Source organism: Hyphomonas atlantica corrig., from assembly GCF_000682715.1.
Classification (GTDB): domain Bacteria; phylum Pseudomonadota; class Alphaproteobacteria; order Caulobacterales; family Hyphomonadaceae; genus Hyphomonas; species Hyphomonas atlantica.
The window spans coordinates 56,904-109,976 of sequence record NZ_AWFH01000003.1; the positions used below are offsets into that span (position 1 = coordinate 56,904).

General features: G+C 59.2%; 65 protein-coding genes (1 of these 65 cut by a window edge). 24 read left to right on the forward strand and 41 right to left on the reverse strand.

The window, feature by feature from the left end; translation table 11 throughout:
• The 3 genes in view from ccmC to HY36_RS04065 are tightly spaced (at most 3 nt apart) and all read left to right on the forward strand, a layout consistent with a single transcriptional unit that may run on beyond the window.
• Positions 1-653, forward strand: partial view of a heme ABC transporter permease CcmC gene (gene ccmC, locus HY36_RS04060; protein WP_035548889.1) — the 3' portion only. Its footprint begins 79 nt before the window's first position; only the last 653 of its 732 coding nucleotides appear in the window; its start codon lies beyond the left edge, outside the window; its stop codon occupies positions 651-653.
• A 3-nt stretch (positions 654-656) separates the two neighbouring features.
• Positions 657-821 (forward strand): heme exporter protein CcmD, encoded by a 165-nt coding sequence (locus HY36_RS18075; RefSeq protein WP_081806031.1) that lies wholly within the window; start codon positions 657-659, stop codon positions 819-821.
• Positions 818-1,342: a redoxin family protein gene (locus tag HY36_RS04065; RefSeq protein ID WP_035548891.1), complete on the forward strand. Its 525-nt coding sequence runs from the start codon at positions 818-820 to the stop codon at positions 1,340-1,342. Before HY36_RS18075 ends, HY36_RS04065 begins: the two co-directional genes overlap by 4 nt.
• A 17-nt stretch (positions 1,343-1,359) precedes the next feature.
• Here HY36_RS04065 and HY36_RS17635 read toward each other — a convergent pair whose 3' ends face one another.
• Positions 1,360-2,070: a MarR family winged helix-turn-helix transcriptional regulator gene (locus tag HY36_RS17635; RefSeq protein ID WP_051602495.1), complete on the reverse strand. Its 711-nt coding sequence runs from the start codon at positions 2,068-2,070 to the stop codon at positions 1,360-1,362.
• Between the two features lie 128 nt (positions 2,071-2,198).
• Between HY36_RS17635 and HY36_RS04080 the strand changes: the two genes are divergently transcribed.
• Entirely contained in the window at positions 2,199-2,750 is a 552-nt protein-coding gene (locus tag HY36_RS04080) for an NUDIX hydrolase (protein WP_035548893.1), read from the forward strand.
• On the opposite strand, the gene HY36_RS04085 is transcribed toward HY36_RS04080, so the two are convergent.
• Together HY36_RS04085 and HY36_RS04090 are read right to left on the reverse strand one after the other, a co-directional pair.
• Complete coding sequence (locus HY36_RS04085) at positions 2,747-3,388, reverse strand: inner membrane-spanning protein YciB (RefSeq protein WP_035548896.1); 642 nt, start codon at positions 3,386-3,388, stop codon at positions 2,747-2,749. The two genes, HY36_RS04080 and HY36_RS04085, sit on opposite strands and share 4 nt — an antisense overlap.
• 107 nt (positions 3,389-3,495) lie before the next feature.
• Complete coding sequence (locus HY36_RS04090) at positions 3,496-4,356, reverse strand: DMT family transporter (protein WP_035548899.1); 861 nt, start codon at positions 4,354-4,356, stop codon at positions 3,496-3,498.
• A gap of 106 nt (positions 4,357-4,462) precedes the next feature.
• On the opposite strand from HY36_RS04090, the gene HY36_RS04095 reads away from it, so the two are divergent.
• Positions 4,463-6,199: an N-acyl-D-amino-acid deacylase family protein gene (locus HY36_RS04095; protein ID WP_035548902.1), complete on the forward strand. Its 1,737-nt coding sequence runs from the start codon at positions 4,463-4,465 to the stop codon at positions 6,197-6,199.
• On the opposite strand, the gene ftsY is transcribed toward HY36_RS04095, so the two are convergent.
• From ftsY to HY36_RS04130, 7 genes are read right to left on the reverse strand one after another with little or no spacing between them, the layout of a single operon-like run.
• Positions 6,200-7,588 (reverse strand): signal recognition particle-docking protein FtsY, encoded by a 1,389-nt coding sequence (gene ftsY / locus HY36_RS04100; protein WP_035548905.1) that lies wholly within the window; start codon positions 7,586-7,588, stop codon positions 6,200-6,202.
• Positions 7,585-8,883 (reverse strand): tRNA (N(6)-L-threonylcarbamoyladenosine(37)-C(2))-methylthiotransferase MtaB, encoded by a 1,299-nt coding sequence (gene mtaB, locus HY36_RS04105; RefSeq protein ID WP_155841695.1) that lies wholly within the window; start codon positions 8,881-8,883, stop codon positions 7,585-7,587. The genes ftsY and mtaB overlap by 4 nt, the downstream gene beginning before the upstream one ends.
• A gap of 39 nt (positions 8,884-8,922) precedes the next feature.
• Positions 8,923-9,372, reverse strand: coding sequence for a DUF3617 family protein (locus HY36_RS04110; RefSeq protein ID WP_035548908.1), 450 nt, complete (start codon positions 9,370-9,372; stop codon positions 8,923-8,925).
• A 21-nt stretch (positions 9,373-9,393) separates the two neighbouring features.
• Positions 9,394-10,203 carry a diaminopimelate epimerase gene (gene dapF, locus HY36_RS04115; protein ID WP_035548910.1) on the reverse strand — a complete coding sequence of 270 codons (810 nt, stop codon included), beginning with the start codon at positions 10,201-10,203 and terminating at the stop codon, positions 9,394-9,396.
• Positions 10,204-10,263: 60 nt separating this feature from the next.
• A complete protein-coding gene (locus HY36_RS04120; RefSeq protein ID WP_035548912.1) occupies positions 10,264-10,680 on the reverse strand; it encodes a hypothetical protein in 417 nt (138 codons plus the stop codon).
• 44 nt (positions 10,681-10,724) lie between these two features.
• Entirely contained in the window at positions 10,725-11,507 is a 783-nt protein-coding gene (locus tag HY36_RS04125) for an SDR family oxidoreductase (protein ID WP_035548914.1), read from the reverse strand.
• On the reverse strand, positions 11,504-11,833 hold the full coding sequence (locus HY36_RS04130; protein ID WP_035548918.1) for a nuclear transport factor 2 family protein: 330 nt from the start codon (positions 11,831-11,833) through the stop codon (positions 11,504-11,506). The genes HY36_RS04125 and HY36_RS04130 overlap by 4 nt, the downstream gene beginning before the upstream one ends.
• Positions 11,834-11,904: 71 nt before the next feature.
• On the opposite strand from HY36_RS04130, the gene HY36_RS04135 reads away from it, so the two are divergent.
• The gene (locus tag HY36_RS04135; RefSeq protein WP_035548921.1) at positions 11,905-12,282 is read left to right on the forward strand and encodes a winged helix-turn-helix transcriptional regulator; all 378 of its coding nucleotides are present in this window, start codon (positions 11,905-11,907) and stop codon (positions 12,280-12,282) included.
• Position 12,283: 1 nt separating this feature from the next.
• On the opposite strand, the gene HY36_RS04140 is transcribed toward HY36_RS04135, so the two are convergent.
• The 4 genes from HY36_RS04140 to HY36_RS04155 form a co-directional block, all read right to left on the reverse strand.
• Positions 12,284-13,336, reverse strand: coding sequence for a MaoC family dehydratase (locus HY36_RS04140; RefSeq protein ID WP_035548922.1), 1,053 nt, complete (start codon positions 13,334-13,336; stop codon positions 12,284-12,286).
• Between the two features lie 38 nt (positions 13,337-13,374).
• Entirely contained in the window at positions 13,375-13,626 is a 252-nt protein-coding gene (locus HY36_RS04145; protein ID WP_162175946.1) for a hypothetical protein, read from the reverse strand.
• A 76-nt stretch (positions 13,627-13,702) separates the two neighbouring features.
• On the reverse strand, positions 13,703-14,050 hold the full coding sequence (locus tag HY36_RS04150) for an ArsC/Spx/MgsR family protein (protein ID WP_035548927.1): 348 nt from the start codon (positions 14,048-14,050) through the stop codon (positions 13,703-13,705).
• A 55-nt stretch (positions 14,051-14,105) separates the two neighbouring features.
• Positions 14,106-14,990: an HpcH/HpaI aldolase/citrate lyase family protein gene (locus tag HY36_RS04155; protein WP_035548930.1), complete on the reverse strand. Its 885-nt coding sequence runs from the start codon at positions 14,988-14,990 to the stop codon at positions 14,106-14,108.
• Between the two features lie 91 nt (positions 14,991-15,081).
• Between HY36_RS04155 and HY36_RS04160 the strand changes: the two genes are divergently transcribed.
• Together HY36_RS04160 and HY36_RS04165 are read left to right on the forward strand one after the other, a co-directional pair.
• On the forward strand, positions 15,082-16,185 hold the full coding sequence (locus tag HY36_RS04160) for a serine hydrolase domain-containing protein (protein WP_035548933.1): 1,104 nt from the start codon (positions 15,082-15,084) through the stop codon (positions 16,183-16,185).
• Positions 16,186-16,188: 3 nt separating this feature from the next.
• Positions 16,189-16,812 carry a LysE family translocator gene (locus HY36_RS04165; RefSeq protein ID WP_035548935.1) on the forward strand — a complete coding sequence of 208 codons (624 nt, stop codon included), beginning with the start codon at positions 16,189-16,191 and terminating at the stop codon, positions 16,810-16,812.
• Positions 16,813-16,904: 92 nt separating this feature from the next.
• On the opposite strand, the gene rarD is transcribed toward HY36_RS04165, so the two are convergent.
• Both rarD and HY36_RS04175 read right to left on the reverse strand, forming a co-directional pair.
• Complete coding sequence (rarD, locus tag HY36_RS04170; protein WP_035548938.1) at positions 16,905-17,813, reverse strand: EamA family transporter RarD; 909 nt, start codon at positions 17,811-17,813, stop codon at positions 16,905-16,907.
• A gap of 60 nt (positions 17,814-17,873) precedes the next feature.
• Complete coding sequence (locus HY36_RS04175; protein ID WP_035548941.1) at positions 17,874-18,917, reverse strand: aspartate-semialdehyde dehydrogenase; 1,044 nt, start codon at positions 18,915-18,917, stop codon at positions 17,874-17,876.
• Between the two features lie 123 nt (positions 18,918-19,040).
• Between HY36_RS04175 and HY36_RS04180 the strand changes: the two genes are divergently transcribed.
• Together HY36_RS04180 and HY36_RS04185 are read left to right on the forward strand one after the other, a co-directional pair.
• A complete protein-coding gene (locus tag HY36_RS04180; RefSeq protein WP_035548944.1) occupies positions 19,041-19,412 on the forward strand; it encodes a nuclear transport factor 2 family protein in 372 nt (123 codons plus the stop codon).
• Positions 19,413-19,418: 6 nt separating this feature from the next.
• The gene (locus HY36_RS04185; RefSeq protein WP_035548947.1) at positions 19,419-20,219 is read left to right on the forward strand and encodes a TIGR03084 family metal-binding protein; all 801 of its coding nucleotides are present in this window, start codon (positions 19,419-19,421) and stop codon (positions 20,217-20,219) included.
• On the opposite strand, the gene leuB is transcribed toward HY36_RS04185, so the two are convergent.
• The 10 genes from leuB to HY36_RS04230 form a co-directional block, all read right to left on the reverse strand.
• On the reverse strand, positions 20,216-21,268 hold the full coding sequence (gene leuB / locus HY36_RS04190; protein WP_035548950.1) for a 3-isopropylmalate dehydrogenase: 1,053 nt from the start codon (positions 21,266-21,268) through the stop codon (positions 20,216-20,218). The genes HY36_RS04185 and leuB overlap by 4 nt on opposite strands.
• Positions 21,269-21,355: 87 nt before the next feature.
• Positions 21,356-21,511 (reverse strand): hypothetical protein, encoded by a 156-nt coding sequence (locus HY36_RS18335; protein ID WP_155841697.1) that lies wholly within the window; start codon positions 21,509-21,511, stop codon positions 21,356-21,358.
• Between the two features lie 21 nt (positions 21,512-21,532).
• Entirely contained in the window at positions 21,533-22,162 is a 630-nt protein-coding gene (gene leuD, locus HY36_RS04195; protein WP_035548952.1) for a 3-isopropylmalate dehydratase small subunit, read from the reverse strand.
• Between the two features lie 10 nt (positions 22,163-22,172).
• Positions 22,173-23,015, reverse strand: a complete 843-nt coding sequence (locus HY36_RS04200) for a VOC family protein (RefSeq protein WP_035548955.1) — start codon at positions 23,013-23,015, stop codon at positions 22,173-22,175.
• A 6-nt stretch (positions 23,016-23,021) separates the two neighbouring features.
• Positions 23,022-24,005, reverse strand: a complete 984-nt coding sequence (gene cysK / locus HY36_RS04205; protein WP_035548957.1) for a cysteine synthase A — start codon at positions 24,003-24,005, stop codon at positions 23,022-23,024.
• Between the two features lie 77 nt (positions 24,006-24,082).
• Entirely contained in the window at positions 24,083-25,477 is a 1,395-nt protein-coding gene (gene leuC, locus HY36_RS04210) for a 3-isopropylmalate dehydratase large subunit (protein ID WP_035548961.1), read from the reverse strand.
• Between the two features lie 60 nt (positions 25,478-25,537).
• Positions 25,538-25,975 carry a SecDF P1 head subdomain-containing protein gene (locus HY36_RS04215; protein WP_035548963.1) on the reverse strand — a complete coding sequence of 146 codons (438 nt, stop codon included), beginning with the start codon at positions 25,973-25,975 and terminating at the stop codon, positions 25,538-25,540.
• Positions 25,976-26,071: 96 nt separating this feature from the next.
• On the reverse strand, positions 26,072-26,638 hold the full coding sequence (gene rplS / locus HY36_RS18865) for a 50S ribosomal protein L19 (protein WP_035548966.1): 567 nt from the start codon (positions 26,636-26,638) through the stop codon (positions 26,072-26,074).
• Complete coding sequence (trmD, locus tag HY36_RS04225; protein WP_051602496.1) at positions 26,625-27,350, reverse strand: tRNA (guanosine(37)-N1)-methyltransferase TrmD; 726 nt, start codon at positions 27,348-27,350, stop codon at positions 26,625-26,627. The genes rplS and trmD overlap by 14 nt, the downstream gene beginning before the upstream one ends.
• Before the next feature lie 28 nt (positions 27,351-27,378).
• Positions 27,379-27,708 carry a DUF6614 family protein gene (locus HY36_RS04230; RefSeq protein WP_035548968.1) on the reverse strand — a complete coding sequence of 110 codons (330 nt, stop codon included), beginning with the start codon at positions 27,706-27,708 and terminating at the stop codon, positions 27,379-27,381.
• Positions 27,709-27,863: 155 nt separating this feature from the next.
• Between HY36_RS04230 and HY36_RS04235 the strand changes: the two genes are divergently transcribed.
• The gene (locus tag HY36_RS04235) at positions 27,864-28,613 is read left to right on the forward strand and encodes a glycosyltransferase family 2 protein (RefSeq protein WP_035548971.1); all 750 of its coding nucleotides are present in this window, start codon (positions 27,864-27,866) and stop codon (positions 28,611-28,613) included.
• 19 nt (positions 28,614-28,632) lie between these two features.
• On the opposite strand, the gene HY36_RS04240 is transcribed toward HY36_RS04235, so the two are convergent.
• The 9 genes from HY36_RS04240 to HY36_RS04285 all read right to left on the reverse strand — a co-directional run bounded on the left by HY36_RS04240 (position 28,633) and on the right by HY36_RS04285 (position 37,782).
• On the reverse strand, positions 28,633-30,264 hold the full coding sequence (locus HY36_RS04240) for a beta/gamma crystallin-related protein (protein ID WP_035548973.1): 1,632 nt from the start codon (positions 30,262-30,264) through the stop codon (positions 28,633-28,635).
• Positions 30,265-30,330: 66 nt separating this feature from the next.
• Positions 30,331-30,882, reverse strand: coding sequence for a ribosome maturation factor RimM (gene rimM / locus HY36_RS04245; RefSeq protein WP_035548976.1), 552 nt, complete (start codon positions 30,880-30,882; stop codon positions 30,331-30,333).
• Between the two features lie 50 nt (positions 30,883-30,932).
• A complete protein-coding gene (locus HY36_RS17640) occupies positions 30,933-31,598 on the reverse strand; it encodes a beta/gamma crystallin-related protein (RefSeq protein WP_051602497.1) in 666 nt (221 codons plus the stop codon).
• Between the two features lie 155 nt (positions 31,599-31,753).
• Positions 31,754-32,185 carry a 30S ribosomal protein S16 gene (gene rpsP / locus HY36_RS18870; protein WP_035548979.1) on the reverse strand — a complete coding sequence of 144 codons (432 nt, stop codon included), beginning with the start codon at positions 32,183-32,185 and terminating at the stop codon, positions 31,754-31,756.
• Positions 32,186-32,226: 41 nt separating this feature from the next.
• Positions 32,227-32,544: a chorismate mutase gene (locus HY36_RS04265; protein ID WP_035548982.1), complete on the reverse strand. Its 318-nt coding sequence runs from the start codon at positions 32,542-32,544 to the stop codon at positions 32,227-32,229.
• Positions 32,541-34,013: a signal recognition particle protein gene (ffh, locus tag HY36_RS04270; RefSeq protein WP_035549069.1), complete on the reverse strand. Its 1,473-nt coding sequence runs from the start codon at positions 34,011-34,013 to the stop codon at positions 32,541-32,543. Before ffh ends, HY36_RS04265 begins: the two co-directional genes overlap by 4 nt.
• Positions 34,014-34,205: 192 nt before the next feature.
• Positions 34,206-34,808 carry a GNAT family N-acetyltransferase gene (locus HY36_RS04275; protein WP_035548986.1) on the reverse strand — a complete coding sequence of 201 codons (603 nt, stop codon included), beginning with the start codon at positions 34,806-34,808 and terminating at the stop codon, positions 34,206-34,208.
• An 88-nt stretch (positions 34,809-34,896) separates the two neighbouring features.
• Positions 34,897-37,077 carry a prolyl oligopeptidase family serine peptidase gene (locus HY36_RS04280; RefSeq protein WP_035549071.1) on the reverse strand — a complete coding sequence of 727 codons (2,181 nt, stop codon included), beginning with the start codon at positions 37,075-37,077 and terminating at the stop codon, positions 34,897-34,899.
• A gap of 123 nt (positions 37,078-37,200) precedes the next feature.
• Positions 37,201-37,782, reverse strand: coding sequence for a hypothetical protein (locus HY36_RS04285; RefSeq protein ID WP_035548989.1), 582 nt, complete (start codon positions 37,780-37,782; stop codon positions 37,201-37,203).
• A 132-nt stretch (positions 37,783-37,914) separates the two neighbouring features.
• Here HY36_RS04285 and HY36_RS17645 point away from each other — a divergent pair, with 132 nt between their 5' ends.
• The 3 genes from HY36_RS17645 to HY36_RS04300 are packed head-to-tail and all read left to right on the forward strand — an operon-like array spanning position 37,915 to position 40,277.
• Entirely contained in the window at positions 37,915-39,057 is a 1,143-nt protein-coding gene (locus HY36_RS17645) for an AGE family epimerase/isomerase (RefSeq protein WP_051602498.1), read from the forward strand.
• 54 nt (positions 39,058-39,111) lie between these two features.
• Positions 39,112-39,825 carry a 2,3-diphosphoglycerate-dependent phosphoglycerate mutase gene (gene gpmA / locus HY36_RS04295; protein WP_035548992.1) on the forward strand — a complete coding sequence of 238 codons (714 nt, stop codon included), beginning with the start codon at positions 39,112-39,114 and terminating at the stop codon, positions 39,823-39,825.
• Complete coding sequence (locus tag HY36_RS04300) at positions 39,822-40,277, forward strand: bifunctional diaminohydroxyphosphoribosylaminopyrimidine deaminase/5-amino-6-(5-phosphoribosylamino)uracil reductase RibD (RefSeq protein ID WP_035548994.1); 456 nt, start codon at positions 39,822-39,824, stop codon at positions 40,275-40,277. Before gpmA ends, HY36_RS04300 begins: the two co-directional genes overlap by 4 nt.
• Here HY36_RS04300 and HY36_RS04305 read toward each other — a convergent pair whose 3' ends face one another.
• The gene (locus tag HY36_RS04305; protein ID WP_035548996.1) at positions 40,278-41,327 is read right to left on the reverse strand and encodes a glycosyltransferase; all 1,050 of its coding nucleotides are present in this window, start codon (positions 41,325-41,327) and stop codon (positions 40,278-40,280) included. It lies immediately after the preceding gene.
• A 92-nt stretch (positions 41,328-41,419) separates the two neighbouring features.
• Between HY36_RS04305 and HY36_RS04310 the strand changes: the two genes are divergently transcribed.
• Positions 41,420-42,454, forward strand: a complete 1,035-nt coding sequence (locus HY36_RS04310; RefSeq protein ID WP_241764142.1) for a glutathione S-transferase family protein — start codon at positions 41,420-41,422, stop codon at positions 42,452-42,454.
• Positions 42,455-42,527: 73 nt separating this feature from the next.
• Here HY36_RS04310 and HY36_RS04315 read toward each other — a convergent pair whose 3' ends face one another.
• On the reverse strand, positions 42,528-43,007 hold the full coding sequence (locus HY36_RS04315) for an Hsp20 family protein (RefSeq protein WP_035548999.1): 480 nt from the start codon (positions 43,005-43,007) through the stop codon (positions 42,528-42,530).
• A 197-nt stretch (positions 43,008-43,204) separates the two neighbouring features.
• On the opposite strand from HY36_RS04315, the gene HY36_RS04320 reads away from it, so the two are divergent.
• On the forward strand, positions 43,205-44,104 hold the full coding sequence (locus HY36_RS04320; protein WP_035549001.1) for a class I SAM-dependent methyltransferase: 900 nt from the start codon (positions 43,205-43,207) through the stop codon (positions 44,102-44,104).
• An 89-nt stretch (positions 44,105-44,193) separates the two neighbouring features.
• Entirely contained in the window at positions 44,194-44,808 is a 615-nt protein-coding gene (locus HY36_RS04325; protein WP_035549004.1) for a TIGR02466 family protein, read from the forward strand.
• A 7-nt stretch (positions 44,809-44,815) separates the two neighbouring features.
• Here HY36_RS04325 and HY36_RS04330 read toward each other — a convergent pair whose 3' ends face one another.
• Positions 44,816-45,226: an MAPEG family protein gene (locus tag HY36_RS04330; RefSeq protein WP_035549007.1), complete on the reverse strand. Its 411-nt coding sequence runs from the start codon at positions 45,224-45,226 to the stop codon at positions 44,816-44,818.
• 171 nt (positions 45,227-45,397) lie between these two features.
• Between HY36_RS04330 and ppa the strand changes: the two genes are divergently transcribed.
• From ppa to HY36_RS04345, 3 genes are read left to right on the forward strand one after another with little or no spacing between them, the layout of a single operon-like run.
• On the forward strand, positions 45,398-45,934 hold the full coding sequence (gene ppa, locus HY36_RS04335; RefSeq protein ID WP_027839373.1) for an inorganic diphosphatase: 537 nt from the start codon (positions 45,398-45,400) through the stop codon (positions 45,932-45,934).
• Positions 45,935-45,953: 19 nt separating this feature from the next.
• Positions 45,954-47,120, forward strand: a complete 1,167-nt coding sequence (locus HY36_RS04340) for a sialidase family protein (protein ID WP_051602501.1) — start codon at positions 45,954-45,956, stop codon at positions 47,118-47,120.
• A complete protein-coding gene (locus HY36_RS04345; RefSeq protein ID WP_035549009.1) occupies positions 47,121-47,744 on the forward strand; it encodes a LysE family translocator in 624 nt (207 codons plus the stop codon).
• Positions 47,745-47,756: 12 nt separating this feature from the next.
• Here the strand turns inward: HY36_RS04345 and HY36_RS04350 are convergent, their stop codons facing one another.
• On the reverse strand, positions 47,757-48,380 hold the full coding sequence (locus HY36_RS04350) for a carbonic anhydrase (protein ID WP_035549012.1): 624 nt from the start codon (positions 48,378-48,380) through the stop codon (positions 47,757-47,759).
• A gap of 146 nt (positions 48,381-48,526) precedes the next feature.
• Between HY36_RS04350 and HY36_RS04355 the strand changes: the two genes are divergently transcribed.
• A complete protein-coding gene (locus tag HY36_RS04355) occupies positions 48,527-49,126 on the forward strand; it encodes a TetR/AcrR family transcriptional regulator (RefSeq protein WP_035549015.1) in 600 nt (199 codons plus the stop codon).
• Between the two features lie 56 nt (positions 49,127-49,182).
• Complete coding sequence (locus HY36_RS04360; RefSeq protein ID WP_035549017.1) at positions 49,183-50,238, forward strand: acyltransferase family protein; 1,056 nt, start codon at positions 49,183-49,185, stop codon at positions 50,236-50,238.
• A gap of 60 nt (positions 50,239-50,298) precedes the next feature.
• Here HY36_RS04360 and HY36_RS04365 read toward each other — a convergent pair whose 3' ends face one another.
• Both HY36_RS04365 and HY36_RS04370 read right to left on the reverse strand, forming a co-directional pair.
• Positions 50,299-50,847, reverse strand: coding sequence for a DUF1465 family protein (locus tag HY36_RS04365; RefSeq protein WP_035549018.1), 549 nt, complete (start codon positions 50,845-50,847; stop codon positions 50,299-50,301).
• A gap of 62 nt (positions 50,848-50,909) precedes the next feature.
• Entirely contained in the window at positions 50,910-51,095 is a 186-nt protein-coding gene (locus HY36_RS04370) for a DUF1192 domain-containing protein (RefSeq protein WP_035549021.1), read from the reverse strand.
• 91 nt (positions 51,096-51,186) lie between these two features.
• On the opposite strand from HY36_RS04370, the gene HY36_RS04375 reads away from it, so the two are divergent.
• Together HY36_RS04375 and HY36_RS04380 are read left to right on the forward strand one after the other, a co-directional pair.
• The gene (locus HY36_RS04375; RefSeq protein ID WP_035549025.1) at positions 51,187-52,164 is read left to right on the forward strand and encodes an NAD(P)H-quinone oxidoreductase; all 978 of its coding nucleotides are present in this window, start codon (positions 51,187-51,189) and stop codon (positions 52,162-52,164) included.
• A 134-nt stretch (positions 52,165-52,298) separates the two neighbouring features.
• The gene (locus HY36_RS04380) at positions 52,299-52,973 is read left to right on the forward strand and encodes a DUF1013 domain-containing protein (protein ID WP_035549028.1); all 675 of its coding nucleotides are present in this window, start codon (positions 52,299-52,301) and stop codon (positions 52,971-52,973) included.
• Positions 52,974-53,073: the final 100 nt, after the last annotated feature.

Here is a 53,073-nt window from a genome sequence, read left to right on the forward strand (position 1 = left end):
CTGTCGGCATTCTATGGGGGCTTTGGCAGGGTCTCTGGATCGTTCCGAAAGACGATTATCAGGGCGGGGACATCATGCGGGTGATGTTTATCCATGTGCCAGCAGCCTGGCTTGCGATGGCCAGCTATCTCGGCATGGCCGTGATGAGTTTCGTCTGGTTTATCTGGCGCCATGAAGTCGCAGACATAGCCGCCAAAGCGATCGCTCCACTGGGCGCAACCTGGACAGCGCTCTGCCTGGCGACGGGGGCGATCTGGGGCAAGCCGACCTGGGGCACCTGGTGGCAATGGGATGATGCACGGATGATGTCCGTCCTGTTCATGTTCTTCCTGTTCCTAGGTTACATGGCCCTTCGCGCGGCTATGGACACACGGCAAAAGGCTGCACGGGCTGGCGCGATCCTCGCCATGGTTGGCGCGCTGAATGTCCCACTGATCAAGTTCTCGGTCGACCTGTTCACGTCCCTGCATCAGGACGCAAGCGTGATCACAGCAGAGGGCCCCAAGATGGCGGCAGTTTATCTCTGGCCGCTATTGATCAGTTCATTTGGTCACACGCTACTGTTTGCCGCCCTTGTCATGACGTTCATGCGTGCTGAAATATGGACAAGACGCGCCGCCCAATTGCGGGCCCGCCTGATGACAGGAGACTGAGCCATGCTTTCCGTATTTGAATCCAATTCAACTTTTATCTGGGCGAGCTACGCAGTCGGTCTTGTTCTAATTGGCGGTGCAATCGCAACGGCGTGGTTTAAATCACGCAATGCAAAAGCCGAGCTTATTCGGATCGAAGCCCGGATCCAGGATCAGAAACGCCGATGAAGCGCTGGCTGGCGATTGTTCCGGTTGGCGCATTAGCCATTTTTGGCGTTGTGGCCGCGGGGCAATTGATCAATCCGGAAAAAGGTGACTTCGAGCGACGTCTTCGCGACGCGCCTGGTATCGCGTTTCAGACCCCAGACGGCGACCCGCTAACATTCCCCCCCTCTCCGACGGGCGGCAATATTGCCGTCAACCTGTTTGCGAGCTGGTGCGCGCCGTGTGAGGCAGAGCACAAGTATATTGCAGAATTGTCGGAAGCCTATCCAGATCAGGTCTACGGAATCTTGTACAAGGATACTCTGGAGAACGGGCAGGAATTCCTTGCCCGGCTTGGCAACCCGTATACGCAAATTGCGCTGGACCCAGATGGGCAGGGCGGACTTGAGTTCGGACTTACTGGAGTTCCGGAAACTTTTGTGATTTCTCCAGAAGGCAAGATTCTGGATCATATCCAGGGACAACTGGACCAAACTTCGGTCAAAAAAATAGGCGAGGCACTGAAAAGCGCCCCGCCCACGTAAACTCCGTTACCGGAAGCTTACTTTTTCTTCGCTTTGCGAACTGGAGCCTTTTTCGCTGGCTTGGTCGCAGTAGCTGGCTTCGCCTTCGTTGCAGCCTTAGCCTTGGCTTTTGGTGCAGCTTTCTTGGCTGGAGCCTTTTTCGCTGCTGGCTTGGCCGCAGGAGCTTTCTTCGCTGCCGGAGCTTTCTTGGCCGGAGCCTTCTTCGCTGCTGGCTTGCGGGCCGGGGTTTTCTTGGCAGCTGGCTTTGGTGCTGCTTTAGCAGCAGGTGCTGGCGCAGCTGGCTTCGGAGCCGGCGCTTCTGCCTTGTCTGCTTCTGCAACCATATCGGTCAGACCAGCAACGAGTGCGGACTGTTTTGTTTTCGGAAGAGCTTCAAAGATGGCTTCGTCTGCTTTCTCTACAGCTGGCAGAGCTTTCTCGTAAGCTTTTTTGCCTTTCGCCATCAGAGAGACGACTTTCGCGCGCTTGTCAGTTTTTGAAGCGACACGCTTGATGAGGCCAGAGCGCTCCATACGAGCAACCATGTCGGCAAGTGTCGAACGGTCGATACCGGTCGCGTTGACAAGATCAGACTGGCTGACGCCGTCATTGCCGGACAGAGCAGCAAGGACGGAAAACTGGCGAAGCGTGATGCCAGCGGCGCTCAGTGCAGCGGCGGATTCATTTGCAGCAATCTGCTGAGCACGGTGCAGCAGGTGGCTAGGCGATTTTTTGAGATCGTAGGTCATGATAGTGTTTCTTTCTGTATTCAATTAGGCGTTGGGCGCGATAGAAAATCCGGTTACTGGTCTATTAAATTTCCAACCTGTGTGCGGATCAACATGTACCCTAATATACTCGAGAGGCTTAAGCTTCGATGACGGATCAATTATCAAATGGTTTCTTTTCGCAAGAATTCAAACTGAAAATACCCGATGGAGACGACCGAATACGCCGTGTTTGCTCACATTGCCAGTTCGTAGACTACATAAATCCGAAAATAATTGCAGCTTCGGTTGTTACAAAAGGTAGCAAAATCCTGCTTTGCAGGCGTGCGATTGATCCGCGTAAGGGATTCTGGACGCTGCCGGCAGGCTTCATGGAGCAAGGGGAAACCGTGGAGGAAGCCGCTCGGCGTGAGGCCCGGGAAGAAGCCAATGCCGAGATTCGCATTGATCGCATCCTGGCGGTTTACTCAGTGCCGCGCATCTCTCAGGTGCAGATCATGTTTCGCGCCGAACTTGTTTCAGACATATCACCCGGTCCGGAGAGTCTGGAGGTCGAGCTGTTCGACTGGAGAGATATACCGTGGTCGAATCTGGCCTTCCCAACCGTACTTTGGGGCCTGACGCACTATGCTGAAACTCGAAGCAAGACGGTATTCGCGCCGTTCTCCAATCCACCCGGAACGGAAGCACTCACACGTTAGGCATCAGGTGTTTCAGATTGGCGCATGTGTTTCAGCGTGTACGGGACATTGGCCACAGCAAACAGGACACCGATAACAATGTTTCCAAGCTTCCAGTTTGCCCAAGTCGCCTCGGAGAAGTTTCGCCACAAGAACTCATTCCAGATTGCCATAGCCACGAAATAGAGACCCCAACGGATCGCCAGCGTTTTCCAGGCGTGGTCAGGCAGATCAAATACGGAATGAAAAAGCATCTTCCAGATGTTCCGGCCAACGGCCAGACCACCAAAGATCACGCCCGCATAAAGCAGGTTGATGATCGTCGGCTTGATGAACAGGAAGAGTTTTGACTGAAGCAATATTCCTGCTGTTCCAAACGAACCAATCAGGAATGACGAGACGAGCAAGAAAGGAGGAATACGTTCCTTCTTGAGCAACTTCTGGCCGATCACCACAAAGGTCGCAATGATCAGAATACCCGTCGCCCAGTACAGCGCAGTATCTTTGGTAAACAAACCATCGCCTTCCGGAAACCTTAGCATCACATTGTAGATGATGATGAAGGCCAACGTCGGACCAATCTCTGTCCAAATGTTTCCCGCTTTGGCGGCGGCATCGCCGACATCGGCAGATTGCGTGGCTTTATTTGGCTCTGTCATGCAATTCCTACGTATTACGCTCGGGTCCGGATCAATTTGGATTTCCGCGCCTGTCTGACAATAGGTGAGCTAATAAATCACCAACGAAGCGAAATTGTCCGCACAGATTAGGCACCAGCTTGCATCAAAAGAAGGCCGCCCGACAGAATGGCCGCCGCGATGATCCGTCTGTATCCGAATCCTTCCTTCAAGAATATGGCGCCCAATGCAGCAGCAAAGACGACTGACGTTTCTCGCAACGCCGTTACGACAGCGGCATCAGTCAGTGTGTATGCATAAATCGCCAGACCGTATGAGATAGTGCCCAGCATGCCGCCCGCTAAGCCACCCTTCCATTGCCTGGCCATCGCCTCTCCGATTTGCCCCCGTCGTTGAATAACCGCAACGACAGTCACCCCGACCCAGTCGAGCAGAAACAACCAGACCACAAAAGTCATTGGATCTGGCATGGCACGCGCGGCGCGCGTATCCGCAACGGCGTACATGCCTACGCCCAATGCCGTCAGCAGGGCCCATACGAGTGCGCTTCGGTCCAGCTTCCGGGCTGTGGCTGTCTGCCCTGTTGGCAGGGCAAAGACAATGATCGCCAAACTGGCCAACAACAGACCTGCTGACTGAAGCACGGTCAGATATTCATTCAGAACAAAGATCGCAGCACACGCCGTTACCAAAGGCGCGAGGCCCCGCATCACAGGAAAAACAAGCGACAGATCCCCTCGGTGCAATGCCCGAACGAGGCAAAACTGATAGAACCAGTGAACCACGACCGATATCAGGATCAAAGACCATGTCTCCGGAGGTGGCGTCGGCACGAATGGCGCAAACGGCAGGACGCTTAGCCCCATCACGATGGCAACCGCCATGCGGGCGGTCAGTACGTCACCGCCCCGCTTTACGAACATGTTCGTGGCCGCGACCGTGACTGCTGACAGTAAGCACAGGATGACTGGGAGGAGGCTTTCCGACATACGGTGCGACCTATGCACGGTTTGCTGACGCGTGGGAAGGATTTGACTCTGCCTCAATTGAGGGCCTCACTCGCCTCAAAGAAGAAAAAGACGGAGGAAACCCAGCATGACGCACGATCTCGTTTTGCGCGGCGGCACGATCATTGACGGAACAGGCGGCGAAAGTTTCGAAGGCGATGTGGCCATCACGAACGGCGTCATCACTGAAGTTGGATCTGTCGGCGGCAAGGGCGTAGAGGAAATAGACGCGCGCGGACAAGTTGTAACGCCGGGCTTTGTCGACATTCACACCCATTATGATGGCCAGGCAACGTGGACAGGCGCCATCAGCCCCTCCTCCCTGCACGGCGTGACGACAGTGGTGATGGGCAATTGCGGCGTAGGCTTTGCGCCATGCCGACCCGACGACCATGACCGGCTGATCCGCTTGATGGAGGGCGTCGAGGATATTCCGTTTCCGGTACTCGCCGAAGGACTCCCCTGGAACTGGGAAAGCTTTCCGGATTATCTCGACAGCCTATCAAGCACTCATTTTGACGCCGATATCTGCGCGCAACTGCCCCATGCGGCGCTGCGGGTTTTTGTTATGGGAGACCGTGGCGCAAATCGCGAGCCTGCGACGCCGGAGGATATTCAGCAAATGCGCGCATTGACCACCGAAGCCATCCGCGCCGGCGCAATTGGTTTTTCCACGTCCCGCACCCTGAATCACCGCACCAGTGACGGTCAGCCGACCCCGACCCTGACAGCCAGCGAAGACGAATTGGCCGGCATCGCGCAAGGCGTGGCAGATGCCGGACGCGGCGTGTTGCAGTTCGTCTCTGATTTCGACGATCCAGAGAAAGAAGCTGCAATGCTGCGTCGGATTGTGGAGACCAGCGGCCGACCGCTTTCCGTATCACTTGCACAGGCAGATGTTGCTCCCAATGGCTGGCGTCGCCTACTCAGCGCTATTGAACAAGCGGTCGAAGATGGCTTACCCATGCGCGCCCAGGTCGCGCCACGTCCGGTAGGCGTCCTGCTTGGGTTTGAACTGACGCTCAATCCCTTCAGCGCGCACCCCACCTATCGAGAGATATCAAATCTGCCGTTCGAAGATCGGATTGCGCTATTGCGCGATCCCGACTTCCGAGAGCGCCTTCTATCTGATGAGCCGGACACGGATAATCCGTTTCTGAAAGCAATGCTGCGAAGCTTCGGAAAGATTTTTCAACTGGACGCGCCGGTGAACTATGAACCAACAGCCGATCGAACGCTGGAAGCCATCGCCGCGCGCCGGGGCGTTTCCCCAGAACAAGCGGCGCTGGATCTTATGCTGGAACGCGAAGGCCGCGGTATGCTCTACCTTCCCTTCCTCAATTATGCGGGCGGGTCTCTTGACCCTTCCCACGACATGATGCTGAGCCCGGCAACGCTCCCCGGCCTTTCAGATGGTGGCGCGCATGTCGGCATGATCTGCGATGGGTCCTTCACCACAACGATGTTGACCCATTGGGTTCGCGACCGGACGCGCGGCCCTCGCATTCCGATCGAGCACATCGTGCAGCGTCAGGCACGCGCCACTGCCGAGTGGATTGGACTGAACGACCGCGGTCTGATTGCACCGGGCTATCGCGCAGACCTCAATGTCATCGACACCGCAAACCTGACATTACATCTGCCGGAAGTTACTTATGACTTGCCTGCTGGCGGACGTCGACTGATGCAGAGAGCCACGGGCTACACGGCCACAATCCTCAAAGGCCAGATCACTCACCGGAATGGAGACCCAACCGGCGCCCGGCCTGGAAGACTCGTTCGGGGTCCACAACAAGCGAACATTTCTGCGATGGCAGCGGAATAGCTAGCTCTGAAGGCCAACCAAGGCTTTAGAGAAAGCCTCTGCACTGAATGGGCGAAGATCTTCCGCTTTTTCTCCAATCCCGATGAAATGGATCGGCAGATCGTATGCTTCCGCGATAGCAACGAGCACACCGCCCTTGGCGGTTCCGTCCAGCTTGGTCATCACCAGCCCGGTCACGCCCGCAGTGTTCTTGAAAGCCTCTACCTGCGACAAGGCATTCTGACCGACCGTGGCATCCAGAACGAGGATGACATCATGAGGCGCCGTCGGATCAAGCTTTCTGATGACGCGGACGACTTTCTCTAGCTCCGACATCAGTTCTGTCTTGTTTTGCAGGCGCCCAGCCGTATCAACCAATACCAGATCGAGATCGTCTGCCTTCGCCTTTTCAATTGCCTCGTAGACAAGCCCTGCCGCGTCGGCTCCTGTCGGTTTAGACATCACGGGTATACCGGCGCGTTCACCCCATACGGTCAGTTGCTCAATGGCCGCAGCACGGAATGTATCACCCGCCACAAGAAGCGCCTTGGCACCCTGTTCTGTCAGTTTTGATGCGATCTTGCCGATGGTCGTCGTTTTGCCAGACCCGTTGACCCCAACAAACAGAACAATGCGAGGGCTCGGCCCTTCCGAGAAATCGACGATTTTCTCACGAGGCTTCAAAACGTCAGTAATTTCGCTGGCCAAAGCGCCCCGGATTTCATCCTCGGAGATTTCCTTGTCAAACCTCTCCTTAGACAGATTACTGGTCACGCGCATAGCGACCTTGGCGCCGAGGTCGGATGAGATCAAAAGATCTTCCAACTCCTCCAGCGTTTCATCATTAAGCTTTCGGCGTCCAAATACGGACAGTCCAGATGTCAGGCGCGATGATGACCTCGAGAGCCCTGAGCCCAACTTGGCCATGAAGCCAGGATCATTGGCCTCCGCCTCCATCACGGCGCGCGCGGCCGCTTCGCGCTCAGCCCGGAGCCGCGCCGCCTCTCGGCGTTCTTCCAGCAGTTTTAGTTCTGCTGCCGCCTTGGCTTGCGCTGCCTCTCGCTCTTCCTTCGCTTTACGGGCTCGTTCAGCCTCTTCCGCCAATCTTTCAGCTTCAGCTTCGTCGGCCCGCGCCTGCGCGGCTGCACGCGCCTCTTCTGCCTTGCGTGCCTCCTCCTCCAGGCGCGCAGCCTCTTCTGCCGCAGCCGCAGCCTCCCGAGCCTGCCTTTCCTCCCACGCCCTGTTCGCCTCGGCGACCTTGCGCTCGATTTCTTCCTGTTCGGCAGCCTTTCGCGCTATTTCGGCTTCCTGCGCCGCCAGTTCCTCGGCAGACAGCTCTGGCGCCTCCATCGCGGCACCAGCGTCTTTCAGTTCCTGTTGCTTTTTCTTCTTACCGAACCAAAGGATCATGCGGTGAGAGCTCCGATCAGCTGTTTTCCATCATGCCGCACTATACGGGCGCGCACCGGGCGTCCAGCTTCGCCAGGTTCTTCCTCAAACCGCACGGGCGTAAAGTCTGGAAGGCGCGCTGACAGTCCCCGCTCGACCAACGCGTCTACGGTCTGGCCTTCATAGGTACTCAGGTGACGAGCAAGTGCGGCCTCCCCCACTTCTCGCAAACGCGCGGCCCGCGCCTTGATAACCGACTTCTGAAGTTGAGGCATCCGAGCAGCCGGCGTGCCCGGACGTGGCGAATACGGAAAGGCATGCACGAAGGACAAACCGCATTCTTCCACGAGCCTTATTGAGTTCTCGAAATGCGCTTCGGTTTCGGTTGGAAAGCCCGCAATGATGTCGGCGCCAAATGCCATATCCGGACGAATACTGCGCAATTGCTCCGTCAGTCTAACTGCATCGCTCCGGGAATGACGCCGCTTCATCCTTTTCAGGATCAGGTCATCGCCATGCTGCAAAGACAGATGCATAAAGGGCGCAAGGCGTTTGTCTGCCATTGTTTCCATCAGCGCGTCATCGATTTCTATGGCGTCGATCGAGGATATACGCAGCTGCTTCAGCTCCGGCACCAGCTTCAAAATGCGCTGCACCAGATTGCCGAGTTGCGGCGCGCCTGGCAGGTCTGCACCCCAACTGGTCAAATCGACACCGGTCAGAACAACTTCATAATGCCCTGTCTCGACCAGACGGCGGACCTGGCTGACCACCTCGCCGGCCGGCACCGAGCGTGAATTTCCACGGCCATAGGGAATGATGCAGAAGGTGCAGCGATGGTCACAACCATTCTGGACCTGCACATAGGCGCGCGCCCGCCCTTCCATCCCGTCAATCAGGTGCACGGCGGTTTCCTGTACGGACATGATGTCATTCACGCGGACCTTTTCGTGTCCGCCCAGCAATTCGGCTGGCCGCCAGGTTTCCGACTGCATCTTTTCATGATTGCCGATCACACGCGTGACTTCCGGCATCTTAGCGAACATATCCGGGTCGATCTGCGCGGCGCATCCGGTCACCAAGATGGGCGCGCCTGGATTGTCCTTTGCAGCGCGCCGGATTGTTTGGCGCGCGCTTCGAACCGCTTCAGATGTTACCGCACATGTGTTGATGATCACGGCGTCATTCAGGCCAGCTTCCGACGCATGGCCGCGCATCACCTCCGATTCGTAGGCGTTCAGGCGGCATCCGAGCGTAATCAGCTGCGGGCTGGAAGGAGCTTTGGCATCTGTCATGACTTTGATGTCAGCGGACATCGCGCCGAATTGCCCACAGTTCAAGGTCTTTGGTGCGGGTCAGCCTGTGCAAGCGCCGGTCTTGTGTCCGCTGAACAACCCTATCATGCGAATCGAAACGCTTTCAGCTTCCCCCTCTATGATCATTGAGCCCTGAAGCGAATTGCGATCCGGCGCGACAACGATCAGTGCATCGCCCACCAGCTCAATATCATCCATCTTACAGGAAAGATCGAAACTCAGATGGTTGTCACTGCCCCGAGAATCCAGCACATCGCAATTGTCGATCCCGATTGTATCGACATCCAGCCGCGTGTCTTCTTCACTCGCCCAGCATTCCGTGGTGAATTCAAATTCGGGATCTATGTCCTGGCGCACGCCGAACATTGTGAGTTCGGGCACCATCGACAATGTCGTTTCCCAAGAGCCTTTGTTTACCGTGATGGCTTCTTGGCCAGAAGCGTGGCCGGTCAGAACAATACATAACGCGCCGATGACGAGTCGTCTCATGGCAGGATCCCGTCTTTTGTCTCAGATTTCCGTTTCGAATTCGAGTTCGACCGGTCCGGTCATATAAACACGGTCATCGGTTTCCCGCCATTCGATAGTCAATTCACCACCATCAAGGATCAGTTTTGCCGTGCGATCTGTCAGTTTCGCACGCGCCGCGCACACCAAGGCTGCACACGCTCCAGTACCGCACGCTTTGGTCAATCCGGCGCCGCGTTCCCAGACACGCAGGCGGATGGTCTGCCGGTCAATGACCTGCGCAAAGCCAACATTTACACCCTCAGGAAAGGTCGGATGCCACTCAACAAGAGGGCCGAGCGCCCGGATATCATAATCGTCAACATTCTTGACGAAAAAGACCGCATGGGGATTCCCCATCGAGACAACAGCAGGCCGGGCCAGCCAGGGATTGTCGATCGGACCGATCTTCACATCCACGCCGCGCACATCCATTTTTTCAGAAAGCGGAATGTCTTCCCACCCCATCAGGGGCGAGCCCATATCGACCGTGATCAGGCCGTTATCCGCAGAGAACGCCTTTAGCACGTCCGCCTCGGTCTGGATCGTCACCCGGTCCTTGCCAGTCTCGGCCAGAAGCAATTTTCCGACACAGCGCGTGGCGTTGCCACAGGCAGACACTTCAGTGCCATCTGCATTCCAGATACGCATGAACACGTCGCGCGCAACGTCCCGCTCCAGTGCAACGATCTGGTCAGCCTTCATATCTTTGGCAATCTGGCGCACCTGATCTGTGCTCGGCACGAACGAAGTCGACCGCGCATCGAAAATGGCAAACGCGTTGCCCGCACCATTCATCTTCCAGACTTTCATCCGTCAGCCCTTAAAGTGTTTATGTCGACCAGAAAAGTGGAACTTCGCGCGTGATAATCATCACTTGGGAAGACCGAAGGAGACAATCCAGCCCGAAACCTGGATTACGAGCGCGGTGATCAGCGCGCCGCCCACAAGCGGATGGGACACAAATATCGCAAGCGCGACCACAGACAGGCACGCATAGTCAACTAGATCGCTCGACATCAGCCAGCCCTGCGGCTGTCGCGCGCGCCGCACATCAAACAGGGTCACACTACGCCAGACACGGCCCATATCAGGTGGACCAAACGCCTCCTGCAGTCTCTTTGGATCACGTATACCGGTCATCTCCGCAAGGTCTGCAACCGTCGCCTCACCCAGTGCGACGTTGCGCTTTCGGGCAGACGTACCGATCAGGCTGACAATTGCCGAAAGCACCACCGCGAGCGCGATGGCGAATAGGGTAAAATCATCAAAAGGCCCGTATCCGCTCATGCGACCTCATATAGGGAAGCGTTGGCGAAACGGAAGCGCCTGCTTCAGACGGTTGGAACGGTTCCGCCATCGATGATGAATTCCGAACCCGTGATGGTGCCGGCTCGCGAAGAAGACAGGAACACGATCAGGTCCGCAACTTCCTCCGGGGTCGACGGACGCCCGATGGGTATACCCCCAAGAGACTGCATCAGCTTGTTTTCGGCGTCCGCATAATTGCTGCCATCTTCGCGCGCGATGCGGTTGACCAAATCAATGGAGGCTTGCGTCTTGATCCAACCGGGGGCCACCCTCAGAACCCGAATGCCCTTCGGTCCGACTTCCTTCGACAGGCTTTTGCTGTAAGCAGACAAAGCCGCCTTCGCGGCAGCATAGGCGGTTGTCGCTTCGGGCAAGGGCATCAGGCGCTGGATGGAACTGATGTGGACAATCGTACCGCTCCCCTGCTCGATCATTGTCGGCAGGAGGGCCCGGTCCAGTCGCACCGCCGGCATCAGGTTCCGGTCCAGTTCCTTCCGCCATTGCGCATCATCCAACACCGAGAAGCCGCCAGATGGCGCATCGGAACCACCCGCCACATGCACAAGTATGTCCACGCCACCCAACCGCTCCAGGGCTTGGCGGGCGAGATGCGCGCATCCTTCAGCGGTGCTCAGATCGCTTGCCACGAACTTCACACCCGGAGGCAGGGCCTGCGGTTGGCTGCGCGCGGTTGTCAGGACATTGGCGTCCAGCGCCGCAAAGCACTCAACCACTGCGTGGCCAACGCCCCTGGTCCCGCCTGTGACCAGAACGCGACGCTGGTGGAAATCCAGGCTCCAGCTCATGGCTTGATCTCCAGCGCTGCGATCTGATCATCCCGGAGCGTGAAAAAGTAGCGCAGCTGCACGGGACTGCCTGGAAAATTGCCTTCGACACGTCCGGTCACCACATATTGTTCGCCAGCCTTCTCCGCTTCCAACGGGGTGACCTGATAGGACGTGGTCGCCTTGGCTTCCAGCTTCCAGACCTTTATCGCGTCCCGGCCCTGATAGGTCTTCTGCTCGTCGATTACGACGGCCTCAACCGAAAACAAGTCTGACAGGCTGTCGGTATCATTCGTCGTCTCTGTCTCGAAATACCGATGAATCGTAGAGGGAAGTTCAATGGACATATGCACCTCCTGTCCGGCAGTCCGGAATGGACTGTCTTGCGGAAAAGCCGATATCGATCTAGCCAGAATAAATGACAAGTACGGACAAAAAAGTGGGGTACTTACCCGAAAGTGTGCGCCCGGAGTATACGCCGCTGTCTGCCGCAGAGGGTGTGGAGGCTGCGCTGCGTGTGCTGGAAGGCCGATGGAAGATTCTTATTCTCTTCCATCTTTTCGGCGAGCGATTGATGCGTTTCTCCGATCTCGAACGGGCAATTCCGACCGTGTCCCAGAAGATGCTGATTCAACAGCTACGCAAACTGGAGGCCGACGGCCTTGTGAGGCGCATCGTTCATCCCGAAGTGCCGCCTAGAGTGGAATACTGCCTCACAGACTGGGGCGAAAAGCTCCGCCCGGCGCTCGATGCACTTCTTCTCTGGGGTGAACGAAAACCGGAAGGCGAAGCCTGACCTAGCGCTCGCGCGGAATGGCGGCCCAGTAGTCAAAGTCTAGCAACACGCCATCGGCGTATTTGCCATCTTCTGTCTTGTAGGCGAACGCGCCCGGATCCTGATCTTTCACCGCGACGAGTCGAAGACGCAGTGCGCCGACATTGTCAGATAGCTCAGCCTTCTCGAGCACTTCGCTCCAGGCATAGATCGTGTCTCCTGCGAACAGTGGGCTCGCATGGGTGCCGGCGTTGATCGCGAGCATGTGTCCGGCATTGGCCAAGCCATTGAATGCCAGTGACCGCGCAATTGAAATGACAACACCGCCATAGATCAGACGCTTGCCGAACCGGCTCGACTTCTGACCATGGGCGTCAAAATGAACTTTTGCTGTGTTCTGATAGAGGCGCGTCGCGATCTGATGCTCCGCCTCTTCAACAGTCATGCCGTCGACATGATTGATCTTCTCACCGACCTCATAGTCTTCAAACATGTGCTCGCTTCCGGAGAGGGATGTGTCCCAACTGTCCATTGCCGCGAAGCCAGATAGTTCAACGCCCGGCACGCTTTTGGGCAGGTCCGGGATCACGGCTTCAGGCGCTGGAGAACTCGCATCACGCTTGTTGACCATCACCCAGCGCACAAAGGACATGACCTCTTCACCGCGCTGGTTTGTGCCGCGAGTGCGAACCCAGACGACACCGGTCTTGCCGTTGGAATTCTCCTTTAGGCCAATGACTTCAGACACCGTATTCAAGGTATCGCCCGGCATAACCGGCTGCGAGAAGCGACCATCAGCGTATCCGAGATTCGCGACAGCATTCAGAGACACGTCTGGAACAGACTTGCCGAAAACAACATGGAACGCGTGCAGCGGGTCTATCGAGAGGCCTGGATATCCGGCCGCCTTCGCGAACTCGGAAGAGGAATACTGCACGAAACGTCCGCCGGTGAGCGCGCGATAGAGCGCGATGTCACCTTCCGTCAGCGTCTGTGGCGTTGCGTGCACAAGTGGCATGCCAACAGAAAAATCTTCGAAGAAATGGCCGGGATTGGATTTCGATGTGCTGGTCATACGCCCCTCAGGTCAGTTGGGGGCAATATTTCCCGGCGTCAGGCCGCGACATGCCCCAGATACAGATCGGCGATCACCTGACCGTCACTGGCACTGGAAATCAAGGCCGGTGAGACGAAGGGCAGCAGGAGGATACCTATGGTAGCGGTCGCAAGCAGGCCGCACATCATCTGCTGCTCTCGATTCTCAGAAAATTCGTCCAGCATGCGCGGTCCGGCGAGCATGTATGGCACGCCCAGCGTGCAAAAAGCGGAGAAGGCGACCAGAAGGCCAGCAAGAATCATGAACACGATCATGATCCTGCTGTGCCAGACAGTGGTTGAGGCTTCGCGTGGAAGATCTGTGAAATTTCACAGACCTTCCCGGCTATTTCAGTTCGAGCATGGTCTCGATCGGGCGACCAAGCGCAGCTTTCTTGCCCTTTATCAGGATCGGTCTCTGGATGATCTTCGGGTTCGCAGCCATTGCCGCGTAAATTTCGTCGTCCGTTGATGTCGCATCAATGCCAACATCCGTCGCGTTCTTGTCGCGCAAAAAAGCGCGGGGCGAGTCAGCCCCGAGTTTCTTGGCGATATCTCGCAACTCGCTTTCGCCAAGCTGCTCTGATGCGTTCATGTATTTTCGGATCTTTGGATCAATGCCGTTCTCCTGCAGAAGGGCGAGCCCCTTTCGAGATGTGCTGCAGCCGGAATGGTGAAGATATGTGTAGGTCATGTCGATGCCTGAATGCGTAAGTGTTTACCCTGAAACTACCCGATATCGTGGCGCATCACGCCTCGAAAGCGCGAATAGCCTTGTCCATCTCCACAGCGCGGCGGGCTTCCTCAAGATGCAGCAGTTCCGTCATTTTGCCGTTCACCTTCAAAACGCCTTTGCCTGCGTTCTCGGGATCGGCAAACGCTTCGATTACAGCTTGGGCATGCTCCACATCATGAGGGCTCGGGGCGAACACACGGTTTGCTGTATCGAGCTGCGAAGGGTGGATCAGCGTTTTGCCGTCGAAGCCCAGATCGCGACCTTGCTCGCACTCATCGATCAGGCCCTGCTCATTCTTGATGTCATTGTAGACCCCATCAATCGCGATGATGTTGTAGGCACGCGCGGCGGCCACGGACAGTTGAAGGGCCGTTTGAAACGCTAGGCGGTCCGGCGTCATCCGCGCGCGGTACTCTTTTGCAAGATCATTGGTGCCCATGACAAAAGTCGTCAGGCGTGTGCGGCCCACGGCTTCTGCGATGTCCTTGATGTTCAGGATGGCCTTCGGCATCTCAATCATAACCCAAAGCCCCATATCGGCAGGAGCCCCGGCCCGGCTCATCGCATCATCAAGACGGTCGATATCGCTGCCATCTATGACTTTCGGTGCCAGCAAGGCATGTGCGCCCGAATCCACCGCCATTTTAAGGTCTGCCTGCCCCCATTCGGTGTCCAGACCGTTCATGCGGACGACGATTTCACGATGTCCGTAGCCGCCCCCCTGTATGGCAGCGCGGATCGTTTCCCTCGCCGCCTCTTTCGCGTCGGGAGCAACAGCATCCTCGAGGTCCATGATAACCGTATCGGCGGCGAGAGATTTGGCTTTTTCCAAGGCACGCTCATTCGCACCGGGCATGTAAAGGCAGGAACGGCGGGGACGGTGAAGCGCTTCAGGCATGGATGGGCATTTCCTCGATTGTTTGACTTGTTCGGCGAAAACAGGTGAACCGTCACTGTCCAAAGATCAATAGCTCCAAAGGTCGCCCTTCATGACTGCATCCCCGATTGCTGGCATCGTCGAACCTAGTTTTGAAGCCGTCCGAGATGCGTTCGACAAGAACTTTGCGGATGGCGAAGAACTCGGCGCCGGCTTCGCGGTGATCAAGGATGGAGACGTTGTCGTAAATCTCATCGGCGGCTGGGCTGACCGCAAGAAGGAAGCACCCTGGACGAACGAGACGCTCGTGCCGGTGTACTCCACAACAAAGGGTATTGCTGCTCTTGTTCTGGCCCATCTGGTCGAGCGCTTGCCAGCGGGCTTCGAAACGGCTGTCGCAGATGTCTGGCCAGAATTTTCAGCCAATGGAAAAGGCGATGTCACCATCGGACAGGTTGCCAGCCATCAGGCAGGCTTGCCGGGCTTCCCCGATGAGATCGATCCAGAACTCTGGCTGGATCCTCCCTCCTGCGCGGCCGCCCTCGCTGAACTCACTCCGATGTGGCCTCCCGGAAGCGCGCATGGCTACCATCCGTTGAGCTGGGGCTATCTGGTTGGAGAGATCGCCCGCCGCATAAGCGGAGAGACGCTGGGCACCACCTTGCGCAGCCTGTTCCCGAATATTGATTTCATGATTGGAACGCCCGCCAGCGAACACGATCGCTGCGCCGATATTCAGCGCCCGCGCGCCCTCGCCGACCTTGGCGAAATCACCCCGGCCCGGCGGGCCGCCTTTATCAGTAAATGGTCTGCGCCCAATCGCGGCGGCGCAATCTGGCGGGAGATCGAAATTCCGTCAGCCAACGGCCACGGCACTGCCCTCTCTGTTGCCCATTTGTACGAAACCTACACAAAGGGCGGCGGCGCATTGATGAATGCGACGACATTCGATGCCCTCTCCTCGGCGCGGACTCATGGGCCAGATCTCGTCCTCCCCATGATCACGAGCTTCGGCGCGGGCATCATGCACAACACGCATGGCCTGTTTGGGCCAGAACCCACCACGCTCGGTCATTGCGGCTGGGGGGGCTCAATGGCCATCGCGGACCAGCGCAACGGATTAACCTGCGCCTATGTGATGAACCGTCAGTCCAACATCCTTGTCGGTGACCCGCGCGCCGTGCGCCTTGTCGAAGCCGCCTATGAGTGTCTCTGATCGATGTTGAGCCATGTAGACTGGGCAGCTTTCCTGGTCGCCATGGCGGCCATTGAACTCACGCCCGGTCCGAACATGGGATGGTTGGCGGCATTATCCGCACAACGAGGGCGACGTGCCGGCATGTTGGCGGTCTGTGGGATCGCCCTTGGACTGACCGCCCAGTTAATGGCCGCAGCCACGGGCCTTTCTGCCCTGCTCGGGCAGATGCCTGTGCTGTACGAAATGCTCCGTTGGTCCGGGGTCGCCTTCATGGTTTTCCTCGCCTACGAAGCGTGGCAGGACACAGGCGAAACGTCGCCCCTCAATCGAAATAATGCGGATGGTTTCTGGCGCGGGTTGGTGGCAAACCTGCTGAACCCCAAGGCTTTGGTGTTCTACGTCGTTGTCGTCGGACAATTCGCCAATGCCCAAGTCGGGCCGGTCTGGCTTCAGATCACCGCATTGGGGGTGATTCATGTCGCGATTGCCACCTTCATACACACCCTGATTGTTCTGCTGGGCGCACGCTTGGGCACTACACTTGAAACCTATCGAACCGCACCGGTCACCCGTGGCGTGTTCGCCATCATGATGCTGGCCATAGCCGCGTGGATTGCCGTCTCTACAGGGAACACGTGCAACTAGTTGGCACGAAGATTGCGAGAATGTGATCGGAGGCAACTCCAATCATGCTAAATCCCCTTTGGCCTCGGCAAATATTGCGCCGAGGCCCTTTTTTAGCTGACACGCGCCGCCCGAGCCAGCCGCCGCGCCTTTGCTTCTCCCATCACACTGTCAGTGGTGAACACGACGAGTGCGGTCCAGATAAAGCCAAATGCGGCAGCGTGAGTCCAACCGAACGGTTCCCTGAACAAAAGCACGGCGATCAGGAACTGAAGTGTGGGCCCGACATATTGCATCATACCGATGGTCGAGAGTTTCAATCGCCGTGCAGACAGCGCAAACAAGATCAGCGGTACCGATGTTATCGGTCCGGCCGCCACCAGCAACGCAACATCCCACCCCCCATCTCCGAACACGCGCGCGTCAGGCTGCCCCGCAACCCAGGCCAGCCAGCTGACGGCAAAAGGCACCAGCAACAAGACTTCCATCAGGAAGCCCGCACGGCTGTCGATTGCGACTTGTTTTCGGATGAGGGAGTAACAGGCAAATGTCATGCACAGGAACAAAGCAACCCAGGGCACGCGTCCGAATGCGACAGTCAGTATACCAACGCCGACTGTTGCAATGGCCACCGCAATCCATTGCGCGATCCGCAAGCGCTCGGAGAAGAAAATCATGCCGAATACGACATTCACCAGCGGATTGATGTAGTAGCCGAGCGACGCCTCCATCGTCCTGCCAGCATTCACGGCCCAGATATAGCATCCCCAATTCGCCCCGATCAGCAGACCGGAGATGAGAAGCCATTTCAGCTTGTCCCATTTCACGGCGGCGCGGACGTCGCGCCAGTTCGCGGCAATGGCTATGAAAATCAGAGCGGTGGGGACGGACCAGACCACGCGATGTGCAAGCAGGTCTGCCGCACCGATGTGCTGCATCAGCCGGATGTAGAGCGGCAAGCTCCCCCAGATGAAATAGGCCCCCAGGCCGGCAACAAATCCAAGGCGTGTTTCAGCGTTCATGGCCCAGCGCCTAGCACTGAGCCATGAGAAAAAGCCACCCAATTATTGCTTCGAAGCGTGTCAGTTCGTGACGACAGGCTGTTTTTCCGGTTTCAGTATGCCGCGGTTCAGGAGTTCCTCGGCAATTTGAACCGCATTCAATGCGGCGCCTTTGCGCAGATTGTCAGAGACACACCAGAAAGCGAGGCCATTTTCAACGGTCGGGTCGACACGAACACGGGAGATGTAAGTCGCCCATTCGCCCACGCACTCTTTCGGCGTGATGTAGAGTTCTTCCTTCGGATCGTCGACCAGCATGATGCCTGGGCTTTCGCGCAGGATTTCCTTGGCCTGTTTTGCACTCATCGGCCCGGCAAGCTCAACATTCACGGCTTCCGAATGGCCAACAAAAACTGGCACGCGCACACAGGTCGCGGTCAGTTCAATGGCTGGGTCGAGAATTTTCTTCGTCTCGACGCGCATTTTCCACTCTTCCTTGGTGAACCCATCGTCCATGAAGACATCGATCTGAGGGATCACGTTGAAGGCGATTTCCTTTTGGAAGACTTCCGGGGTCGGCTCGTCATTCACGAACACACCGCGTGTCTGATTCCAGAGCTCGTCCATCGCATCCTTGCCTGCGCCAGACACGGATTGATAAGTCGAGCAGACAACGCGCGTGATGCCCACGGCATCGTGTAGCGGCTTCAGCGCCACAACCAGCTGCGCCGTGGAACAGTTCGGGTTCGCGATGATCATCTTCTTCTTGTAGTCCAGCACCGCTTCGCCATTGCACTCGGGAACAACCAGCGGCACATCCGGGTCCATCCGCCATGCGGACGAATTGTCGATGGTAATCGCACCGGCCTTCGCAATTTTCGGCGCCCACTCCTTGGCGGTCGACCCGCCGGCAGACATGAGGACGAGATCGACCTGCGAAAAGTCGAATTGCTCAATATCGTGACACTTCAGGGTGCGGTCCCCATAGGAAACTTCCTTGCCAAGAGACCGGCGGGAGGCAACCGCGAACACTTCATCGGCGGGGAACATACGTTCCTCCAGAATGTTCAACAGTTCGCGTCCGACATTACCTGTTGCGCCGACGACTGCGATCCGGGTGGCCATGATATTACTGCTCCTACAAAATGAACCGGGCTTATGGCGCATCTTGGACGTTTGTTAAAGCCTGTTGCTAATGACTTGCTGCTAAGGCAGACCTGACAAGGCGCGACCATTGGAGCTGAAGCCATGCTGAATGACGTGATCAACCGCTATCTCGCCTGTTACAATGCACGCGATATTGACGGCATGCTCGATTGCGTGACGCAAGATGTCGTTTTCGAGAATATCTCGAATACGGGTCAATCCATGCGTCTTGATGGGAAGGACATGATGCGACAGGTTGCAGAACTGTCCGGCAACGCATTTTCCTACCGTCGTCAAAGACTCGTCAATCTCGTAAGCGGCGACGGAAAAGCCGCCGCGGAGATCGAGTTTGAAGGCAAGGCCGCGGTCGATTTGCCCAATGGGGTCAAGACCGGCGAGACCGTAAAAGTCCGAGGCGCTAGTTTCTTTGAATTTCGGGGCGATCTGCTGTGTCGTATCGCTGATTACAGCTAAGCAGTCATGCAACAGACTACGGATTTTCTCGATGAAACGAAGACGCTGTCGGACCTGATCGCGCCACTTGATGACTCCGACTATCTTCAGGAAACGGCGTTCAAGGCCTGGACCATAGATATGGTATTGCGTCACTTGCACTTCTGGAACAAGGGCGCCCTGCTTTCAGTTACAGATGAAACCGCTTTTGAAGCGCTTGTCGTTGACCTGACAAACGCGCTTCGCGATGGGGCCCTCCCTGCCCATGAGGAGGCCCATTTCAATGGACTTTCCGGCCGCTCCCTTCGGAGCGAATGGCTCCAACTGGCGCACAAGACAGCAGACCTTTTCGCGTCGACAGACCCGGGGCTGCGCCTCAAATGGGTCGGCCCAAGTATGAGCGCGCGCTCGTCAATTACCGCCCGCTTGATGGAAACATGGGCACATGGACAGGAAGTATACGACCTGCTCGGAGTAACCCGCCAGAATGCCGACCGTATCCGGAACATCGTCGTGCTGGGTGTGAACACGTATGGCTGGACATTTGCGAACCGGAAGCAGCCGGTTCCTGAGCCAATGCCCTATCTGCTCTTGACCGCACCTTCCGGAGAGGAATGGACATTTGGCAATGAGCAAGCCGATGAGCGCATCACCGGACTCGCCGAAGAATTCTGTCAGGTCGTTACGCAGGTCCGGAACATCGCGGATACCAACTTATCCGTCACTGGCTCAAACGCTGCGGCCTGGATGGAACAGGCCCAGTGTTTTGCCGGACCACCCAATCCCCCGCCTGCGCCCGGCACGAGATTCATGCGTCCTCGGAACTAGAGAGCGGCGATAATCGCATCCGCCATCTGGCGCGTAGTCAGCTCACCACCGAGGTCACGCGTTCGCGCGCCTTTCTCAAGCGCTGAACCGACCGCTGCGAACAGGGCATCCGCAGCCTTCTCGCGGCCCAGAGACCAGCGAAGGGCCATTTCCAGAGACAGGATAGCCGCACACGGATTGGCAATCCCCTGTCCTGCTATGTCCGGGGCGGACCCATGTACAGGCTCATAAAGCCCCGGCGTGCCTTCATCGCCCAGAGACGCGGATGGCAGCATGCCGATTGAACCGGTCAACATGGCGGCTTCATCCGACAGGATATCTCCGAACAGGTTGCCCGCAAGAATCACATCGAACTGTTTTGGGGCCCGGACCAGTTCCATCGCGCAGGCGTCAGCGTACATATGACTTAGTTCAACACCCGCGCCGTGCTCGGCGTGCGCCAAGGTTACTTCCTGGCGCCAGAAGAGACCAGTCTCCATAACGTTTGACTTCTCTACTGAGCAGACACGGCCATCGCGACCGCGCGCAACCTCAAATGCCACACGCGTCACGCGCTCGACTTCCGGATGGGTATAGATAGATGTGTCGTACCCGCGGCGCAGGCCGCCCTTTTCATCGATGCCCCGCGGGGTTCCGAAATAAACGCCGCCCGTCAGCTCCCGCACGATCATGATATCGAGGCCTTGAACGATTTCCGGTTTCAGGCTCGACGCGCTCACGAGGGCCGGGAAACAGAAAGCAGGGCGAAGATTTGCGAAAACATCCAGCCCTTTGCGCAAGGCCAGCAACCCGGCCTCCGGGCGCTTGTCGCGAGAAACGCCATTCCATTTCGGTCCGCCAACCGCCCCCAGGAGCACCGCATCCGATTTGCGTGCCAGGTCCAGTGTATCATCCGTCAAGGGTGTGCCGTGCGCGTCATAGGATGCACCGCCAACCAGACCTTCCTGAAGCTCCAGGTCCGGGGCCACCACACCTGCCAGACGGCGTACTTCGGCAACCACTTCCGGGCCAATTCCATCACCGGGCAAAAGAAGAAGGGTCTGTTTCACTGTGAGGCTCCAATTACGAAATTAGTTAGGAAAGAGGCAGCGTCTGCGTCAGCTGCATGGCGCGGTGTGACATCGATCAAATCTGGATCAGTCGCCCTTGTCGGACGCCTCATCGTTTTTGTCCTGAACCTTTTCAGGAAGCTTCACATTCACTTCCGGCTTCACGCCGAAAGGGTCAGTATGACACGCAGAAACCGAGAGTACAGCAAAACAACCCACAATAGCCAAAGCGAGTTTCATCATCTCAGTCACCTCCAGAACGGATTAGTTCGCTTTTTCCAACCAAGGCATAGACACGCGCCGTTTCGCTTCGAACGTATCGATCTCAGAAGCCGCCATCATGGAGCTACCGATCTCATCGAGGCCAGCCATCAAATTCGCCTTGCGCCCTTCGTCCACCTCGAATGCGAAAGTTTCGCCGTCCGGCGCGGTGACGATCTCGGCTTCCAGGTCCACCGTAAAGACGTGGTTCGCACCACCTGCCTGATCCGCCAATTTCTGGCAGACATCAACTGGCAACCGGACAGGCAAGATCCCGTTCTTGTAGCAATTGTTGTGGAAGATATCGGCAAAACTCGGCGCGATAACGCAAGTAATCCCCTGGTCCAGCAAAGCCCAGGGCGCGTGCTCACGAGAGGATCCGCAACCGAAATTTTCACCCGCGATCAGGATGCTCGCTTTCGCATATTCAGGACGGTTCAAAACGAAATCAGCTTTTGGCGATCCATCGGACAGCGTTTTCAACTCGTGGAACAGGCCTTTCGACAAGCCCGTGCGTTCCGTCGTCTTCAGAAATTGCTTTGGAATAATCATGTCAGTGTCGACATTGGACATTGGCTTGCCCTTTTCGAGCAAAGGCGCAGCCGTTCCGGTAAGTTGGGTAAATGCTTTCATGAGCGGCTTCCTAGCGTGAAGAATGAGCGATGAACAGAGTGGGTACGCCGAGCGTGCCGTCGCGGACAGTAAAGACAGTCGAGCCAGGCTTCCGGCCAGTTCGCTGTTCAGAGACATTGAACCCGGCTTCGGTCAATCGCGCATGAGCCGCGGAAAGATCGTCCACTTCCCAGGTCAGGCCCCAGATACTGTCAGACGCAGACGGGTCATGCGTCTCTCCCAGACGATGGATCACCTCAAACGTCAGACCGCCGGTGCGGAAAAACAGGAACCGCGTCTTCCATTCCTCCCGGGTCCGATCGAGCGCCAGATCCAGTCCCAAGCGCGCGCCGTACAGACCCAACGCCCTGTCAGGATTGGGTGTGTTGATGACAACATGATCGAGAGATTTGGCACTGCTCGCCAGCGCATCTGCCAAGGGCAATGATGACTCCGGGCTGACAACAAACGTCTTCACACCGGCCGTTTGGGAGTCCGAACACCGAAAACGTGACCATTTGCGCGTTTTGCCGTCGATTTCGTTCGTACTGGCACCTCCAGCAACTTCATCCGGCATCAGGCCGCGGCGCGTCAGCTTGTGATGTGCCAGAGCGATATCGTCAGTGCCGAAGGCCAGGCTTTTCAGCCCGGGCCCCTCTTCCGAGATGATTTCACGCAACCGGTCAGCGACAGTCCCCTCCCCATCCGGCGCCATCAGTTCGAGGCTTGTATTGCCCAGTCTGAAGAGCGCCGTCGCAGCTCCGCCGGATGACGCCCGCCAGTCTACTGACCGCCCAAGCAGGCGCTCATAAATGGCAGTCCCCATCGCGATATCGGGGCAGACGAGAACGAAATGATCGAGACCGGAGATCATGTGTCGTTAGAGGCCCTCAAAAAGCGCCGTCGAGACATAACGCTCAGCAAAACTCGGCAGGATCACGACCAACGTCTTCCCCGCCATGTCGTCGCGCGTTCCGACCTTCACCGCCGCTGCGGCCGCCGCGCCTGAAGAGATGCCGCCCGGTATGCCTTCAAGCCGGGCCAGTTTGCGAGCCGTTTCAAACGACCCCTCATTTGAAACTTTGACCACTTCATCTATCAGGCTGGTATCGGCATTCCCCGGAATAAAGCCGGCGCCAATACCCTGGATCATATGTGGTCCGGGCTCTCCACCAGACAGGACCGGGCTACCTTCCGGCTCGATTGCCATCATCTTCAGGCCCGGCTTGCGCGCCTTCAGCAACCGGCCACAGCCTGTAAATGTGCCGCCCGTGCCGATGCCGGACAGCACGGCGTCGACTGCGCCATCCGTATCTGTCCAGATCTCTTCAGCCGTCGTCTTCTCGTGGATTTCCGGATTGGCCGGATTGTCGAACTGGCTCGGCATAACGGCGCCGGGTGTTTCAGACAGAATTTCCTGCGCCTTGGCGATGGCGCCGCCCATCCCCTTCTCTTTCGGGGTCAGAACCAGCTCGGCGCCGAGATAGGCCAGCATCTTGCGCCGCTCGATGGACATGGATTCCGGCATGGTCAGGATCAGGCGATAGCCCCGGCTGGCCGCCGCAAAGGCGAGGCCGATGCCGGTGTTTCCAGACGTCGGCTCAACCAGCACGCCGCCCGGTGACAGCTTGCCGCTGGCTTCCAACTGCACGATCATGTTGAGCGCGATCCGGTCTTTTACGCTGGCGAGTGGATTGAAGAACTCGCACTTGAAGAGAAGATTGGCCTTGATGCCTTCGGACTCCGCAAACTTCGGCGCAGCCACCAGTGGCGTCGAGCCAACGGTTTCCAGGATCGAGGCATAGGTCCGCCCGCGCGGGCCATCCAGCTTGATGTTTCCGGGCAGTGTGACGGTAGTGCTCATGGGTTTGCTCCCTCGGCTTTGATCTGATGTGGCGGACTATCTGCCCAAGCCGCGCCAGACGCAACTGAAGGATCGGTTTAGCCAATCACACCATGCACAGCGGCGCGCGCTGCCAAGGCTGGACTCATCAGATGGGTCCGGCCGTCGCGGCCCTGACGGCCCTCGAAATTCCGGTTGGATGTCGACGCGCAGCGCTCGCCCGGAGCCAGCGTGTCCGGGTTCATGCCAAGGCACATGGAACAGCCCGGCTCGCGCCATTCAAACCCGGCCTCGATGAAAATCTCGTCGAGCCCTTCGGATTCTGCCTGTGCGCGCACGAGGCCTGATCCCGGCACAACCATCGCCCGCACGCCCTCGGCCACCTTGTTGCCCTTGGCCACTTCGGCGGCGGCGCGCAGATCCTCGATCCGGCTATTCGTGCAAGAGCCGATGAAAACGCGTTGCACGGGCGTGCCCTTGATCGGCGTGCCGCCTTCCAGCCCCATATAGGCCAGCGCGCGTTCGCAGGCTGCGGCCTTGACCGGGTCAGCAAAATCTTCCGGTTTCGGAATTATGCCAGATAGCGGAATGGCCTGTTCCGGGCTGGTGCCCCAGGTCAGCGTCGGCTCTACATCCTCACCCTTGATGCGAACGACTTCATCAAACACTGCGTCATCGTCGGAGAACAACGTTTCCCAATAGGATTTCGCAACATCCCAAGCGCCACCTTTCGGTGAGGCGGGGCGGCCTTTCATATAGTTAAAAGTTGTTTCGTCGGGCGCGACCAGACCCGCCCGCGCGCCGCCTTCAATGGACAGATTGCACAGAGTCATGCGCCCCTCCATGCTCAGCTTGCGGATGGCTTCGCCGCGATACTCCATCACATAACCGGTGCCTCCGGCGGTGCCGATGACGGAAATAATATGCAGCGCAAGGTCCTTGGCGGTCACGCCTTCGCGCAAATCGCCCGTGACTTCGATGGCCATGTTCTTGGACTTTCGTGCCCGCAGGGTCTGCGTCGCCAGAACATGCTCAACTTCAGACGTTCCGATCCCGTGCGCCAGAGCGCCGAATGCCCCATGTGTGGAGGTGTGGCTATCGCCGCAAACAATGGTCATGCCCGGCTGGGTGCGCCCCTGCTCCGGCCCGACCACATGCACAATCCCGTTTCGAATATCGCCCATCGGGAAATACTCGATGTCGTATTCGGCCACATTACGGGTCAGTGTTTCCAGTTGGTTGCGAGCCTCCGGATCTTGCACGCCTGCGAGACCTGCAGCCTGATTTTCAGTTGGCGTATTGTGATCTGCCACGGCAAGCGTCAGGTCGCGGCGGCGGACACCGCGGCCTGCGGCCTTCAAACCGGCGAAGGCCTGGGGCGTGGTGACCTCATGGATCAGGTGCAAATCGATGTAGAGCAGGCTTTCGCCGCTCTCATCAGTGTGCACCACATGCGCGTCCCAGATCTTGTCGTAAAGTGTCTTGCCAGCCATTGGGCCCATTCCTGTTATGTCGCGGCGCACAATAGCGACGCGCGCCCGGCTGGAAAGGGGTTAATTGGCGCGGGGCGACTCTTGATCACAGGGCGGTGCCAGCCTCACGGCCAGCACATCCAGCTGATCGATCTCGAAATCACCTGACACGAGAATATTCCCGCCGGAAATTCGTTCCATCACTCTGGGAGACATGAGAACTTCATCGTCAATACGCAAGGGCACCGCCTCCCCGATATGCGCTTCCGTGATAGCCGCGAGCTTTGCTGCACTTTCGTCATCGAACTTGATCGACAGCGCTGGCCGGCCCGTCGCATCTTCCGTCGCGGTGGCTTGGATGCGATAGGGTTTGAACTCCGTATCCGCGATCGACAGGATACCTTGCGGAACATCCGGCGGGCGGCAGGCCGGTACCGAGATGCGCAACGCATCTTCTTCCACGGGCTGGCATGCGGGCAAGGCAACGAGAATGGTGAGCAAGGCGGTCAGGCGTTTCATGGCCCCAAGGCTGACACAGATTCGAAGCGCCCAAAAGCAAAAACGCCCCAACCTTTCGGCGGGGCGTTCTTGAATGACCGGCCTGTAGCCAGATCTCTATTCTTCGGCAGCGCCTTCTTCGGAGGCTGCAGCAGCTGCTTCAGCTTCAGCAGCTGCGGCCGCGGCGGCCTCTTCAGCAGCTTTCGCTTTTGCAGCTTCTTCGCGAGCCTTCGCAGCAGCTTCCTTGCGGGCTGCTTTTTCAGCGTCTTTCTGGCGACGGCGCTCGGTCTTGGAAACGGCGATCTCGACCGTCTCAATACCGTGGCCTGTGGTACGCTCTGCGATACGGGCAGACTTACCGCGACGGTCGCGCAGATAGTAGAGTTTTGCACGGCGCACGCGGCCTTTGCGCTTCACTTCAATGCTCTCGATCATCGGAGAGGCCAGCGGGAACACACGCTCGACGCCTTCACCGAAAGAGATCTTGCGAACCGTGAAGCTCTCATTGATGCCACCGCCTGCGCGGGCAATGCAGACGCCTTCAAAGCGCTGGACGCGCTCACGGTCGCCTTCCTTGATGCGGACGTTCACGGACAGCGTGTCACCCGGGGAAAATTCCGGAATGTTCTTTTCGCCGACAACGCGGGAAAACTCTTCCGCTTCGAGCTGTTCAATCATGTTCATCGCCTGTCTCCGGCGGTTGTAATTCGTTGGTCTTGGAGTAAGCGGCGTATAAATCGGGGCGGCGCTCAAATGTCAACGACTTTGCGCTGTTAAACCGCCATTCTTGTATGCGTTTGTGGTCTCCAGACAGCAGAACCTCCGGAGTCGGGTGCCCTTCCCACTCTCGCGGCAGCGTATACTGGTCATGTTCGAGCAATCCGGTCTCAAAGGATTCCTCATCCAGAGAGGCTTCGTTTCCCGCGACACCAGGCAACAGGCGCACGACGGCTTCCGTCATCGCCATGGCCGCCACCTCTCCACCGGCCAGCACGAAATCCCCAATCGACACTTCTTTCAGGCCGCGCGCACGGATCACCCGCTCGTCCAGTCCCTCAAACCGGCCGCACATCATCACCATGCCCGGCCCGATCGACAATTCCCGCGCCAGCTTCTGCGAGAATGGCTCTCCGCGCGGAGACAGATAGATCAGGGGCTTCCCGGCCGTGTCGATGCTGTCCAGCGCTGCGGCTGTCACATCCGGACGCAGCACCATGCCAGCCCCGCCCCCGGCCGGGGGCGCATCGACATTCTTGTGCTTTCCGAGGCCGAAATCGCGCAGCTGGACCGTTTCATAGTCCCAGATGCCCTCCCTGCGCGCACGTTCCAGGATGGACACGCCGAGCGGCCCGGGAAAGGCTTCGGGACACAAGGTAATGAAACTCGCTTTGAACATGAGCCGAGCCTTTACAGCAGGCACGCGCTCAGGTCGACCAATCCGGCCAGTCGCGGAACAGGCCAAATTTGATGTTTGTCACCATGGCATTTGCGCTGAAGTGCAGCTCGTCGGTCTCGCCTGTCCGCGCCGCAGCAGAACGGAAAGCCGTATCAAGTTGGGCAAGATCGCGTGTTTCGATCATGATATGGAATTCGCGCACATCGTCCGGTCTGAGGCCCAGCTTGCATCGCATCATGCGCCAGGTTTCGATCCGGCCATCGTCTTTCATATGGTCGAGAAACGCTGGCAACGCCTTGGCGAAGGCCCGTTCATCGGTTCCCGGCTTCAGATCGAACCAGATGTGATAGATGTCCACGTGCGCGCTCCGCTGTTCACTCGTTTGATGCCCTGATCAGATCGGGCTGGCAATTGCCCTGCCCGTCTAAAGACGGACGGGCCAGGCAATCTGTGACACAGGCCGTGCAGCACTCGAGACTGGACCGGTTACGCGCCACGCTCTACTGCAATACTATGCCAGACACGCCTGCCCTCTCTGTCCTGATCCCGTTCTTCAATGAAGAAGGCAATGTGCACCCGGTCATCGACGAGGTGCACGAGCAACTCGCGGGCATCAGTTTCGAGATTGTCTGCGTGAATGATTGCTCGTCCGACGCCACCGAACGGGAGTTGGCCGAAGCCAAGGCGAAACACCCGGATACCGTGGTCGTGTTCAATCACGTCGAACGCAGGGGCAAGTCAGCGGCCCTGTTCACTGGTTTGAAGTCCGTGCGGGGCCAGTGGGTACAGCTGCTCGACGGGGATGGCCAGAATGACCCGGCGGACACAGCACGGCTCTGGAAGACCATCATTGTACCCGGCGCGTCGCCCCGGCTCGGCATCATTGCGGGCAAACGCAACAGCCGGAATGATTCCGGCTTCAAATGGCTGCAATCGCGTGTCGCAAATGGTGTGCGCCGTTTCGTGCTGCAGGATGATGCGACCGACACTGGCTGCGGCTGGAAGCTGATCCGTACTGAAGCCTTCCGGGACCTGCCCTTCTTCGCCTCCATGCACCGTTTCCTGCCTGCCCTGATCAAGCGGGCCGGATGGGATGTGCGCGAAGAAATGGTGAATGACCGAAAGCGTCTGGCTGGCCAGTCCAAGTATGGCTTTCTGGGCCGTCTGGGCGCTGGCATTTTCGATCTGGTCGGCATGTTCTGGCTGATCCGCCGCGGCGGATACGGCATCGCCCGCGAGTGGCACGACCCGCGGGCGAATTAACAGCCTGACCGCCTAAACTCTAGTTCTTGTGAACTTCACCGCCGCCGCGATTGCGGAGGGCTTTGGGCATATTGTTCGAGCGCTGCTGTTGCTGCGGGCGCGGCTGGGGCTTGGGCTGCGGCCGAGGCTGTGAACGCTGTTGCGGTGCGGCACGTTGCGGCTGGCGCTGGACCTGAGGTCTGGCCTGGCGCTGAGGTCGGGCCTGTTGCACTGCTGGCTGGCGAACCTGTTGCCGTTGTTGGGGACGCGGGCGGCTTTGCTGCTGCACGCGCGGGCGCTCCTGACGGCGTGGCTGGGCATTCTGAAGCGCTTTCGGACGCTGGCCCATGTCTACGCGTTGTGGCTGCCGCGGCGTTGTCGTCGGGCGTCGCTCTGTCTCGACCCGTGTGCGCGGTGTCGTAATCTGTCGCCGAGGCGTCGCGTTTTGTCGCGCACGGTTCGTATCCTGTCGCTGGATGTCGCGGCGGTCTGGCTGGACGGCGCGCACATTTGGTCGGGGGCGCTGCGGCGAGCCAATATTTGCCTTCTGAGGCGCACGCACCGGCGCAGCATTGTGCGGACGGCGAACAGGCGTTTTCCCGGCACCATTCGGCCCGCCTGCCAGAGCATTGGGCCCTGACGGAGTGACAGCCTGAACATTTCCACCGCGACGGCCACCGCGATCCCCGCGGTCACCATCTCCACGACCGTTCCGGCCATCATGGCGGCCATCACCAGGCCGGTCGCCCCGCCCTCCCCGATCGCCGCGCGGAACGTCGCCCACCGGCCGGATGGAGGAGATATTGTCGTTCAGGCGCAGGCCATTCAGGCGAGAAGTCGATGCGTCGACGATCTGGCACCGGCCCCGGAAATTGGCGTGTTCGCACACTTCCCATTTGCCGGAATTGATACGCAGCGACGACACATTGTCGTTGAAGCGATAGCGGCTGAGATCGGAAATGCCCTTGTTCAGACCAAGCGACGCGCCGCGTTCATAGGAATCCGTGTACAGCGTGACAGCGCCATTGCGCGCGCCATAATGACCTTTCAGCGGCTTGTGCCGGGTCTTGTAATGACGGTGACGACCATAATTCGGATTGGCACCATACCGCGTCCAGCCAAAGCCATAGGGACCGTGACCAAGCCCCGGATTATAGTAGCCATAGCTGCGGTAATGCGGGGAATAGCCATAGTGATACACGCTGACCCGCGTGCTGCTGCCGTAGCCATAGCTGTAATCATCATAGCCATAGCGCGCATTATCGGCATAGCGGATGTATCCGGACCGGTCGCGATTGAACATCAGGCCATGCTCGGCCTCAGTGTATTCATAGATCGGACGGACCGACGTCAGCTCGCCATCAAGGCCATACCAGCCCAAATCCTGCACATCGCCGCGAATGAACACACAGCGCCCCGTGAAGTCGCTATGCTCGCAGAGCTCCCACGCGCCGGACAGCACGGCCACAGATTGCGCCCGGTCATTGAAGTAATAGTCGTGAAGGGTCGATACCGGCTCGAACACTTCGCGGACCTCTCCGCGGAAATCCTCGCCCGTGAACAGCATCAGCCCGGCTGGCTGGGGGTCCGTCTCGTATTGCGCAGCAGCCGTTCCCGCGACAGCGAGCGGGATGGCTAGTGTCGCGCCAAGGCGTATCAGACTGGCAAGCATGGGCATGTCCCTCATTCGTCTCGCAGTCTTTATGACAGAGCCAGCCTGAACAAGCGGCAACATGGATCAGTCGGCGCGGTCGCCCTCTTCTGCCGGGGCTGCCCAATCTTCAAGGGTGGGGATAACAACACGGCCCGCCGCCAGGTCGACCGTCGGCACATCTGCCAGCGTGAACGGCACGAGCACAGTGTCGCCTCCGACGGAGAGGCGAACTTCAAGCAGATCGTCTGCGCCGAAATTCTGCACGGCCTTCACGCGGCCTGCAGGCTCGCTGCCCCCGGAATAGACCTTCAGGCCAACCAGGTCTTCGATGTAGAATTCGTCGTCTTCGGTGTCCGGCAATTGCGCGCGCGGCACGTGCAGCAGCGTACCGCGCAGGCCGTCCCAGTCTTCCTTCTGTTTCTGCTCTTTCGGGCGGACGATGAAATGGTCCTTGCCCGGCCGCGCCGAAACCGGCGTCAGCACGGGTTTTCCGCCCTCATCCACCAACGCGCCATAGGTGAACACATCATCCGGGTCTGCGGTGAAACTCTTCACGCGCACATCGCCGCGCACGCCATGCGCGCCCTTGATGACGCCCACAACGATCAGTCGGTCAGGATTGGAAGTCTCGCTCATCCCGCCTCTCTAGCGGGCGGGATGAGGAGTGCAAGCGGTCAAGCGCCGTTCTAGCGCCGGCCGCGATAGGCCCGGATGGACGAGATGTTGTCATTCATCCGGATCGGTTTCAGGTCGCCTGCCCCGGCCTGGAGGACTTCGCAACGACCCCGGAAGTTCGCATGTTCGCAGACCTGCCACGTGCCACCCGTGATCAGGAATGAACTCGCGCGGTCATTGAAGCGATACTGGCTGAGGTCTGCCACATCATGGCTTATCTCGATGGCCTGGCCACGCTGGGCCGAATCCTGGAACAGGACGAGTTCGCCACCCCGTCTGCCCCGATGGCCCTTGCCGCGATCCCCGCGATAGGAAACGGGACGCAGGGAAGAGACATTATCATTCAGCCGATAGGCATTCAGGCGCGCGGTGGATGAATCCACGATTTCGCACCGGCCCCGAAAATTGGCATCGGTACACAGCTCCCACGCGCCGGAGCGGAGCGTGATGGAAGAGGCCCGGTCATTGAAGCGCAGGCGCGACAGGTCTGGCTCTGCGCCATTGATACGCACGCCCGCGCCGGAAAAGCGCGCATCGGCATGCAGGATCACCCCGCCTCCGCCGCCACGATAAGAGGCATCTTGATACCTGCCCCAGTCTGCGCTGGCCGGAAGGGCAAACGCCGCCACGCCAAGCATGGCCAGGGGAAGGCTTTTGGAAAATGGTGTCTTCAGCATGTCGGGTCTCCTTTCGAGTCAGGCTCGTTTTAGAAGACACGATCTGAACGCCGATCTGGTTCCCTGTTGTCTTTCGTTCAGTCTTTGCTGCGCACACGAAAAAGGCCGGCACCCGCAAGGGGCACCGGCCATATCCCGAGACTGGAAAGCCAGTCTTATTCCGAAGCCGCTTCCTCTGCCGGCGCTTCTTCAGCAGCCGGGGCTTCTTCTGCGGCAGCAGCAGCTTCAGCAGCGTCAGCCGCTTTCTGAGCTTTCTCTTCTGCGCGCTCTTTCGCTTTTTTGCCTGGCTCACCCTTGTTCGGGTTGTTGCCATGCTTCCACTCTACGAGTGGCTTGCCGTCAACTTCGATCTGGGACAGGAAGCGTGCAACACGCTCCGTCGGCTGAGCGCCTTTGCGCAGCCATTCGGAAGCTTTCTCGGCGTCGATCTGAACGCGGGCTTCGGAATCTTTCGGAAGGCGCGGATCATAGGAACCGATTTTCTCAACGAAGCGACCGTCGCGGGGGGCGCGGGCATCTGCGATGACAACGGAATAGAAAGGGCGTTTCTTGGACCCGCCACGGGCGAGTCGGATCTTGAGGGCCATGAGTGTATCTCCTGTAAGTCTGGCGTCTCGGGGTTCGTAGTCTAATCGTCGGTCTCGAGACCGCGAATTTGCTCATGATGGCGGATCACTTCCGCCACGATGAAATTCAAGAGCTTTTCGGCGAATGCCGGATCAAGCCCGCTCTCCTGTGCCAGTCGGCGCAGGCGATCAATCTGTTTTGCCTCGCGGTCTTTGTCCGCAGGCGGCATATTGTGGACGGCTTTCAGCTTGCCGACCTCCTGGGTCGCCTTGAAGCGCTCTGCCAGGGTATGGATGATAATCGCATCCAGATTGTCGATGCTGGAGCGCAACTTGGTCAGCTGCAGCAGGGCAAGTGCGTCGGTCGTGTCAGTGTTCATTTCTTCTTCCCTCCGCCGAGTCCCGGCAGTCCGCCCATGCCGGGCGGCAATCCGCCGCCGCCAAGGCCCGGCAGGCTGCCACCAGCGCCGCCCATCTTGGCAAGGTCAGCTGGCGACACGCCTGCGGCCTGCGCCATGTTCATCATGTTCTTCATGCCACCCTTGGTGCGCATCTTCTTCATCATGCCGGCCATCTGCTGGTGCATCTTCAGCACCTTGTTGACCTCTTGCACGGTGACGCCTGCACCCGCAGCAATCCGTTTACGGCGCGATGCATTTAGGATGGCAGGCTTGCGACGCTCTGCGCGCGTCATGGACAGGATGATCGCTTCCTGACGCTTCAGTACATTGTCGTCCAGATTGGCGGATTCCATTGCGGCCTTCGCCTTGCGGGCGCCAGGCAACATGCCCATCAGGCCGCCAAGGCCGCCCATGCGCTGCATCTGGCGGAACTGCTCCGCCATGTCTTCAAGGTCGAACTCGCCCTTGCGGAGTTTCTCCGCCATGCGCTCGGCCTTTTCGGCGTCCATCTGCTCGGCGGCTTTTTCGACCAGGGAGACGATGTCCCCCTGCCCCAGAATGCGGCCAGCAACACGCTTGGCATCGAAGGCGTCCAGCCCGTCCAGCTTTTCGCCAACGCCCATGAACTTGATCGGCAGGCCGGTGACGGCGCGCATGGAAAGCGCCGCACCGCCGCGGCCATCACCATCCATCCGCGTCAGGACAAGTCCTGTCAGCGGCAGGCGGGCATGGAAACGGCTGGCAGTTTCCACAGCATCCTGACCGGTCAGCGCATCGGCCACCAGAAGTGTTTCAGACGGGGTCGCGATATCCGCGATCTCCGCCACTTCATTCATCATCTGCTCGTCGATCGTCGTCCGACCGGCGGTGTCGAGGATGAGGACGTCATAGCCGGAGATCTTCGCGGCGTTCAGCGCGCGGCGGGCAATGTCTGCAGGCAGCTGGCCTTCGATGATCGGCAGCGCGCTGACATTCTCGTTACACTGGTCAGCCAGGATGGCCAGCTGTTCCATCGCTGCCGGGCGGCGCGTGTCGAGCGAGGCGAGCAGGACGCGCTTGCGGTCTTTCTCCGACAGGCGCTTGGCCAGCTTGCCGGTCGTCGTCGTCTTACCGGAACCCTGAAGACCCGCCATCATGATGATGGCTGGCGGGCTGTCGATGCGCAGGCTGGTGTCGGCTTCTTCGCCGCCGAGCATGTCGACCAGCGCGTCATAGACGATCTTGATGACCTGCTGGCCGGGCTTCACAGAGCGGATGACTTCCTCACCGACCGCGCGATTGCGCACGCCATCGATGAAGTCCTTCACGACAGGAAGCGCGACATCAGCCTCCAGAAGGGCAACACGGATTTCGCGCAGCGCCGCGTTCACGTCCTTTTCAGACAGTGCACCGCGGCCGGTCAGGCCGTCGAAAATTCCACCAAGGCGTTCGCTCAGCGTGTCGAACATCTTTGTCGCTCCTTTGCCGTTTGCCAGAGAGCCTGACATAGGCGATCAATTCCATTGCACAAAGCAGAAGTGCCCCGCTGAGCGACACTTCGCCGGGCGGGGGGCCTCGCTGACCTCACGGGATCAGTCAAAGCGCGCTTTTCAGAATTTGCGCAGATGTTCGCGCGCCTAAAGCATGCGGGGGGCGCCGCGTCAAGCGAGTTGCAGCGCCCGGACCCTGTCCCGCAAAACGCTGATCGCCGCCTTGATCTCTTCCCCCACCAGGCTGAGAACGACCATATTGGCCCAGCTGCCGCCAGCGGTGCGCATATAATTGCGGATCAGTCCTTCGCGTTGGGCGCCGATCTTGGTGAAGGAGCGAATGGCGCGCTCATTCCGTTCCGGCACGAAATAGGAGATCCGGCGAAACCGCGCCTCCTGTGCGCGCTCCAGCAATGCCAGTTGAGTTGCGGGCACAACGGCCGTGCCGCGATAGTTTTCAGGATGCCAGACAAAGCCGATTTCCAGCCGGCGATGCGTCCGCGAGACCCGCTCGAACGCGGCGAGGCCGGCAAACTCCCCGGTCGCCTTGTCCACCACGTAGAAGGGATAGAACGAGTCCGTGCCCTTAAGGTCCAGGCTGTGATCCAAATAGGCTTCAAGACTGGTACCAGTGGGCATGACGGGCATCCATTCCCACATGGATTCAGCCACTTCGGTCGCCAGCACAGTCGGCTTGTGCTCCGCCGTGAGAATCTCCAGGCGAACCACATCATTCTCCGGGGCCGGGTTGGAGAGGTTCATAATCTGGATCATTAGGGCGAAGGCCCGGCATGGCAAGAAAAACCATACCGGGCCTATAAAGTTCTATTTCGGCACTCAAAACCCAGTTCCAATTTGGAATTTATTGGGATTCTTCGCTGTCGAACAGTTGACGCGCCAGATAGGTGAACTCCAACGCAGACCGTTTTGCCCGTGCCTTCTGGTTCGCCGCAGCCGAATGCCCCCCATCGATATTCTCATAGTAGAAAAAGGGCAGCCCGGCCGCTTCGAATTTCGCCGCCATCTTGCGTGCATGCCCCGGATGCACACGATCGTCCTTGGTGGAGGTCACAAAGAACGGCACCGGGTAATCCTTGGACGCGTCAAAATTCTGGTAGGGTGAAATCGTCTCAAGGAAGGCACGCTCTTCCGGAATGTCCGGCGACCCATACTCATCTACCCAGGAGGCGCCCGCCAGCAGCAGGTGATACCTCATCATGTCCAGCAGTGGCACCTGAACGACAACGGCATTCCAGAGATCCGGGCGCTGGTTCAGCATAACGCCCATAAGCAAGCCGCCATTCGAGCCACCCATGATGCCGAGATGCTCAGGAGACGTAACGCCGCGCGCCACCAGGTCTTCCCCGACAGAAATGAAGTCATCATAGATGCGCTGGCGGTTCTGCTTCAGGCCCGCCTGGTGCCAGGCCGGACCGAACTCGCCGCCGCCACGAATATTGGCCAGTACATATGCCCCACCTTTCTCCAGCCAGAGCCGTCCGGCCACCGGGCTATAGGATGGGTTCATCGACACCTGAAAACCGCCATAGGCATAGAGCAGCGTCGGTGTGCTGCCGTCCAGCGGCATGTCTTTCTTGCTGACAAGGAAGTACGGGACCTTTGTGCCATCCTTCGACGTCGCAAAATGCTGCGTCACCTTCAGGTCGCTGGCATCGAATTTCGGCGGCAGGCTTTTCAGCGTGACGACATCTCCCGTCGTCGCATTATAGGACAGCAGTGAGTCTGGCGTCAGGAAGTCTTCGTAATTGATGAAGACTGTTTCTTCCTCGTCGCTGGCGAACGCGATGCTTGCCTGCCCCGCGCCCGGCAGTTCGACTGCAGACAATGTCCAGCCATCGGCGCCCGCCTCGGCGCGCATCACCTTGCCAACCGCCGTATCGCTGACCCCCAGCAGAAGCGCGCCCTTGGCGACAGATACGCCTTCAAGGGCCTGTGTTTCGCTCGGATGGAAGACAAGTGACACAGGCGGCAAAGCCCGCGACTCGAGAAATGCATCAAGATCGAACGCGACCAGATCGCCAGATTTGAACGTCGCCTCCTGCCCCTCAGGCGCCCAGTCTTCCTGCAACGTCACAAGCAACTGACCCTGATATACACCGTACAGGGACGCCTTGGCCGGAACAGGGATTTGAACCGGGTCGCTCTCGTTTTCCGGGAACCACCAATAGCGCGTCGTGAAGAAGGTGTCGGCCTGTGAGGCGCCTTGCAGGACACGGCCATCTTCAAGCTGCAGCGTCATGGGCCACACGCCCACATCATCCGTCTCGCCACGGATCAGTTCTTCTGCTGTGTCCAGATCTGTCCCGCGCTGCCAACGCTTGACGATGAAGGGATACCCGGAATCAGTCAGCGTGCCCTCGCCCCAATCGGTCGCGATCAACAGCGTATCAGGACCCGCCCAGGCTCCGCCCTGCTTGGCTTCGGGTGTGACAAAGCCATCTTCAATGAAGGTCTTCGTGGTCAGGTCAAACTCGCGGCGGATGATGGCATCCTTGCCGCCATTCGACAGCGACACCATGCATTTGTAGCCTTCATCGCTGCCTTTCGGACGGAAACAGTCTGCGCCCTTGAAGACCCAGTTCTTGTCTTCCTCTTCGGCCAGCTTGTCGAAATCGAGAACGGTTTCCCAGTCCGGTGCATCGCTGGCGTAACTGTCCAGCGTCGTGCGCCGCCACAGGCCGCGCACATTTGTGTCATCCTGCCAGAAATTGTAGACCATCCCGTCACGGATAGATCCGTAGGGAATGCGTTCTGCCGAGGTCAGCGCCTCGATCGCGGCCGCCTCGTTTTCGGCATAGGCCGGATCGGCTTCCAGCGTGGCAAGCGACCGATCATTCTGTTGAGTGACCCAGGCCAGCGCCTCCTCCCCTTCAACCTCTTCCATCCAGAGATAAGGGTCTTGGGCCGCCGCCTCGGAGGCCTGCGAAGATGGTGTGGAATCTGCCAAGGAAGTCTCCGATGGGGTTTGGGTTTCACAGGCCGCAAAGGCCAGGATGCTGATTGCAGCCAGATAGGTACGCATGATGTCTCCGAACAAGGGATGAGGTCTGCTGCAATAAATGTAACAGATGAACGAATTTTCCAGCGATCACCCTATCGAGACAGAAATTTCCTTCACCGCGACCAAACGGCGCGCAGATACGCCCTAATCAAGACGCTCGAAGACAATGCTTTCCACCAGCAAGGCGCGGGTTTTCTCCGGCACAACCGGACGGATGGCGAAGTAATCAAACGCCTGGTCGCCGATGTGATCCGGCACAATGTACTCAAAGCTGAAATCCTGAAATTCCGGCTCCAGATCGAATGTCTGCCAGCCGGAATCGCCATCCCGCCCGACGGAATAGATCAGCTTGGCCTGCATCGCGCCGCGCTGGTCTGCCGGACGCATACGCACCGTGCTGCGAATGCGGCGCCCGGAAAACTGCACTTCAAGATCACTGGCCAGCTGAAAATGCGGGCCCTCTTCCGGTTCTGGCCCGAGCATGCCAGCCTGAGCCTCTATAAAGAGCAGATAATCGCCATCTCCGTCTCGGACGAGTTCCGTCGTGGCGTCGCCACCAGCCACAACCTTGTTCAGGAAGGCGCCTTCGATCGTAATCTGGTCGTAATTGACCCCGTCTCCTGTCACCGATCCATCCGGCAGGCGACCAAAGGCAGGCCAGATGGCGAGCAGCACCATTCCGACCAGAAGCAACAAGGCCAGTGGGAAAAAGATCCGATCTTTCATCAGGCAGGGCACTCTTTCACAGTTGGGCCGCGTACACCGCTAGCCACGGACAAGCACTCCTGTTAGCAGGAAGCCGGGCGGTTTGGCGAGCCGTTGACGCTGCTTTGCATGAAATAAACGGGGGCGAGTTCCATGTCGAAATCGGCATTGCGACGCCGGGCGAAAGAAGCCCGCCACTGGCTGTTCGACGCATGTTTCCCGCTCTGGAGCGAACGCGGCCTGAACGAGAGCGGCCTGTTTGTTGACGCCCTCTCGCTGGATCACACACCTCTGGCTGGCGACACAGTTCTCGTCAGCACGCAGGCGCGCCAGACTTCCGTATTCGCACAAGCCGGGCGTCTCGGCTGGAAACCCGACACGGCGAGAGATCTGGTCGAAGACGGTGTGCGGACGCTCAGCGGTCTGGCGCGACGCGACGATGGCCTGATCGGGCGCGCCCTGCTTGCAGACGCCAGCGCACTTTCCGACCAGACGCCGTACCTTGGAGACCTCGCCGCCAGTTTGCATGCGCTTGCCCTGTCGAGTGAGATGCTCGAAGATGGCAGCGGCGTGATTGCGTCCGTCCGCGCGCTGCTGGATTCGCTCGACCGACGGATGAAAGATCGCACCAATGGCGGCTATGCCGAAATGCTGCCCATGATGGCCACACGCCAACAGGCGCCACACATGCGGCTGCTGGAGGCGTGCCTGGCCCTGCAGCGCGCCGACCCGGAAGGCGATCATCTGGCCCGCGCATCCGATCTGGTCACCCTGTTCCACGAGAAATTCACCGCAGGGCCTGGCGGCCTGCTCGGCGAGGAATTCGGCCCGGACTGGAGTGCGCCAGAAGGCGACCCGGCCCGGTTGGTTGCGCCGTCTCACCAATTCCAATGGGTCTGGTTGCTGGGCGCATTTGCGAGCGCGCAATCTGAATCGATGGCCCCCATTGCCGGACGCCTCTACAGTTTCGCCACCGGCACGCTGGACGAGGAAGGGCGCACCCTGCAACAGGTCAGCCGTGACGGCGGGGCACAGGATTCCGGCCGGCAGACCAGCGCGCAGACCGAGGCCCTGAGAGCCCACCTCACCATGCTGGAAATGACGGATGACGACGCCGTTGCCGCAGCCGCCTGCACCAGCTTCGACATCCTGATGGACGAACACCTGACGCCTGAAGGCGGCTGGATCGATGCCTATGATGGTGATGGCCATATCATCTCCAACTCGATGCCCGCCGCGACAGGGCATGACGTGGTCCGCGCATTTTCAGAGCTGATACGCGTGATGAACGCTTGAAACTGACCGGTTTTGCCGTGAAAAGGGGCGGAAACCGATCAGAAGGAAGTTTTCATGCCCAAACTCGCGCTCGTCCGTCATGGCCAGTCCGAATGGAATTTGCAGAACCGTTTCACGGGTTGGTGGGATGCCGACCTGACCGAGAAGGGCGAAGCGGAAGCAAAGAAATCCGGAGAATTGCTGAAAGCGTGCGACGCCGATTTCCGCGCCGCCTTCACCAGCGTCCAGACCCGCGCCATTCGCACATTGTGGCTGGCGCTGACGGAAATGGGCCGTGTGTGGCTGCCAGTGACCAAGCATTGGCGCCTGAATGAGCGCCACTATGGCGGCCTGACAGGGCTCGACAAGGCTGAGACCGCCGCCAAGCATGGCGATGACCAAGTCCATATCTGGCGCCGGTCCTACGACATCCCGCCCCCACCCCTGGAAGCCGGCAGCGAGTTCGATCTGGCCAGCGACCCGCGCTACAAGGGCATCGATATTCCGAACACCGAAAGCCTGAAGCTGACACTGGAACGCGTCCTGCCCTATTGGGAAGAGGCGATCACGCCGGTCCTGAAGTCCGGCACGGATGTTGTCATCGCCGCGCATGGCAACTCGCTCCGCGCTCTGGTGAAGCATTTGTTCGATGTCGCCGATGAGTCCATCACCGGGATTGAGATACCGACCGGTAACCCGCTCTACATTGAGCTGGATGACAATCTGAAGCCAATCTCCGTTCGCTATCTGGATGCAGATCGCGGCAAACCGCTGCCTGAACTTCCATGAGCCTGCGCTCGTCCCGTCGTCGCGACCGTCGCATGATGGGACGGGCCCACACCCTCGCCCGGCTCAATCAGGGCCTGACCGGGGTAAACCCGTCGGTCGGCTGTATCATCCTTGACCGCGACGGCCACATTGTCGGCGCCGGCGTCACCGGTCTTGGCGGACGGCCCCATGCCGAAGAAGTCGCGCTGGATGAAGCCGGGGCGCGCGCGCATGGCGGCACCGCCTATGTTACGCTGGAGCCGTGCCGGTCGCGCTCACAGGGCAACAAATCCTGCTCTGTAAAACTGATGGAAGCCGGCATTGCGCGCGTTGTGTGCGCCATTGAGGATCCGCACCCGGTCGCCAATGGCGGGATTCGGGCCCTGCGCGACGCGGGCATTCAGGTGCAAATCGGGCTGGGCCAGCGCGAGAGCCAGCGACTCTACCGGAAATTCTTCGAAAGCATCCTCTGATCAGCCGCCGAAGGGTCCGGCGTGCGCGATGATCTTTTCATAGAACGCAACCGAATCCCGCTGGAACGCGGCCTTGTTGAATTGCTGCTCGTAAGACGCACGGCCCCCTTCGACCAGTTTTGCCGCAAGCGCCTTGTCAGAGATCACACGGCTGAGCGCATTGGCCAGCGCATCGACATCATTCTTCGGAATCAGCAGCCCGTTCACTTCATCCTTCACATAGGCCGCCGGACCAACGGCGTCCGCCGCCACCAGGGGACGAGACGCGGCCCAGGCATCTACCGTCACCGTACCGAACGGTTCATAGCGTGAGGGGAAGGCCACCACATCACAGGCAGCGAGCAGCGCGCCGCGATCATTCCGCCATCCGAGGAAGCGCACCCGGTCATCCAGGCCGAGCTTGGTGCACTGCGCCTTCAGCTCTGCTTCGATCGGCCCGTCGCCCGCGATCCAGACATACAAGCCCGGCACCTTGGCCGTGGCGTCCAGCAGCGTGTCGAGGCCCTTCTTCTCGTGCAGGCGGGCCAGTGCGAGGGCGACAGGTGCGTCCTCTGGCGTATCCAGCGCCGCGCGGCTTGCCGGATCTGCGCCTTCGAAATCGGCATAGGTGTGAATAATGGCAGACCGGTCATCCGGCACGCCCTGCTCGCGGATATGGCGCAGCAGATCAATCGTAAGGCCGACATGCCATTCACAATTCACGAAACGGGCGAGCTTGTAATAGCCGCCATACCAGCCGATCGACCGGCTGCGATATTCCTTTGGCGCGAACTGCCCGGCGCGGCCCATCCAGTATTCGATCACATCCGGCTTGAACGCCTTGATCGCATCGCCGATCACGCGGCGCGTCGGGAAAGGCCAGGTATTGTTGAAAGCGGCCACATCGACGCCAATTCCGGCTTCACGAAATTTCTGCACGCGGAACTGGTTGTCCGGCCGTGTCACGACATGCTGGTTCAGCCCGGCTTCCGCCAGTGCCAGCACGGATTCCAGCATGATGTTTTCCGCGCCGCCCTCTTTCGCGCCCGCCATCACGTGCATGATCCGCATCTGCCGTTCCTTTCAAACTGAACCATTACCTGCCTCAGCGCATACCCATTATCACAAGCTGCGGCAAACGCTCCTTGGCAGTGGGGGATGAAATGCCTACAGACAGGGCCGAACACAATGAAAGCCGCATGATCATGTCCGACTACCGCCTCTTTGGCGCCGATACCTCGCCCTACTCCCAGAAAGTCCGCGCCTTCCTGCGTTACAAGAATGTGGACTTCGACTGGGTGGCGCGCTCGCGCGAGAATGAGGAAGAGTTCCAGGCACTGGCACAGGTTGCGACCGTACCCTTGCTGATCTCTCCTACGCGCCCGGCCAATCAGGACTCCACGGCGATCATTTCGGGCCTTGAGGCAGACCATCCAGAACCAAGCGCCGTGCCGGATGAGGTTGCGACCTCCATGCTGGCCCTGCTGCTGGAAGACTATGCGGATGAGTGGCTGAACAAGACCATGTTCCAGGAACGCTGGGGTCAGAAGCCTGACCGCGAAGATGCCGCTCTGCGCGTGTTGGTACAGCTTTATGGCGGCAAGCGCCCCCGCGCTTACAAGAAAGCCCGCGACCAGATTGCCGAACGTATGGCAGACCGGCTGAAGCTGGTCGGCGCGAATGAAAGCAATGCGGACATTCTCAAAGCCTCGTTCGAGCGCTTCTCAACGCTGCTGAACGCTCATTTGAAAGAACATCTCTACATTTTCGGTGGTCGTCCGTCTGCGGCAGACTTTGCGCTCTACGCGCAATTCCAGCAGATGATGATGGACAAGACCCCTGCCAAATGGCTGACCGAACACGCCCCGTTTATCGTCGCCTGGATCGAGAACATGGAAGATCCAAAGCCGGGCGCGCCGTTCGCCTCGCTTGAGGCGCTGGCGCCGACGCTGGCACCGATCTTCGCAGACGAGCTTTGCAAGACCTACCTGCCCTGGGCAAAAGCCAATTCAAAAGCGGCCGAGCGCGGCGACAAGGATGTGTCAGCCTCTGTGGAAGGTGGCACGTTCGAACAGTCGACACAAAACTACGCCGCCGCTGCATATGATTCCGTCCGCAAGGCGCTGGGCTCCGCGATGGAAGACGAAGCGCTGAAGACTTTCCTGAAAGACGCAGGCTGCGCGCGCTTTTTCGGTTAGGCCGGGGCCCCATCCAAGGAAAAACGGCGCGCCCAAATGGACGCGCCGTTTCTGTTTCACGCAATGACCGCGCTTAGGCGGCGTTGCTGGAGGCTTTCTTGCCGATCAGTTTCGGTTCGCTCTTTGCAGGCGCGCCGATCTCGATCTTGCGGGGCTTCTTCTCTTCCGGCAGTTCGCGGATCAGGTCGATGCGCAGAACGCCGTGCTGGAGGTTTGCACCGGTCACGATGACATGGTCTGCCAGCTGGTACCGGCGAATGAAGCTGCGCTGGGCAATGCCGCGATGGAGATAATTACGGCCTTCGCCGTCTTCGCTCTCGCCGCGTTTGCCGGCAACGGTCAGCAGGCCTTCCTTGGTTTCGATTTCGAGGTCGTCTTCGGTGAAGCCGGCGACCGCGATCTCGATGGCGAAGGCATTGTCGTCAACGCGCTCGATATTGTACGGCGGATAGCCCTGCGAGCCGTCGAGGCGGGATGCCTGATCGATCATGCTGGCAAGACGGTCAAAGCCGACAACTGTGCGGTAAAGGGGGGTAAGGTCGATATTGCTCATAGGTTCAGTCCTCTGGTTCAAGCAACTGCGGGCCACCCTTTCGGGGAGCGCCCGGATGGATATTCGGCACCTGCGACAGTCCAACCCGAATTCGGCGTTGGCACAGAAACCGGTCACGACCCGATTGTCGGCATCGTGACACAGACTATGTGGGTAGCCTAAGAAGAGGTTCAAGAGGCCTGTTTAGGAGAGACCCTGTGAAGCCAATCACCCCGATTTTCGCCCTGTCCGCGCTGGTTCTGGCCGCCTGTGGCCAGCCTGACGCCCCTGCAACAGAAACAGCGCAGCCTGCCACACCGCCGGTCGAGACGACCGCGACAGAGACCACACCGCTTGAGGCCGCCATCGCTGGCGCGCATCGCAGCGACGAGGAAAAGGCCCGCGATGCCTGGCGCAATCCAAAGGAAACGCTGGAATTCTTCGGCGTGGAGGCCGATGACAAAGTGGTCGAGCTGTGGCCGGGCGGTGGCTGGTACACCAACATCCTCGCGCCGTATCTGGCGAGCGGGAATGGCACGCTGGTCGCGGCTTATTTCGATCCGAATGTGGGCGATGAAGACCGCCGCGCCCGCATCGCGGAACGCCTCGCAGAATTCAAGGCAAATTATGAAGACCCGAAATTCGGTACGATTGAATACAGCGCCTTTTCCGCCGAAAGCGGCCCGCTGACCGAAGAAGGCACAGCCGATGTCGTGCTGACCTTCCGCAATCTGCACAATTGGATGGGCGGCGGCTACACCGACAAATTCTTCACCGACGCCTATGCGGCCCTGAAGCCGGGCGGCGTGTTGGGTGTGGTCGAGCACCGCCTGCCCTCCACCGATACACAGGACCCGACCGGTGCGTCCGGCTATGTCCACGAAGACTATGTGAAATCACTCGCAGAAGCGGCCGGATTTGAATTTTCCGCGTCCAGCGAGATCAACGCCAATCCGGCCGATACGGCTGATCACCCGTTTGGCGTGTGGACCCTGCCCCCGGTCAGCGCGACATCTGACCGTGAAGGCAGCACGCCGGAAGACTTTGACGCAGAGGCCTATGCTGCCATCGGCGAAAGCGACCGCATGACCCTGAAATTCGTGAAACCCGCCGAATAGGGCGACGAACACACACGACAGAGCCCGCTGCCCTTTCCGGGGTGGCGGGCTCTTTCTTTTGGCCCCTGCGCCGCCTAAAGGTGCGCGTCATGACGACACGATCCCTCTTCCCGACCCTGATCCGCACCGAGTCTCTCGGCGCCGCAGACCTTGCGACGCGCCTGGAACATGTTTGCTGGGTGCTGGCAGAGGATGATCAGGCCGGCAATGAGTGGTGCGAGAAACAGGGCTATGGCGGCTACACCTCCTATGCTTCGCTGGATGATCTGCCAGAGCGGTTTCCGGAGTTTGCTGAGCTGAAAGCGCTGCTGGACCCGATAGCCGCATCATTCGCCGAGGAATTGCTCTGGGACATGGCCGGTCTGTCCCTTCAGCTCGATGCGATCTGGGTGAACATTCTTGAGCCCGATTTCGGTCATTCGAACCACATCCACCCCGGCAGCGTGATTTCGGGCACGTTCTATGTCGCGATTCCGGACGGGGCGGCGCGGTTGAAACTGGAAGATCCGCGCCTCTCGCGCATGATGGCGGCACCACAATTGCGCGATGATGTCCCCGAAGACCGGCAGCGCTTCGTCTATCTGGCGCCCGAAGCCGGACAGGCCATCATGTGGGAAAGCTGGCTGCGCCACGAAGTCCCTCCCAATATGGGGGAGGAACCGCGTGTTTCGATCAGCTTCAACTATGCCCTGAAGCGGGCCTGACCGGCGATTACAGCGCTTTTCCAATCACCATGATCGCCAGCGCCAGCCCGCCAACATAGGTGACAAGCGCGCCCAACGCTTTCAACGGATGCGGCTTTTCCAGCGTTGCGCAGACCAGGAAACCGAGCGCGTGCAGAATGCGCGACAGGGTGATGAGCACCACCAGGCCGGTGACGGTGAGCCCGAGATCGCGCCCCGCATAGGCAAAGCCGGTCACCACAAAAAGCCCGATCAGAAGCGCGGCATATTCAGCGGCATTTCCATGCGCCCGCTCGGCTTTCATCATCGGCCCGGTCGGGTCTGTTGCCGCCCCATAGGCGATGGTTTTCGTGCGTCCCCGCGTGATCGAAACCCAGAAGCCCAGCAACAGGGTCAGGATGACCAGCGCTGCGCTGCACAGGATAAGGATTGAATGCATTTGGTGTACCTCCCAGGCGGGAGAGTAACCCCATTTGGGCTAGTGGGAAGCATTCAGGCACAAAACCTGCTTAACCCTTTCGCGTCATTGCTGCTCTTGACGCAATCGGTTTGAGGCGTCATCGCCACCCGACACCGTATTTCAACCTTCCAGCCAGATGCGAGCCGTCTTATGGACCTTTCCAAAATCAAAACCGGTAACAACCCGCCGGACGACATCAACGTGCTCATCGAGGTCCCGCTCGGCGGCGACCCGATCAAATACGAGATCGACAAGGATTCCGGCGCGATGTTCGTGGATCGCTATCTCTATACCGAGATGCGCTATCCCTGTAATTACGGGTTCGTCCCGCACACGCTGAGCCTGGATGGCGACCCGATCGACGTGATGGTTGTCGGCAACCGCCCGCTTGTGCCGGGTTCCGTCGTGCGCGCCCGCCCGGTTGGCGTCCTCATGATGACAGACGACAAGGGCCCGGATGAGAAGATCCTCGCCGTGCCACACAACAAGCTGACGTCTTACTATGACAAGATCGCGACCTATCACGACCTGCCACAGACGCTGATCGACAAGACCGCCCACTTCTTCGAGCACTACAAGGACCTCGAAAAAGGCAAGTGGACCCGGATCGAAGGCTGGTATGGCATCGAGAAGGCTCGCGAGTTGATCGAAGCTGCCGTGAAGCGCGGCCAGGAAGAAGGCGCCTGATCGCAGCGGCGGGATGCAAATGCTTGAACGTCTGTTCGCACTTTGCCTGATCCTGCCGCTTTTTGCCTGCACGCAATTACAAGACCGGCCGTCGGCGCTCCATGCACCGGCGGCCGATCTGTTTGACACCTCATCGCCCGATCTCGGCCTGTCTCCCCTGCCCGGCGCAGAGACGATCACCGTTTTCCGGCCTGGCCCCGGAACTGACCAGTTCAGCAATGGCGCCGTACCCATTGCCTTCAAGGGGCGCGTTTTCGTTCAATGGCAGAGCTCGGCCCGCGATGAAGACGCCCCGGACACATGGGTTGCCTATTCAATCAGTGCCGATAATGGCGATCATTGGAGCGCGCCGCGCCCCCTGACCACACCATCTGACGGCGAGGAAATCCGCTCCAGCGGCGGATGGTGGACCGATGGCGAAACGCTCGTTGCATTCCTCAATGTCTGGCCGGAAGGTTTCCACAAACGCACAGGCGGCTACACCGCCTATCGCCTCAGCCAGGACGGCGAAACCTGGACCGAGCCACGCCCCGTGCTCGGCGCAGATGGTACACCGGTAAATGGCGTCATCGAGCAGGATCCGCACCTGTATGATGGCCGCCTGCACACGGCGTTTCATGTCCGCCCCGGCATTCGCGCACGGCCCTTTTATACAGACGATCCGCTTGGATTGACGGGATGGCAGGCAGGCGCGTTCGAGAACCTTCCCTCAGACCCGCCCATGAGCCGGGAACTGGAGCCCAGCCTGTTCCAGCGCGGCGACTGTCTTGTCATGGTTTTCCGCGATCAGGCCTCAAGCTTTCGCCAACTGGCATCGGAAAGCTGTGACCGTGGAAAGAGTTGGAGTCGTCCGCAGCTGACAGGCATGGCGGATGCGCGCACGAAACAGAGTGCAGGCAATTTGCCGGATGGCACTGCGTTTCTTGTTCATGCGCCGAATGACGACAAATTGCGCATTCCCCTCGTCCTGTCGCTGTCAGAAGATGGCCACATATTCGACCGCGCCTTTCTGCTGCGCGGCGCGGATGATCTGCAGCCCCTGCGCACCGAGGGCCTCTACAAGCGGCCGGGCTACCACTACCCAAAAAGCTGGGTCGCGAGCGAATACCTCTTCATTGCCTATACGGCCAACAAGGAAGACGTCGACCTGACCCGCATTCCCCTTTCCGCGCTGGAGGCGCGCTGAATGGATCTGTCAGTCTGGTTTGCGCTGATGGCGCTGTTCTTCGCGGGCGGCCTTACCCCCGGCCCGGCTGTCATGATGGTGATGAGCGCATCGCTGCGCTACGGCGCGCCAACCGCTTTGATCCCTGCCGCGGGCGTGTCAGCCGCCAATCTTGTCTGGATCGCGCTGGCCGCGACGGGGATTGCCGCATTTGCCGCGCAAGCGCCGCTGGTTTTGTTGGTGCTGAAACTGGCGGGTATCTGCTTCATCGCCTGGCTCGCCTGGACGATGGCGACCGCAGACCCGCACCGACCCCGCGCCCGCGCAGACCAGGCGCCGGCAAAATCCAACCTGTTTGGTCGCGGCGTTGGCCTGCAATTGCTGAATCCGAACGCGCTCGTCTTCTTCGGGCTGTTGTTGCCCAGCTATTTCGATGCCGACCGGCCGGTTGTGCCACAGGCCTTGTTGATCATGGCCACCGTAACCGTCACTGAAATGTTCGGGCTCGCCTTCTATGCGTGGCTGGCGGACGCGATGAACCGCAAGTTTCAATCACCCGCTTTCACGCGATGGTTCAATCGGCTCGCCGCGCTGGCCATGCTCGTCTCAGCCCTGTTCGCCGCCATCATGACCACGAACACCTGACGACACATCGAATCAGGGCTGAATCACTTCGAATCGGCCCGTTTTCGCGTTTCGCCAGTGAAGTTCGCCATGCTTGATGGCAAACCAGGCGCCATGCAGTTCCAGCTCTCCGGCCTCGACAGCACGCTTCACGAACGGGAATGACATCAAATTCTCGATTGAGGATTCAATGCCTTCCAGTTCCAGCGCGAATTGCGGGTTCACCGAACCGCTGTCGACCACGCGGTCCCGGGCATCTTTCAACAGTCGGACCCAAGGCGTCACAAACTCACCAATTTCCGGAGTCCCCTCCCCGGCCAGCGAGGCTGCCACACCGCCGCATCCGCCATGCCCCATGACCACCACATGCTCCACCTTCAGAACATTGACCGCATATTCCAGCGCAGCGCTGACACCGTGCAAGCCGCCATCCGGTTGATAGGGCGGCACGAGATTGGCAACGTTGCGCACAACGAACAATTGCCCCGGAGCGGCGTTGAAAATGTCAGAGGGGTCTGCGCGGCTATCGGCGCAGGCGATCATCATGAAACTTGGGCTTTGCCCTTCGCCAAGCTCCCGATAGAGCGCGGCCTGCTCGGAATATGTTCCACGACGAAAGCGACGATATCCTTCGAGTAGTTCTTCAACCGATTTCATGAATCAACTCCTGTACAATCGATGCATTGACTAGTGCATATTGTCTGGGCGGCAAGAGAAAACGGGAGTTTGTTTACCACTTCGCCCTTATGTTAGCGGTCTGAAGGCTGTAGAAATCACAGCGTCCCACAAATCTGGAGTTGTTCATGCCCACGCCTACGGAGACCAGAAAGTCTTCCCGGAAGGGGCCGACGCGCAGCGAAGCGTCCAAGGCCGCCATTCTGGACGCAACCCGCACAGAAATGGCCGAGAATGGCTGGCGGGGGTTCAGCGTCGACGCCGTGGCCAAACGGGCGAGTGCCTCCAAACAGACCATCTACAAATGGTGGCCCTCCATTGGGGCCATGTGTGTCGATGCCTGCCTTGCGTTGATCCCGGACAGCCCGGACGGAGGACGCGACCCGCAGGAGCGGATCACGGCACTGATCGTGCCCTTGGAAGCCGCCGCCCGCACTGGCGCGGGCCATGCCGTCTTGCGCGTCGCGCTCTCTGCTGCTGCGGACGACAAGGATGCGGGTGAGCTGTGGCGCGCCTGGATGAACCGCGACATCCGTATGCCAATGCGCATGCTGTTGGCGGAATTGGCCGGAAAACGCGTGATTCGTCGCGAATTCGACCTTGATGAGGCGATTGAAGAGATGCTCGGGCCGCTCTGGCATCGCATCATGGTGATGAAAGCGCCCGTCCGCGAAGGCTTTTGCAGCGCGCAAGCGGCTGGCTTCCTGAAAGTGTACGCCGCAAGCTGAATTCCCTGATGGCGCGAGAATTGCAGTGACGTTTCCAAACAGATTGGAAACGTAACATGTCCAATACGCCCTCGAAATGGGTCGATTATTCGACCGGCCTCTGCATTGCCCTGTTTGTAGTAACGCAATCCGTCCTGGCCATCGCTCCCCTTTCCGGCGGTGCAAGCTGGGCTCATCTCGTAGGGGCGTGGTCGGTTCCGATTGCCCTGCCAGTATTGTTCGCGATAGCTGGCATGCACCTGCCGCGCACGCTGTTCGGTTCGAAATCGACCTTTTTCGACCGGAAAGTGCTCAGATTCGTCTACTTCTATCTGGTCTGGATGGTTTTGCAGACCGTGGCGCTCCATATCATCGGCGCAGGCCCGCAAGGCTCTGGCCTTCTGGAAAGCCTCGCCCTTGGATTGGTGCAACCCGTTGCCGGACTGTGGATACTGCCACTTCTGGCCATGTTCGGTCTCGTCACATGGTTGGTGAGACTGCTGAAACCATCGAGAATCCTGTTGATCGCGGCATTGCTGCAAATCGCACATGCTGCCGGACTGGTTCAGACCGGCGCGCTCCTGATCGACGGCTTCGCGCAATATTTCGTGTTCTTCTTTGCTGGCTATCAGGGCGCGGGCCTGATGCGACAGTTCGCAACGCGCCTGCACAAGCGCACATCGGACGTCAGCTCGGCCATCGCAATCTGGGCTGCCATCAACACCACGCTCGTCATTCAGGGCACGGCCACCCTGCCCGTGATCAGCCTGATCCTCGGACTGGCCGGCACAGTTTCCCTCATAGCGCTGGGCGTATTGCTGGCGCAGTCAGAGCGCCTTCAAGTGCTGCATCATATGGGGCGCAACCATCTTGTGATCTATACGGGCTATTTCGTGCCCCTCGCGCTCGCGCAGGGCTTCCTGAGCGCCAGCAGCTTTGCGCCAGAGCCCGGTCTGACCAGTCTTGCCATTGCCATTGCCGGTATAACCGGCCCGCTTGCCCTGTATGGCCTGCTGCGCAGCACACCGCTCAAGGTATTTTACCGGCGTCCGAAGCGCTTCCGCCTCAAGGGCGCAGATGCGCCGCGCGGACAGTTGATCGGCCAGTCCTACGACACGGCCGAAGAAGTCTGATCTGATTGGGAAGTACTCGTAGCGCACAGGGGCATACCAGTCGGTTGGCCCTGCCGGGTCTTACTTGGCGCGATGCCAGACCATCAGGGGATCAAACGCCCCGTTCTCTGCCGCGCGCTGAAGCTGGTTGATCTGGTCGATCACCGGATTTGGTATCTCAGCCGCCATCGACTGCCCATATAGCGCATCGTCCAGACGGCAGATCTGTTCGAACAGCGCCTCTGAGCGGGTGACCAGGTCCAGGAAGCGCTCCGGCATGCCCAGCCCCTGCTGGGCGGCCGCATCCAGCGCAGGTTCTTCGCGGGAAATCCGGTATTTGCGGGCCGCTGCCTCTTCGCGGCGCATTTCACCGTCGCGAACCGCTTTCTGCATGACCAGCCAGCTCGCCGCCTGCATCAGGCGCGTGGTCAGCTCCATGCTCCAGGCCGAATAGGTCAGGCCGGGCTCGCGGGGCAGCGTTTTGGCTGCTTCACGTCCAGGGCCATCCAGATAGGTCGCGGTTTCCTCGACAAGCGCCATGCCCCGCGCGAAAACCGTATCGAACAGCTTTCCGCCGGTGAACGCATCCTTGGAACCCGATTGGTCGTCTCGAGACGTATCTACCGCCATGAATCCTACCCCTATTCGCTGGCCGGAAATTTGGACTTTATCAATCCAGTCTTTCCGCCCACTTAATCGCCGCCCCCGAACAGGGCATCCGCTGCAGATTTCTGAGCCTTCTTCTTCTCGATCTCTGCTTCACAGGCCGCAATGCCTGCTTTCAGCGTCTCGATGCGGTCATGCAATTCCTGCACCGACATCTGCTCCAGCGTCTGGGGCGTGTTGACGAGGATCGGCTCTTCATCGAATGCGGCCATGGGGCGCGTCCTCCAATTCGTGCTACAGGCCATATCAAAGCAGAAACGCTGACCCGATGCGACTCTCGATTCAGGAAGGAAACACACGACAATGGCGACAGACATGATGAAGGCGGTGATTGCCGAAGACGGACAGCCCCTGACCCTTGGAGACTTTGAAAAGCCCATGCTGAATCCTGGCGAGGTGCTGGTGAAAGTGGCGGCCTCCGGGCTGAACCGCGCCGATCTCGTCCAGCGCCGCGGCGCCTATCCACCCCCCAAGGGCGCCTCTCCGATCATGGGCCTCGAAATCTCCGGCACGATTGTCGACACCGGCGAAGGCGTCAGCCGCTTCAAGACCGGCGACCGCGTCGCTGCCCTGCTTGCTGGCGGCGGCTATGCCGAATATGCCGCCGTGGACGAAGGCTCGCTTTTCCCAGTGCCAGACGGCATGGACATGGTTAACGCCGTCTGCTTCCCGGAAGCGCTGATGACGGTCTGGGCCAACGTGTTCGATCGCGTGAATCTCAAATCCGGCGAAGCATTCCTCTGTCATGGCGGCACCAGCGGCATCGGTGTCATGGCGCTGCAAATGGCCAGGCTGGCGGGCGCCTCCAAGATCTACGCCACCGCAGGATCAGAGGAGAAATGCACGCTGGCGAAAGAACTCGGCGCAGACCGCGCGATCAACTACAAGACCGAGGATTTCGAGACGGTCATCAAGGAAGATGGCGGCGTCGACGTCACGCTCGACATGGTCGGCGGTGACTATATCCAGAAGAACATCTCGGTTTCGAAACCCGACGGGCGCATCATCAACATCGCTTATATGAACGGCTTCACGGCAGAACTGAATTTCGCCCCGGTCCTGATGAAGCGCCTCACCCTCGCCGCCACCACGCTGCGCGCCCGACCGGTAGACGAGAAGCGCCGCATCCGCGACGCGGTGGAGAAGGATTTCTGGCCACACGTCGTATCGGGCAAGATCCGGCCCGTTCTGGAACAGGCCTTTCCCGTCGCAGACGCCGAAGACGCGCAAGCCTTGATGGCCAAAGGCGGCCACTCCGGCAAGATTGTGCTGGTCTGGTGAGCCATGCGGCTTTCAATTTGTCGGACAAGACATTATAAGGTTCCCAAGGTTTAAGGCACGTCCGAACCCGACCGCCCGGCACGATGTGTCGGGCGGCTGCATTTCTGGCGGCCATTTCATTCAGGGAGATCCCCATGTCCGATATTCTGATGCCAAAGGCGACGGCCGTCTGGCTGCTCGACAATACCAGCCTCACCTTCAACCAGATCGCGGCGTTCTGCGGCCTTCACTATCTGGAAGTCAAAGGCATCGCCGATGGTGATGTAGCCGAAAACATGCGCGGCGTGGACCCGATTGCCGGCGGCATGCTGTCCCGCGAGGAAATCCGCCGCGGCGAGGAAGATGACGGCTACACGCTGAAAAAAGCGGCCTCCAAGATCGCCCATATTCCACAGCCAAAGCGCAAGGGCAGCCGCTACACGCCGGTTATCCGCCGTCAGGACAAGCCGGACGCCGTGGCCTGGTTCATTCGCAACCACCCGGAAGTCTCCGATGCGCAAATCTCCAAACTGATCGGCACCACCAAGTCGACCATCAACAATGTGCGCGACAAGAGCCACTGGAATTCGGCCAATATCCGCCCGGTTGACCCGGTGACGCTGGGCCTGTGCACACAAATCGAGCTGGACGAAGTGATCGCGAAGTCCGCTGACAAGCGTCGCAAGCTGGAAGCGGAAAAAGCCGAGAAATTCGAAGGCCCCGGCCTCGCCCCGGCCCAGGATGACGCCGCGGCCTATGAGTCAGACGACAGCGACAGCACGTCCAATGACGATGTGTCCGCCGACGACATCTTCAAGAATTTCAGCTAGGCTCCGCCTGGCAGACCCAAACCATAAAGGCCGGCCACTGAGCTGGCCTTTTTTGTTGGGGGCAACTTGTCCCTGTCCATGTCTGCCTCGCCGGAAAGGC

What these genes read in the sequence shown, in the direction of transcription:
- HY36_RS18075 (WP_081806031.1), top strand. Translation starts at nt 657, where the DNA reads ATGCTTTCCGTATTTGAATCCAATTCAACTTTTATCTGGGCGAGCTAC.
- HY36_RS04065 (WP_035548891.1), top strand. Translation starts at nt 818, where the DNA reads ATGAAGCGCTGGCTGGCGATTGTTCCGGTTGGCGCATTAGCCATTTTT.
- HY36_RS17635 (WP_051602495.1), bottom strand. Translation starts at nt 2,070, where the DNA reads ATGACCTACGATCTCAAAAAATCGCCTAGCCACCTGCTGCACCGTGCT.
- HY36_RS04080 (WP_035548893.1), top strand. Translation starts at nt 2,199, where the DNA reads ATGACGGATCAATTATCAAATGGTTTCTTTTCGCAAGAATTCAAACTG.
- HY36_RS04085 (WP_035548896.1), bottom strand. Translation starts at nt 3,388, where the DNA reads ATGACAGAGCCAAATAAAGCCACGCAATCTGCCGATGTCGGCGATGCC.
- HY36_RS04090 (WP_035548899.1), bottom strand. Translation starts at nt 4,356, where the DNA reads ATGTCGGAAAGCCTCCTCCCAGTCATCCTGTGCTTACTGTCAGCAGTC.
- HY36_RS04095 (WP_035548902.1), top strand. Translation starts at nt 4,463, where the DNA reads ATGACGCACGATCTCGTTTTGCGCGGCGGCACGATCATTGACGGAACA.
- ftsY (WP_035548905.1), bottom strand. Translation starts at nt 7,588, where the DNA reads ATGATCCTTTGGTTCGGTAAGAAGAAAAAGCAACAGGAACTGAAAGAC.
- mtaB (WP_155841695.1), bottom strand. Translation starts at nt 8,883, where the DNA reads ATGTCCGCTGACATCAAAGTCATGACAGATGCCAAAGCTCCTTCCAGC.
- HY36_RS04110 (WP_035548908.1), bottom strand. Translation starts at nt 9,372, where the DNA reads ATGAGACGACTCGTCATCGGCGCGTTATGTATTGTTCTGACCGGCCAC.
- dapF (WP_035548910.1), bottom strand. Translation starts at nt 10,203, where the DNA reads ATGAAAGTCTGGAAGATGAATGGTGCGGGCAACGCGTTTGCCATTTTC.
- HY36_RS04120 (WP_035548912.1), bottom strand. Translation starts at nt 10,680, where the DNA reads ATGAGCGGATACGGGCCTTTTGATGATTTTACCCTATTCGCCATCGCG.
- HY36_RS04125 (WP_035548914.1), bottom strand. Translation starts at nt 11,507, where the DNA reads ATGAGCTGGAGCCTGGATTTCCACCAGCGTCGCGTTCTGGTCACAGGC.
- HY36_RS04130 (WP_035548918.1), bottom strand. Translation starts at nt 11,833, where the DNA reads ATGTCCATTGAACTTCCCTCTACGATTCATCGGTATTTCGAGACAGAG.
- HY36_RS04135 (WP_035548921.1), top strand. Translation starts at nt 11,905, where the DNA reads ATGACAAGTACGGACAAAAAAGTGGGGTACTTACCCGAAAGTGTGCGC.
- HY36_RS04140 (WP_035548922.1), bottom strand. Translation starts at nt 13,336, where the DNA reads ATGACCAGCACATCGAAATCCAATCCCGGCCATTTCTTCGAAGATTTT.
- HY36_RS04150 (WP_035548927.1), bottom strand. Translation starts at nt 14,050, where the DNA reads ATGACCTACACATATCTTCACCATTCCGGCTGCAGCACATCTCGAAAG.
- HY36_RS04155 (WP_035548930.1), bottom strand. Translation starts at nt 14,990, where the DNA reads ATGCCTGAAGCGCTTCACCGTCCCCGCCGTTCCTGCCTTTACATGCCC.
- HY36_RS04160 (WP_035548933.1), top strand. Translation starts at nt 15,082, where the DNA reads ATGACTGCATCCCCGATTGCTGGCATCGTCGAACCTAGTTTTGAAGCC.
- HY36_RS04165 (WP_035548935.1), top strand. Translation starts at nt 16,189, where the DNA reads ATGTTGAGCCATGTAGACTGGGCAGCTTTCCTGGTCGCCATGGCGGCC.
- rarD (WP_035548938.1), bottom strand. Translation starts at nt 17,813, where the DNA reads ATGAACGCTGAAACACGCCTTGGATTTGTTGCCGGCCTGGGGGCCTAT.
- HY36_RS04175 (WP_035548941.1), bottom strand. Translation starts at nt 18,917, where the DNA reads ATGGCCACCCGGATCGCAGTCGTCGGCGCAACAGGTAATGTCGGACGC.
- HY36_RS04180 (WP_035548944.1), top strand. Translation starts at nt 19,041, where the DNA reads ATGCTGAATGACGTGATCAACCGCTATCTCGCCTGTTACAATGCACGC.
- HY36_RS04185 (WP_035548947.1), top strand. Translation starts at nt 19,419, where the DNA reads ATGCAACAGACTACGGATTTTCTCGATGAAACGAAGACGCTGTCGGAC.
- HY36_RS18335 (WP_155841697.1), bottom strand. Translation starts at nt 21,511, where the DNA reads ATGATGAAACTCGCTTTGGCTATTGTGGGTTGTTTTGCTGTACTCTCG.
- leuD (WP_035548952.1), bottom strand. Translation starts at nt 22,162, where the DNA reads ATGAAAGCATTTACCCAACTTACCGGAACGGCTGCGCCTTTGCTCGAA.
- HY36_RS04200 (WP_035548955.1), bottom strand. Translation starts at nt 23,015, where the DNA reads ATGATCTCCGGTCTCGATCATTTCGTTCTCGTCTGCCCCGATATCGCG.
- cysK (WP_035548957.1), bottom strand. Translation starts at nt 24,005, where the DNA reads ATGAGCACTACCGTCACACTGCCCGGAAACATCAAGCTGGATGGCCCG.
- leuC (WP_035548961.1), bottom strand. Translation starts at nt 25,477, where the DNA reads ATGGCTGGCAAGACACTTTACGACAAGATCTGGGACGCGCATGTGGTG.
- HY36_RS04215 (WP_035548963.1), bottom strand. Translation starts at nt 25,975, where the DNA reads ATGAAACGCCTGACCGCCTTGCTCACCATTCTCGTTGCCTTGCCCGCA.
- rplS (WP_035548966.1), bottom strand. Translation starts at nt 26,638, where the DNA reads ATGAACATGATTGAACAGCTCGAAGCGGAAGAGTTTTCCCGCGTTGTC.
- trmD (WP_051602496.1), bottom strand. Translation starts at nt 27,350, where the DNA reads ATGTTCAAAGCGAGTTTCATTACCTTGTGTCCCGAAGCCTTTCCCGGG.
- HY36_RS04235 (WP_035548971.1), top strand. Translation starts at nt 27,864, where the DNA reads ATGCCAGACACGCCTGCCCTCTCTGTCCTGATCCCGTTCTTCAATGAA.
- HY36_RS04240 (WP_035548973.1), bottom strand. Translation starts at nt 30,264, where the DNA reads ATGCTTGCCAGTCTGATACGCCTTGGCGCGACACTAGCCATCCCGCTC.
- rimM (WP_035548976.1), bottom strand. Translation starts at nt 30,882, where the DNA reads ATGAGCGAGACTTCCAATCCTGACCGACTGATCGTTGTGGGCGTCATC.
- HY36_RS17640 (WP_051602497.1), bottom strand. Translation starts at nt 31,598, where the DNA reads ATGCTGAAGACACCATTTTCCAAAAGCCTTCCCCTGGCCATGCTTGGC.
- rpsP (WP_035548979.1), bottom strand. Translation starts at nt 32,185, where the DNA reads ATGGCCCTCAAGATCCGACTCGCCCGTGGCGGGTCCAAGAAACGCCCT.
- HY36_RS04265 (WP_035548982.1), bottom strand. Translation starts at nt 32,544, where the DNA reads ATGAACACTGACACGACCGACGCACTTGCCCTGCTGCAGCTGACCAAG.
- ffh (WP_035549069.1), bottom strand. Translation starts at nt 34,013, where the DNA reads ATGTTCGACACGCTGAGCGAACGCCTTGGTGGAATTTTCGACGGCCTG.
- HY36_RS04275 (WP_035548986.1), bottom strand. Translation starts at nt 34,808, where the DNA reads ATGATCCAGATTATGAACCTCTCCAACCCGGCCCCGGAGAATGATGTG.
- HY36_RS04280 (WP_035549071.1), bottom strand. Translation starts at nt 37,077, where the DNA reads ATGCGTACCTATCTGGCTGCAATCAGCATCCTGGCCTTTGCGGCCTGT.
- HY36_RS04285 (WP_035548989.1), bottom strand. Translation starts at nt 37,782, where the DNA reads ATGAAAGATCGGATCTTTTTCCCACTGGCCTTGTTGCTTCTGGTCGGA.
- HY36_RS17645 (WP_051602498.1), top strand. Translation starts at nt 37,915, where the DNA reads ATGTCGAAATCGGCATTGCGACGCCGGGCGAAAGAAGCCCGCCACTGG.
- gpmA (WP_035548992.1), top strand. Translation starts at nt 39,112, where the DNA reads ATGCCCAAACTCGCGCTCGTCCGTCATGGCCAGTCCGAATGGAATTTG.
- HY36_RS04300 (WP_035548994.1), top strand. Translation starts at nt 39,822, where the DNA reads ATGAGCCTGCGCTCGTCCCGTCGTCGCGACCGTCGCATGATGGGACGG.
- HY36_RS04305 (WP_035548996.1), bottom strand. Translation starts at nt 41,327, where the DNA reads ATGCGGATCATGCACGTGATGGCGGGCGCGAAAGAGGGCGGCGCGGAA.
- HY36_RS04310 (WP_241764142.1), top strand. Translation starts at nt 41,420, where the DNA reads ATGCCTACAGACAGGGCCGAACACAATGAAAGCCGCATGATCATGTCC.
- HY36_RS04315 (WP_035548999.1), bottom strand. Translation starts at nt 43,007, where the DNA reads ATGAGCAATATCGACCTTACCCCCCTTTACCGCACAGTTGTCGGCTTT.
- HY36_RS04325 (WP_035549004.1), top strand. Translation starts at nt 44,194, where the DNA reads ATGACGACACGATCCCTCTTCCCGACCCTGATCCGCACCGAGTCTCTC.
- HY36_RS04330 (WP_035549007.1), bottom strand. Translation starts at nt 45,226, where the DNA reads ATGCATTCAATCCTTATCCTGTGCAGCGCAGCGCTGGTCATCCTGACC.
- ppa (WP_027839373.1), top strand. Translation starts at nt 45,398, where the DNA reads ATGGACCTTTCCAAAATCAAAACCGGTAACAACCCGCCGGACGACATC.
- HY36_RS04340 (WP_051602501.1), top strand. Translation starts at nt 45,954, where the DNA reads ATGCTTGAACGTCTGTTCGCACTTTGCCTGATCCTGCCGCTTTTTGCC.
- HY36_RS04345 (WP_035549009.1), top strand. Translation starts at nt 47,121, where the DNA reads ATGGATCTGTCAGTCTGGTTTGCGCTGATGGCGCTGTTCTTCGCGGGC.
- HY36_RS04350 (WP_035549012.1), bottom strand. Translation starts at nt 48,380, where the DNA reads ATGAAATCGGTTGAAGAACTACTCGAAGGATATCGTCGCTTTCGTCGT.
- HY36_RS04355 (WP_035549015.1), top strand. Translation starts at nt 48,527, where the DNA reads ATGCCCACGCCTACGGAGACCAGAAAGTCTTCCCGGAAGGGGCCGACG.
- HY36_RS04360 (WP_035549017.1), top strand. Translation starts at nt 49,183, where the DNA reads ATGTCCAATACGCCCTCGAAATGGGTCGATTATTCGACCGGCCTCTGC.
- HY36_RS04365 (WP_035549018.1), bottom strand. Translation starts at nt 50,847, where the DNA reads ATGGCGGTAGATACGTCTCGAGACGACCAATCGGGTTCCAAGGATGCG.
- HY36_RS04370 (WP_035549021.1), bottom strand. Translation starts at nt 51,095, where the DNA reads ATGGCCGCATTCGATGAAGAGCCGATCCTCGTCAACACGCCCCAGACG.
- HY36_RS04375 (WP_035549025.1), top strand. Translation starts at nt 51,187, where the DNA reads ATGGCGACAGACATGATGAAGGCGGTGATTGCCGAAGACGGACAGCCC.
- HY36_RS04380 (WP_035549028.1), top strand. Translation starts at nt 52,299, where the DNA reads ATGTCCGATATTCTGATGCCAAAGGCGACGGCCGTCTGGCTGCTCGAC.